The sequence below is a fragment of the Streptomyces sp. NPDC003943 genome (assembly GCF_053605265.1).
The window spans coordinates 1-56,651 of the sequence record NZ_JBSGIW010000050.1; the positions used below are offsets into that span (position 1 = coordinate 1).

Here is a 56,651-nt window from a genome sequence, read left to right on the forward strand (position 1 = left end):
AATCAACTGTTAAAAAATCGAGTGACACGCGGCGGCGGGAGGTCGGGGCGCCGCGTCGACGTTTGCGCTGTTGCCGAAGGGATCGACACCCGTCGGCTGCACTCGGTTGGTCAGACTCCTGATTCGCGGGGTGTCTTTTCTGGAGTCGGCTTCTGGCCCAGGGCGGAACGACGGGCCGAGCGGTCTCGGCTGCGGGCATGCTTGCCACTCAGCTGAGCTTTACCCGTGCCTCTCCGCCCGCCGTTCGACACCGCGGAGGCTGCGATGCCGGGGCCGGGGCAACGTAGGCTAGGGGTTGTCCTAGCGGAGGTTGGTGGACACGAACAAGGACAACCCGCAGCGACAGGTGCGGCTGTCGTTCCTCGGGTAGCGGTGGTTACTGCGGCACTGTCGACGGGCTTTTCCGGTCACACCGGATGCTGGCGTGCTGAGAGGTAGTTGCTGGATTGCGAAGCGGTCGCATGCGTGGCGTCCAGCGTGTTTGCTCCGGGTAGATCTCCCACGCATGTGGGGGCAGCGTGTATTTGACTATGCCCCACCTCACTGGACGTGCGTTCCAGGAGTCGTCGACGAGGACATTCCGGAGATCGTCGCGGAAAGCGCCGGCGGCCCCGCAGTTTTCTCACTGATCGACACCGAGTGCAAGGTCGATGGTCTGGGCTTTTTCGTCTTCCGAACCTACGCCGCACGGCACGACCACCAGCCCTGGACTATCGCGCGCGCAAGTTCAGGAAGGCAGGTCTAAAGCGTGTTGCAGAAGGTTGTGTCCGGGCGGGTCAGAGCCGGGATCGTGGCCGTCTGATCACGCGGCCAGGGCGAGGTTGTGCATGTGGGCGACGGCCTGGACGGCGTGGTGGAGGCCGTGGCCGCGCTGGCGGCAGTCGCGGAGGATCTTGTAGTGCTTCATGCGGGCGAAGGCGTGCTCGACACGGGCCCGGACCCGTCGGTGTTCGGCGTTGTCTTCCTCTTCGCCGGGCAGCAGAGCCCGGCCGGGGCGTTTGCGGTGCGGGACGACGCCCCGGTGTTGATGTACGCGCCGTCGGCGAGCACGGTGACGCCTTCGCAGTGCTGGGCCAGGCCGGAGTCGCGCCAGGCTCTGGCGTCCGCGGTGTTTCCGGGCACCGGCCGGGCCGCGGCGACCACCAGCTTGGTGTCGGCGTCGATGATGACCTGCACGTTCGCCGAGAACCGGTAGTTGCGTGAGGACGCGCCGGTCTTCCGGTCACGGACCGGGATCAGCGTGCCGTCCACGATCCACGGCCGCTCGGCCGTATCGGCCGGGCGGGTGCCCGGCTCGATGGCCAGGAGCGGCCGCAGCCGCTGGATGACCCGGCAGACCGTCGCGGGTGAGACGCCGAAAAGAGGCGCGAGCTGCCGCATGGTGAGGTTCGTGCGGTAGTAGACAGCGACCAGCAGGACTCGGTCGGCCAGCGGCAGGCACCACGGCCGACCACCACCAGGGCCGTTCCCGCCTCGTTCACGGACGACCTTCAGCAGCCGCTCGAACTGCCGCATCCGCAAACCCGTGAACGTCTCCACCCACAACCGCTCAGCCCTCAACACCCCACGCATACAGCGGAGATGCCCGCACGGCAGCCTTCTGCAACACACTTTAAAAGAGTGTTTTGTCCCGGCAGGGCTGTTTGGTGGGCTCTTGGGCGGGTGGCCTGGCTGTGAAGGTTGAGACTGATGGTCGCCTTCGTGGCATCTGTGGCGGGTGCAGACGATCGAGGATCCGTTTCGGTTCCTTCGCTCCTGCCTGATCCCAAGGCGCCCCCACTCACCCCTATTTGCGCCCTGTAGTCGAGGGGCTGGTCCCGGTACTACCGAAACATGCCCCGACAGCGGCCGTACCCAAGTGACCTGTCCGATGCCCGGTGGGAACTTTTGGAGCCCATTCTGTCGGCCTGGCGGGCCGAGCGAAGAGGAAAGGGCCTGAACATCGGGCGACCACCCGAGCACGACCTCCGCCGGATCATGAACGCGGTGCTCTACGTCGACCGCACCGGGATCCCGTGGAGGTACCTGCCCCACGACTTCGCACCGTGGGAGACGGTCTACGGCTACTTCGCGGCCTGGCAGAAGGACGGAGTCTTCGACCAGCTCAACGGGCTTCTTCGCCGCTTGGTCCGAGAGGCCGAGGGCCGCAACGCCGAACCGACCGCTTGCGTGCTGGACGCGCAGAGCGTCAAGACCTCCGCCAACGTTCCTGCCTCGGGTCAGGGCATCGACGCAGGCAAGAAGATCGCTGGCCGCAAGCGCCACATCGGAGTCGACACCCTCGGCCTCCTCCTGGCCGTCTGGGTCACAGCGGCCAACGTCTCTGACAACGCCGGCGGCATCCGCCTGCTCTCCGATATCGCCGCAGCCCACCCGCGCGTCACCAAGGCGTGGGCCGACACCGGCTACCGCACCAAGGTCATCGACCATGGCGCCTGCCTCGGCATCGACGTCGAGATCGCCCAACGCAAACCGGGCCAGAAAGGGTTCAAGGTCATCCCGCGGCGCTGGGTCGTCGAGCGGACGTTCGGCTGGCTCATGCACCACCGCCGCCTCGCCCGTGACTACGAAACCCACCCACACCGCTCCGAAGCGATGATCAGCGTCGCAATGATCGACCTGATGAGTCGCAGGCTCAGCCGGGAGTCGACTCCGAACTGGAAGGACGCATAACCGCTCCGGCACGCCGGCCGAGTCCGGGCACGGCTATGAGGCCCCTGGTCGTCGAGCAACGCTGAGCCGCGCGTCTTCGCCCCTCATGGCCTGGGGCCAGCGTTCATCGATCACCGCCGCCGCCTCACGGCAGGCGCCGCAAGCGTTCTCCCGCTCCGGCAGCCACCAGTGGTCAGACGGCGACATGCCGTCTTCCTCGATGCCGCACAGGGTCTTGTCAAAGACTCCGAAGGCGTGCGACACGTTGGCGGGCAGGCCGTCTGCAACGGCTCTCTCCCAGCGCATCTCTATCGGGAGGTACGGCGGCCGCGCGATCTCGAACCCCTCATCACCCACATGTGTGACGGCATGGCACCACAAGCAGGACCAGATCTGCTCTTGCCAGACAGTCGGCGGCACCGGCCACCGCCACATCGCTTCACCACAGACATCGCACCCCACAGGCGGATCCTCACATGCCGGCGTGGTCCGCCCCAAGCGGCCGACATCGCGGCAGTTACCAAACGTTCCCGTCAGGACAAAACACTCTTTAAGGGCTGTCCCGTAACGCCCGTGGGCTGCCCAGCTGTGGCCGGCATGAGGTTGCCCACCTCTTGCTATGCCCCGCACCTCAACCCGTGGCCGGCCTGCCAAGGATCTTGGCTTCCGCAACCGGGCGGGACAGATTTACGATCTTGCCCCAGGGTCACTGCGAGAGTGATCCTCTTGGGGGGGGGCAGGGCCATGATGAACCACGCTATCGGCATCTTCTTGATCATCTTTGGGGCGCCACTCGTCGGCCTCGTCGGCAACGTAATAGCCGACAACGTGCACGAGGGTGTTGGCCGCACCATCACGATCGGCGGGGTCCTGGCGGTGCTGGGGGTCGCTGCCTGGTTCATCGTCCGCAGCTTCTGAGGGCCAGCTTCAGCCAGTGAGATGATCTTGACGTGGCTGGTGTGATCACGGCGTCAGGGCCGTCCTGGACAGCCCCGTTCACCGGGCTGAGCCCGCGTGCCTTCGGGAAGCTACTGACGGTTCTTCGGCACGAGGGCGCGGACTTGGTCCGCAAGGGCCGGCCGTGGAGCCTTCCACTGGAGGACCGGGCCCTGCTGGTCGCGGCTTACTGGCGCACGAACCTGATCATGCGGCAAATTGCCCCGCTGTTCGGGGTGTCCAAGTCGGCGGCGGACCGGATCATCGACCACCTCGGGCCGATGCTGGCACTCCGGCCCCGAAAGCGGTTCGCCAAAGACACCGTGCTCATCGTGGACGGCACTCTGGTCCCCACCCGGGACCACACCGTCGCCGAGCGGTCGAAGAACTACCGGTACTCCACGAACCACCAGGTCGTCATCACGCCGACACCCGACTGATCGTCGTGGTCGGTCGACCGCTCGCCGGGAATCGCAACGACTGCAAGGCGTGGGAGGAATCCGGCGCCAAGGCCGCCGTCGGCAAGACCCTCACTATCGCCGACGGCGGCTACCCGGGTACCGGGCTTGTCATCCCCCATCGCCGAGCGCGCGGCCAGGCCGAACTCTCGGACTGGAAAGAGGAACACAACAAGTCCCACAAGCAGGTCCGCGCCCGCGTCGAGCACGTCTTCGCCTGCATGAAGACCTGGAAGATCCTCCGCGACTGCCGCCTCAAAGGCGACGGCGTCCACCACGCCATGCTCGGCATCGCCCGCATGCACAACTTCGCCCGCGCCGGATAGATCAGCGGGCCGCGCAGCGGCCAATCATGCCCGAGGCGGCTCGGAGACCATTTACGGGACAACCCTTAGCCATGTTCGACCACATGGTCGAGCTGCGTCCCGAGGAAGGGGCACGATGGACTGCGCTCGTCGAGCAATGTTGGCGCGTCCTCGCGGGCGAAGGGACGGAGGTCGTTCAGGTTCTGCTGGCTGAACGCAGCATGAGCATCATCCAGCGATCGCGATCACTCATAGCCGGTCGCCAAGGCGTACGCGCTCAGCAACCACTTTCACAACTTCTCTCGTCTGCAAGGGGCATGAGCGGGCACACGGAAGCCATGACCGTTTCCAAGACCGGCATCCTCGTCCTCGACAGCACCGACCCCGAGCCCCTCGCCCGCTTTTACGCCGGGCTGCTCGACGCTACCGTCGAGCCGAGCGGTGGAGACCCTGACCTGCTGTTGATCTCCGGTGCGACCGGAATCGTCCTGGGTATCCACCGCGACCCCGGCCACGCGCCACCGAGCTGGCCGCGGCCGGATGACTCCCTGCAGGCCCATCTCCGGATCGTCGTGGCCCCCGACGCGCTCGACGAGGCCGAGCGCGAAGCGGTGTCCTTGGGTGCACGCCCGGTGGCAGCCGAACAGAACGGCACCCGGACGGACCGGCGCACCGATGTGCGCTGCTTCATGGATCCGGCCGGGCACACCTTCGTACTGGCCCCCACGCGCGGTTTTTCACCGTGACGTAGATGGGCAGCCGCTACACGTGGCGCCCCTCCGTGCGAGGCGGCGGCACGAGATGTTCGCGCCGGACAGGAGGAGACCATGGGCCACCACGAGCGCCGACGCACACATTGTCCGCGGACACACCGCCGCGGACCACCCCTCCGAAGCCGTCGGCGAAAGCGGCGATACGCGGCGGCGCGCCGGGAGGCCGAGGAGTGTCAACGCTCTCTGAATTCTGACCCCGGGCGAGTCTCTGAAAATTGACCCCCATGTGGTCGGTCGTCGACTGTTTGGGCAGCGCCAGCCGGGGACTGTAGATCGCACTGGGCGACGTGGCCGGGATCGTAGGTGACCCGGTCGACCGGGTCGATGCCGACGTACTCGGGGCGGATCAGCGCAAGTCGCTTGCGCAATGGTGGCAGCGAGTGGGGCCAGCCGATCCGCTTGGCGATCACCGGGGCCGGCATCCTCGGCCATTCCTGCAGCAGAGCCCCCACCTGGGGCTCGAAGGCGTCCGCGACCTGGCCCCGGTTCTTGCGTTCGTACTTCGGCGGCCGGTCCGAGTCCTACGCGGACCGTACCGTGTTCCGGGCCACGCCCAGCCGCCGCGCGATCTCCTTGATGGGCACACCCTCCGCCCGATGAAGCCGACGCATCTCTGCCCAGTCCTCCACTTGCAGCACCCTCCAAGAGTCAGGAGGGGGTCAAGATTCAGGGACTGCCTGGGGGTCAGTTTTCAGGAACTGTCAACAAGGAGGGCGGAACAGGGCCGCCGGGGAGAGGACTTGGACGACGAGCGTGGCGAACCGCCAAGCGCCAGTCCCCCTTGACCTTTTTCGTGGCTCCGCAATGGGGCCTCCGGCCTTCGGGTCCGGTATGACTTCCCCCTTGTTGCGGTCGATGATCCGGGGGTGTCACCAGATCCGGAGGCATCGACGGACCGCTGATGAGGAGCTTGAGTACGGCTTCACCCAAGCCGGAAGAGCTCTCCGTAACGTGGATGTGGCAGCTCGGTGCCCTGGCAGGGCGGGACTCGAGCGTGAGCGGAGGGGCCTGCAGGTGATCGACCTCAGCGACCTCCGGCCCGGGAGTCAGCAGTTGCTGATCTGCCGCAACCCGCACCGGCGAACTCACGTACTATCGCTGCTACTCACCGGCCGCCGCAGTGCCGCTACTCGTCCTGGTGCGCGTCGCTGGCTCAAGGTGGCGGTTCACCGTCGCCTCGCACGCGACGACGAAATCCGACCGCACCGCTCCGAAGCCGTGATCAAGCTGGCGGTGGTCGACCTGAAAAGCCGTCGACTGACCAGGGAATCCACCTCGAACTGGCGCTGTACCTGGACCCTGAGTGCGTCAATGGAACGGGTGGAGGCGCTGGTTCGGACCGGGAGGGCGAAGCTCACCCCGTTCTCGTCGAGTGCGTTGAACACGGTCACGCGACCCGTCTCGAAGGCGAAACTGATGTCGACGTTTCCCTGAGCAACGTCCCTACCCGTCCACTCGAGCAGTTCGGCTCCCATGAGCGGCAGCCCCCGCAGAGCCTGCAGTCCGGGAATTGGTTCGGGCCGCCATTCGAGGTCGAAGCCGGGCCACCGGACTGGACGAGTGGGGTCGATCGTGTTCCACGTCAGGGATAGATCGCCCAGCTTGTGATGGTTGATTTCGACCTGCTGGCCATCGAAGTCGAACAGCACCGGGCAGTCGCAGAACCACTCGTCGTCCCTGAGGTCCCAGACCATCCAGACCCGCGTGAGAGTCCGGCCGGCAAGGCCACGCAGGCGATGCCCATGTTCCCGTACGACGCCACCACGGCTGTCCAGCCATGCCGGTTGGTATCCCGCGATACCGAAATCGAACATGACGTCATCTTGGCAGAGGCGCCCTTTCTCGGATCAAAGAAGCCTTGAGCGGCGACCACCGTCGACTTCTCAAGCAGTCCTGGCGGGACAGTGATGTCACGGCACCGTGAACCAGCAGACGTCGCCGGAGTCGGGCAGCCGGGACAGACGGCGCACCTCCGTGGCGATCCGTGCGAGGGTGTCGGCCTTCTCCAGGCGCCACGGCACGAAGGGCTCTTCTGGCGACTCGGTCAGTTCGCCGGCCCTGGCGTCGGCGTCGTACAGGTCGCCGACGATGCGCAGGAGCAGGGTCAACTGCTCATCGAATGATGCGCCACGCCCGAGCAGGCTGCCCACGGATCCGCTGACGACGGAGAAGCCGAGCCAGTCGTCGTGTGCGTACTGTGCGAGATATGACAGTTCGCTGCGGTAAGCATCTTCATTGAGCATGCTCATTCTCCGTGCTGCGGAATGTGGAATCGTTTCATGTCCAGGCCGTCGACACCGTTGTAGTCGATGGTGGCTCCGCCGGACTTGCTGAACGGCCGGTAGGTGACGGTCGCCTTCGGGGCGTCGGACAGCTGCCACACCTCGATGTTGCCCTTCGGTGTGCTCTTGATGTCGGGCTCGCCGAGTTTGGCGTGCAGGTCCAGGCGGACTCGCTCGAGCTGCACCTCGTCGATCATCCTGACGCCTGGACTGTCCTCTTTGCCCAGCGTATTGCCGTCGCCGTCGAGTGCTGTGCCGCGAGCCGAGTCGTGTCGGGCCTGGGTATCGGCGTCGAGGCACTTGAGTCCGAGTGGGTCCGACCAGGCCAGCCGAAGGGGTTAGGGACGTACGCGTGATGGTGAGGTGCGGCACTCAGGCCGAGTGGATCGGCTGAGATGTACCCGGCGATCTCGGCGTCGTAGTAGCGGAAGCCGTTGTAGTCGAGGCCGGTCTCCGGGTCGCTGTACTGCCCCGGGAATCGAAGGGGGCAATCAGCGGATCCAGGGTCGGCAGCCGGAAGTGCGGTGCCCCATACCGTGGTCCGGTTCTGCCAGGCCACGCGCCCGTCAGGGGTCACCAGCTCCGTCGGGGTGCCGACAAGGTTCGTGACGATCGCATGGAAACGAGCGTCGAACGCGGCTTGGGTGTGATGGTCGACCTGGGTGACGGGACGATGGGTGCCCGGTCGGTGGTTCCAGGTGGTTGTGTGCCCGTCCTGCCCGCACTGCTCGACGAGCCGCGTGCCGTCCCAGGTGAAGTTGGTGCGATCCGCGACGGTGCCATCGGCCTCCACTCGGTATTTGGCAGTACGGCCCGGTACGCGTAGCGGCGGTGCTGGAGCAAGGCCGGTGTGGTCCCGGAGCTGCTGTTCGGTCTCTGTTCGGTAAGGCGGTCGAGGGCGTCCCAAGACTGTGTGAGGGCCGAAGGAGCGGCAGCTCTCACGTCCTGCCTCGTCGTACCCGAATGCGAGTCGGTGGCCGGCGGTCGTGAGGCTGGAGGGTCGACCTTCGGCGTCGTAAGTCCACTCGGAGAATGCCCCGCTGGGTGTAACGCGCGAGGTACGGTGCCCGCGCGCGTCGTAGGTGTAGGTGCTGGTGCGGCCGTCGACGGCCTCGGTGAGCAGCCGGCCGACGGAGTCGTACGTCCGGTGGACCGCGGTGCCTGGGCCTACCGCACTGATCAGCCGGCTGGCGTCGTCGTAGGCGTGTGTTGTCTCGGCGCCGTCGTCTGTGCGGGTGAGTATGCTCCGGCCCAGTGTGTCCCGCTGGAACAGGAGTGTCTCGGCCGCTCCGTTGGTGCGGGAGGAGAGGCGCCCCGCCGCGTCGTAGGCATAGCGCAGCGTTCGGCCGTTGAAGTCGGTCTCGGAGGCAAGCCGGCCGACGGCGGCGTTGCGAAGTGCCAATGCGATTTTGAGACAGGGAAGTTCGAGGGCCTCCCGCGAAGCATCGAGAAGGCCGTCGGCAACAACCGTGGTTTCACGCGTGCATCAGGAAGGGTCTCGCCGCACTCGGCGAAGGGTAGACGTGCGTACCAACCAGAGGATGAGGATGCTGCTGGCGGACGCCCTGACTGGTCTGTCCTCGTCGGACATCCCCCCGATGTTCCAGGAGGTCGTGGAGCAAGGCTGGTCGGTGACGGGGAGCGGTGCGCGGGTGTTGACCGGTCTCCGCCCCGATCCGGCCGGGTCGTATTTCGATCGACTGGCGGAGGAGACCACAGTCAACGGCCGCGGCATGACGGACTACGACCTCCCCGCCGAGCCCGCTGCCGCCAGCCAACGCACGAAGGTGCTGCTGCGCCGATGCCTGGTGTACGCCGCCGCCTGCCTGCGGGCAGCGCGCGACCATTTCGGTGACGACGCGGTGCGAGGTTACGTCTCGCTCTCGCTGGGTGGGTTGGACGACGACCTCCTGACCGCCCAGGTCACGTTCTGCACGCCGCTGCCCGGCACCCCGCCCTACATTGCCGACCTCGAACAGGTGCAGGATGCCGCCGTGGCGGAGGTATCCGTACGCGACTGCTCGGGCTGGGCGGAGGCATGACAAGTGCCCGTGCCATAACCTTCCAGCAGGGGCGGTGAACAGCGGTCGGTCACGGGCCACCCGGAGAGGTCAGGACTGCCTCTCCACTTATCTCTTCCTCAGGTCAGGCATCGCCCGAGCGCGGAAGTGCCGGGTGATTCGCTAGATCCGTTACTGACCAGGCGGGGGCGCCATCGTGCACAGGCGGCTGCCCCGCCTTCCTGCTTCTGGCAGCAGGAGACCTCGATAGGGACGGGGCACGAGTCTGGTGCCTCACCGGCGAGACTCCCCGCCGTGTCGTCGGCTCCCGGCTGGGAGGACATGCCCACGTTGAGGCAACCCGTTCTCCGGTTCCGCTGCGGATGGGAACCGCCGTATTCGCCTCGAAGCCGTTGCCTTGGCCGGGGGTCGTCGGACACTGACGCTCTTGTCCAGACTGATGCTCGCGGTGAGGCCGGTTCGTCCACTACCGAGCCCCTCCGGCGCGTGACATCCTCGAACTGGAGCACGTGGATGTGTGGATGGGGGGCCATGGACGCGATTTCCGGGCGGTACCGGATCGGTAAACGCTTCTCGTTCGAGGCCGCCCACTGCTTGCCGGGTCTTGCTCACGGGCACAAGTGTGCCCGGATGCACGGCCATACATACTCCGTAGAGCTGATCTTGGAGGCCGAGTCGTTGCTCCCCCCTGGCTTCGTCACTGACTTCGGGGATCTCGCGGCCTTCCGGCGTTACCTCGACGCCGAGCTTGATCACCGGGTACTCAATGACGTCCTGCCGGTAGTACCGACCTCGGAGAACTTGGCCCGGCACCTTGCTGAATGGTTCGTGGCCGAGGTCGAACCCGGGATACCGGGCCGGCTGCGAGCAGTGAGAGTTTCCGAGACCGCGTCCACCTGGGCCGAATACGAGTTCGTTGACCGGGCTTGACCATCGGTCCGACGGTCGACAGGATCAGTCGGCTGACGACCAGTCATGTCACGTGCATAGTAGGGGCGTAGTTGTGAGCGAGACGATTCGGGAACGTGAACAAGACGGCTCCATCGTCATCGAGTTCAATCAGCGGAGCGGGGTGCGCCAGGTAGCTCTGAGTGCTCCCGAGACGGTGGCCCGGTCGGCAGAGGCCGTGAGCCAGGCGATGACGACGATCCGTAGTATGGCTGAACGCGTTCGTGGCACGGTCGCACAGATGGCGGTGCGGCCCGAGAGCGTCCAGGTCGAGTTCGGCATCAAGTTCGATGCAGAGGCCGGTGCCGTCATCGCGAAGACCGGGGTCGAGGCCGCCGTGACCGTCAAGCTCGCGTGGGGAGCAGAGGTGCAGGGGTGAGCCACGCCCGCCTGCCGAGACCTCCACGTGTCATCCTCCAGGATGTTCGGAACTTCACAGTTCAGATTCGCGACCCGGACGGCGAGCGGGTGCTGGGGACCGGCGTCGTGATCTCCCGGACTGGTTTGGTCGCCACCTGTGCCCATGTCATTCGGGCCGGCGGTGTGGAGCCGCAACCCAGACGAGATGCCCAGGTCCGGGTCTACTTCCCCGCATCGAGCCGGGACGCCGCTCCGGCGGAGCTCCGCACAGCATGGGTTGCGGCGTCGTTCGCCGACAGCGACGACGACCTCGTCTGCCTTCAGGTGGACGGGGCCCTGCCACTCCCTGCGCACCGGGTGGCCGTGCTCGGCGCTGCCAGTGACTCCCAGGACCACGCCTTTCGTAGCTATGGATATCGTCAACTGGAGGGTTACCTCGGGGCGTGGGCTCGCGGCCTGATCCTGGGCGAGGTCGATCCCCCGAACGGGCGTCGATTACTGCTCGACCCCATCCAGCTCGAGTCCAGCCACATCGATGCGGGGATGAGCGGCGCGCCTGTCCTTGATGTCGACCGGAACCTCGTGATCGGCGTCGTGTCGGAGACGTGGATCGCCGAGCTGGCTGCCAAGGACAGGGACACGGCATGGGCTGTGAATGCCTCCTTGCTCGACCATTCGCCGCTGCGCGTCGACCTGAGGTCGGAGCCGTTTCCGCTGTTCACGGCGGAGCCGGCTCGGATCCGGCCGGCCCTGGCGGATCGCGCTGCCCCGCGGCCCGGTTCTCGCAGGATGGACGAAGCTCCCATCCCGCTGCCGGAGTGGGTAGGCCGCGAAGCGCTGCTGGAGGAGCTCGACCGGTGCGCCGCCGACGAGGAAGTCCTGGTCGTGGGACTGGTCGGCTTCGGCGGTGAGGGCAAGAGCAGCCTCGCACGCAGGTGGATCGACCGGGTCGAACAAGCGGTGGGGCCTGAGGCGGTCCGGATCTTCTGGTGGAGTTTCACCGAACGCGCCAGCGCCGACGATTTCCTGGCAGCCGCCTTGGAGTTCACCAGCGGGGGCACGATCTCCCCTGAGGAGTTCCCTGATGGGCGCGCACGGGCGGAGTGTGTCGCGGGCCTGCTGGCGCTGGGGCGCTTCCTGTTCGTTCTCGACGGCCTCGAGGTGATGCAGCACCAAGAAGGCGATCACTACGGTGCCCTGACCAGCAGCGACCTTCATGACTTCCTTACCTTCTTCGCCACACCGGGCCATCGTTCCTTCTGTCTGATCACCAGCCGGGCTCCGGTCTTCGACCTCGTGCCATTCGTGACGTACCAGCAGATCGATGTCGAACCGCTTCACCCGGTGCCGGCACGGGAGCTGCTGCGGAAAACCGGCGTCCATGGCCCGGACGCCTCGCTGGATCAGATCGTCCGGGACTGGGGTGGCCATGCACTCACCCTGAGTCTCATCGCCGCCTACCTGGCCAAGCGGTATGGCGGCGACGCTCGCCGCGTCACTTCGCTGCCCGCTCCCGAGCAGGGCCAGCCGCGGGACGCCATGGTCCGCCGCATTCTCCATGAGTACGATGCCTGCCTGACCGAGGAGGAGCGCTCCTTCCTCACTCGATACAGCGTGTTCCGTGCGCCCGTGCCCGACGAGGCGCTCCGCATCGTGTTGCCCGACACGCCGTGGGCCGACATCACCTCCGAGTTACGGCAGGAGCTCTCGGCCGTGTTCGACCACCTGACCGCCGCTCGGATCATTCGCCGTGATGTCGGGAGCCGGACGAGCATGCACCCGCTGGTCCGAAGCTTCTTCGCCGGTCGGGCCGAGCGAGGCGAGCAGCGATCGGCCCTGCATCAGCGCGCGATGGAGTACTACCTGACACTGACTCCGGAGGACCAGCCTCCCCAGTCCGTGGACGAGCTCGGGCCACTCGTGGAGGCCGTGCACCACGCTTGCCAATACGGCGCGTACGACGAGGCCTGCGATCTGGTGAGCGCTCGACTCTACGGTGGCGAGGAGGGGCGGATCACCCGGCAACTTGGTGCCTACGAGACTGCTCTGTCGGTGTTCGCCGACTTCTACCCGCAGAACAACCTCATGCGCCAGCCGTTGATCCGCGACAGTGGGTCTCGGGGTTGGATCCAGCACGAAGTGGCTACTTGTCTCCAGATGCTCGGCCGACTGCGCGACGCGGGCCATGCGACGCGGCGGGCACTTCAGGCGTTCAAGGCGGTCGGTGCATGGCATGACGCTGCGGTCAGCTGCCAGAACCTGGCTGAGCTTTATCTCAGCCTCGGCGCTCTACCGATCTGCGGGCCCGTGATCGAGGAGGCTTTCGACTTGGCACGCCGGGCGCAGGACCAGGAGGACCTGCTCGTCGCCGAGACCGTGAGTGGGGCCCTCGCGCACCTGCAGGGACGATCGGCCGACGCGGAACGCGCATTCACCGAGGCGTTGCGGATCGCCGGCAACTACACGCCCATTCCTGCGCTCTACAGCAGCAGTGGGATCCGTTATGCGGAGCACTTGAGGCTGAACGAAAGGACTCGGGAAGCCCGCCAGGTCCACCAGACCAATCTGGAGATCTGCCGGGCAGCCGGATGGCGGGGCGACGAGGCCGGCTGCCTCGTCGGACTCGGAGATCTCGCACTCGACACGGGAGACCCTGTCCTCGCCCGACTCCACTACGACGAAGCGCTGCACATTGCTCGTGGGATCACCCGACGGGACGTGTTTGTCAGCGCGCTGCTCGGGCAAGTCCGGTGGGCGCTCCACACCGGGCAACCGCTCCGGTCATTCCAGGCCAACCTCACACACGCACTTAGCATGGCGACCGTCGGAGGCTTCCGGATTGCCGAAATTGAGGCGCGGCTGCTCCTTGCGCGAGCCCAGTATGCCGAGGGCGATCAGGAGGGAGCGTGGGCGGAGTTGGCCCAGGCCGACCAGATGAGTGCCGAGACGGGCTACCACTGGGGACAGTCAGCCACGCAAGCTCTGGTCGAGGCGTGGGAGGCCGTACCGTGATGTGCGGCATGGGCCTCTACTCGTCGGCGCCGGTCACATCGGCTCGGTCAGCCTCCGTCGAGTCCCCGTCGGCGTTCAGTGTCGCCGCCAGCCTGGCCAGTAGCTCAGGGGGAAGTCGGCCGTCGATTGCTGACACGGGCTTCCGAGGACGTTCGCTCGGTGCCTCGTGCGCTTCATCATGCCGATTCTGATCTTCCGTCATCCCGATCGGCCTCCGATGCGAGCTCCGGTCTTGATACTCCTGCGCCTCTCAGGGTAACCGTCGCGGCGGCAGGTGGAGTCAGTGGTTCGCGTACAGTCGGGGGTTGCCTTAGCGGAGGTTGGCGGACACGAACAAGGACAACCCGCAGCGGCAGGTGCGGTTGAGCTTCCTGGGCTGATCGAGTCGATCGAGGTCGTCCTGGGCCGCCATCTCCTTATGCTCCGGCGAAACGGGAGAAAGATGCGCGGTACCACCATGGGCGAGGTCGTGCGGCCCCACGACTGCTGCGGAAAGTGCCTGTTCGGAGTACGCCGACTGTCGCGGGTCAAGGCGCGACGACGTCGCCGGAGCGGCAGCGTGAAGACGCGCTGGCCGCCGCGGCGGCCGTGGGCGGCCACATCATCGACTGGGCGGATGACTGGCAGTGTCCGGCGCCACCGCCCCGATGACCCGTCCGAGGCTCGGTCCGTGGCTGCGCGACGAGCGGGGCAAGTACGACGGGCTCGTCGCCGCGGCCGTCGACCGGCTCGGCGGCAACGTCGTCGACTGCCTGAACACCGGCTACAAGATGCGCGACGCGGGCGAGCTCCTCGTCGCCTACGGGCTCGAGGGCGGCCGTGCGCGCGACGCGGGAGCCGGGTTCCCCCGGCCGGTGGCCGGGGCAGCTCCAGGGCTTGTCGGGAGGTGAGGTTACTCGACCGTGGCTTCGCCGTAATGACGGTGAAAGAGGGTGAGTACGTCGAAGGCGAGTGTCTTGCCGCGCAGGTCCTGGCGATCCGTATGGACGGTCGCGTGCCGCAGGTCCGTGATGTCAGCAGATACTCACTGAGGAGCAGCCGCTGCCTCTCCACCGTCGCGGCCCAGGTGAGGCGTCGCCCGACTTACAAAGCGCATCGATTCCTCCACCAGAGCTCAGGCAGCTGAGGGCCTTGTTCCCCGACTGCGCATACTCGCGGCGAGCAGCCGGGATCACTGGTCGACCGCCCCCTCCGCACACGTGGCCAGTGTTGATGCCTGTAATCGAATCTCTCACTTGGCGCGACGAGGTGATGGCGTTGAGTGACTCTCCTGGGCTCCGGGTTCTACCGTTCCACGGGCAGCGCGGCTTCTTGGTGTGTTGGTATGCACCTGCTAACTCGACGGGACCTGAGGTTCCATTGCCGCCCGGGCAACGAGACCTCTCCTACCGGCGCGTGAAGTCAGGCCTTGGTCGGTTGCAGCACGGCAGGCCACAGTCGTTCCTCCAACGGGGTCCTGCGGTGCCGGACCGCGGCGTCGCGGAGTCCTGCCATGGCCGCTTCCCGGTACGGGCTCGCCGTGAGTTCGCGGGCGGCGTCGGCTCGTACGTCCTCGTCTCGGCGTCGGGCGGCCGCCGTGTCGAGCGCCTTCTGCAGCATCGACTGGGGGCCGTCGGCCAGGCCGGCGATCAGCCGCAGCCAGTCGGCGCGGTCCGCGGTCAAGGCCATTCGGGTCAGCGGCTTCTGCCACTTCCACCCCAGGCGCGTGACGTGGTGCGGGTCGGTGAGGCCCGATCCGGCCGTCCGGCGCGCGACCTCCAGAGTGACATCGACGGCCCGGCCGGGGTGGACCGCGCACAGGCGTTCGGCGAGGAAACCGGCCCCCGAGTCGTGGATCGCCGCGGTGTCGGAGGAGAGCCGGACCTGTTCGGCGACGGCGTCGACCGCGGCGGCAACGGCGTCCTCGGCGGACAGGGGCGCGAAACGGCATCGGAGGAACGACCGCAGAAGAGCGATCTCCGCGGCCGGGCCGTCACCGGCGCCGGCCGAGGCCAGGGCCGTGTCCAGGTCCTCCCATCCCGGTTCGCCGCCGACGGCCGCAACCGCCGAGGCGTGGTGGCCGTTCCAGTGCCGAAGGACGTGGCACGCGGCGGTCCACTGACGGTTGCGTACCTTCAGGGCCAGCTCGGCCTGTGCGGCGAGGGACGGCCGGTCCGCGGCTCCCAGGCGTACGAGATCGCCCCACAGGCGCAGCGCCGCCAGCTTGACGTTGCCGTCCGGGCAGGGACCGGTGTCCCACAGGTCGGCACACCATCCGGCGAGTTCGGGCCCGAACCGGTCGAACAGGGCGCGGGCCGGGCCGGCGGCAGGACCGGGTTGTTCCACCGTCCGCTTGGCCAGCGCGGCCAGCCACGGGATGTCGGCCGTAGGGACCCGGCGGCGCAGTGCTTCGAGCACCAGCCGGTGGGCCTGGGGCGCGTGGTCGGCGAGGGCCGTCTGGACCAGCCCGCTCATCTTGTCCCGTGCGCGGGATCCGTGGTAAGGCTGTTCGCCGCGAAACGTGGGCCATGCGTTGCGTCCGCGGACGAGTTGCTCGTGGCGGAGCCCCTCGAGGGTCCGCCAGCGTTCCAGCGCGAGGACCGCCTTCGCGTGGCCGGCGGCCGCCAAGGGGACGAGGAGCCGGGCGGCACCGTCGAGTGCCAGGAACGTGTCGTCGGTCCGGTCGTTTCCCCACGGGCGGCCGCCCGATGGCCAGCGGACGATGGCGGCCAGCCGCGCAGGCGGCAGTTTGGCCAGGCCGGTGACGGCGAACCGCTGGGCCGGGGACGGGGTGCGGGATCCCTGGTGGATGCGGGGGTCGAAGATGTCGAGCCGGTCGGCGCACCACGCAGCGGCGGCCCGGGTGCCGGGATCGTCGGCGGGCTCTCGCAGCAGCGAGGGCAGCAGGAAGGCCGCGATGTCGTCGACCGTGTCCCGGCCTTGGCACATGGCGACGGTCTCCTCCAGGAGCTCTGGTACGCCTTCGGTGGCCTCCCGAAGCTGCGTGCCGACCTGTTCGAGCACGGCCCTCAGCCGTGACTTCGGCACGTCGAACGGGGTCCTGCCTTCCTCGGCCAGGGCGCGGATCACCTCCCTCGGCGACCTGCCGGGCGTGGAGCTGGAGGCGGCATACCAGTAGGTGTCCAGAGCTGCCTGGGCCTGTGTCCACTCCTCCGCAGGCGTACGGGCTCCCCACGCGCCGCCGACGCCCTCCGGCTCGTCGCCGCCCTCGACGGGAAGGGCGGTGAGGGCGGCGTCGGTCCCGAGCCGCTGCGCGATCCGGGCCGCGACCGGGAAGAGAGCGTCCCATTCCGGGTCCCCGGCCCGCCGATGGATGACGGCCACGCACTGGAGGGCCTGCAGCCGCGAACGGTGGAGTTCGGCCAGTGCGAGCAGCTCCCGCATACGCGCGGCCGCCCACTCGCTCTGGTGGTCCGCCATGGCGTCGATCAGCCGGACCGCCTGGTTGCCGTGGCTGCCCGCGCTGTTCGGGCTCAGGTTGACCAGCCACGACCACAGGCAGCGCTCGCCGCCGCAGCCGACCGGTGCGGCGGCCTCCGGGCCCGGCTCGCATTCGACGCACCGAACGCGGTCCTCGCACAGCTTGCGCAGCAGCAGTCTCCGGACGGTGTCCGAGGTGCGGCGGTCGATGCGTCCGAAGCGGCACAGCAGCTCCAGGACGCGCGACTCCATGCGGGAGCCGCGGCCGAGGACGACGGCGAGGTCTTCGACCACTCGTGCGGGGTCGGAATGCCCGCGGGTCGGCAGCAGACCCAGTACTTCGCGCTGCATGGCCGGTGAGGCCGTTTCCCGCAGGTAGTGGTGGAACACCTCGCGGATGTCGCTGTACAGGTCGTCCGGGAGCAGGGCGCACGACCGTACGGCGATCACCTGGAGGTCGGCGTCGTCGCTTTCGAGGAGTTCGGACAGCAGGTCCGCCGCGTCGTCCCGGGCACGGCCCTTCGCGCGCATGCCCTGGACGAGGGCCTGTTCGGCGACGACGGCCCGCAGGTAATCGTCGGGATGGTCGGCCAGGTGCCGGCCCAGGGCCTTGTAGTACGACTGTTTCTGCTCGACGGCGAGCCGTACAAGGCAGCGGCCCGCGGCGTACTCGAAGAGCGTCTGGTGGAAGAAGTGGACGCTGGAGCGGCGGCCGGACGTCCCGGCGACCACGCTGCGCCGGTCGAGTTGGACGAGGTGCTCCAGCGGATCGCCCTCGCCGGCCCGGGGGTTCGCCCCGGGCATGCGGTCGACTGCGTCTTCGACGGGGAGGGCCACGGCTCCGTCGTGCAGCATGAGGCGGGCGAGCGACTGCGCCGGCCAGGACAGGTCCGCAGAGGTCGGTGCGGCGTGGTCGGCGGCTCCGTGGCGGGCGTCCTCGCGTACTCGCCGCTGCCAGTAGCGTTCGTACAGGCCCGCGGCGTCGATCTCGGGCGTCGGCGACTGGGGTGCGTACACCTCGAAGAGCATGCGCAGGGTCAGCGGCCGGGCGACCACCTCGCGGATGGGCAGACCGCGGACGGCGGCCTCCAGCAGCGCCGCCACGGCCTCCGCCCGTGCGGTCGGACTGCTGGCGGGCAGGTAGTGCCGGCTGTACGTGGACAGGGCGCGTCCCAGTTCCTCGCTGCCCTGGAAGTCGCCGACGTGGAAGACGACGTCGGACGGCGTTCGGTCCAGGAGGTCCTGGAGGGCGGAGCCGTCACGGGTACGGCAGGTCACGGCGAGGGGTACGCCCCGCTCCTGGCACACGTCGACCATCCGGCGCAGCGTGTCGCGGCCCTCGCGGGCGTGCAGGAGCAGGTCCGCCGTGTCGAGGAGCGCAACGCGTCCGGGTTTCACGCTGAGTTCGAAGGATTCCAGCAGTTGTCGGCCCTCGCCCGGGGTGAGTAGCTGCTCGGCCCGTAGCAGGAGCGGCCGGATCTCGATGCCCGCGCGGAGCTCGTCCGACGGGGGCTGGGTTCGCGTCTCGGGGAGAGGGGCCGCCGCCCGGCGGCCGTCGACGAGTTCGGCCACGTACCACAGCAGACTCGACTTGCCGGTACCTGCCTCGCCCAGGACCACCTGGACCGGCTGGCCGGGGCTGCCGGACAGGACCTGCTGCTGGAGGACGCGGGCCAGGCGTTCCTCGGTCCCGCGCGGCACGTACACATCGCGCAGCGAGACCGGCGCGGCGTCCCGGGAGCCGTGCTCCAGGAGCAGCATGTCCTGACGGGCCCGTTCGCTGACGTGGTCGACGAACTTCAGGTGACTGCTGCCCCCGTCTCCTGCCTTCCGGGCTCCGACCAGCCACAGTGCCTTCGCGATCGTCTCCAGGGGGCGGCGGATGGCGGCGGGCAGCACGTGGTCCGGTTCACCGAGGCGCGCCAGCGCCTCGACGACGCGCTGCCGGTCCTCGGTGACGGGACCGCCCTGCAGCAGGTCCTTCCTCAGTTGCCGGAAGGTCTGCCAGTGGAACGTGGAGAACCGGTCCGGCGCCGCACTCACCCCGGCCCGCCGGTCCCGCGCCATCTGGCCGGCGATCTGCGCATGGACCCGCCGCCAGAGCGCGGAGTCCGGCCGCTCACGCCTCTCCTCGGCGTGCGGCAGGGGTCGTCCGGTCGCCTCCCGGTCCGCGAGGTCGTACAGCATGCACAGCGCACGGTGCAGGTACTTGCGGGCTTCCACCGCGACACGTTCCTCGGCCGCCATCGGCCACTCCCCACTGACGGATCGACAGGCGACTCAGCGTAGGGGACGAGGCAGGGCCACACGCTGGGGTTCGGCCAGTTGCCCCCGGTGTGAACGAGACCTCGCGGGAGTTATGCGTGAACGGGCTCCGACCTGCGCGTTCACATCGCAGGGGCGAGCTGGTCCGCGGGAGTTCGGGGGCCGTGGTGCCCCGGGCGACATTGGCTGCGCACGCCGGCTCCCGGGGTGCGGGCCCGCACTTCACCGACTCGAGAAACGGTGAGGTCACCACACCATGCGCCATGTCCAGTCCTTCATCGACCATGCTCTTCGCACCGTCGACCTCCTCTCGTGGCACCCGAGCCCCGAGGTGCAGTTCCTGGCTCAGGTCGGCGGCGACCTGGCCCGCAGCGAAGCCGTCCGCCTCTGGGTCCGCACCACCGCCCAGGTGTACGGGACGCGGCTCACGGCCCGGCTGACCCGCCGCCGCACTCACTAGCCACATCGTCAGTCGCATCCGCCGGCAGTTCCTTCGAATCCGCCGGCGGATGCCATTACTCAGAGCCCGGTGAACCAGCAGCGGCAGTTCGACACCACGCGAGCCGGTGAAGCAGTGCGGTCCGAGTGTTGGTGCCGGGCCTGGGGCGGCTGGCGGTGACCGCACGCTCCCTGTCCATGAGGAGGGCGGCCCGCTCATGGTCGACCACGTCCGCCGACACCTACGCGCCGCACGGGCGCTGTGCCGTTCGCGGGTTTCGCGGTCGACGGCTCCGCTCCTGCTTTCCGCGCCGCGGGCGGGCAGATTCCCTTCGTCCGGCTGGAGGCCGCCGGCCGCTGACGCGTCCCCTGACGCGATGGCCTATGAAGCGGCCTACTCGGCCCGGACGGACGCCCAGATGCGGTCCGACAGAATCCGGGCCGCCTGGTCGAGGTCGATGTCCTCCGGAGTGGCGAGCCAGCGGTGGGCGGCCACCGCGACCGGGCCGACGACCAGGACCTCCAAGAGCGGGCCGGGGAGGGGTGCGATGTCGCCCGAGTCGACCCAGCGCCGCAGGTGGTCGGCGACCCGGGGGAAGTGGTCCGGTTCGACGCCGCGGGCCCGGTCGGCGTCGACGGCCAGATAGCTGGAGTACGCCGAGCCGTGCAGGTAGCGGGCCACGGCCGGGTTCTCCTGGATGAAGCGCAGGTACGTCGTCACGAACGCCCGGATGCCGGTACGGGCGGTCCGGGCCCGGTCGACGGTGGCGAGCGCCGCCGTGTACGTCTGTCCCAGGCAGTGCCCGTACAGCGCCGCCGCCAGGCCGTCGAAGCTGCCGAAGTGGTGGTACAGGCTGCCCAGGCTGACCCCGCTCGCCTTCGTCACCGCGTTGACGGTGAACCCGGCCTGCCCCGACGTGGCGAACACCTCCAGTGCCGCGGTCAGGAGGCGTTCGACGGTGGCCTCGCCACGGGACTGCTTTGCCATGGAGGGAGTATAGGCACATGAAGAACTGAAATCTTTTTCTAGAAATAATCTCCACAATGATGGACCGCCGGACCATACTGCGACCATGGATGATCTGTTGATGAAGCTTGTCTCCGCCGCCCTCACCGGTGGGCTGATCGCCCTGGCCGGATACGCCGGCGCCGCGCGCCGCCGCCGCCAGGCCGCACGCGCGGAGGCCACCCCGACCTCCACCGAGGACCCCACTCAGGCGCTGCTGCGACATGCCGAGGAGGCCGACCGCGACCGGGACGAACTGGCCGCCCAGGGCCGGCTTGCCGAAGCGCTCGACCGAGCCCGGGAGTCGGTCGACCACTGGACCGCCCTCACCCAGGCCCGCGTCGGCCGGTTCCAGGGTGAGCGGCAGGCCGCGCTGCGCCGCGTCGAGGAGCTGCGCAGCCGCGCCGGTTCGGCCTGAGCGCGGAGGACTCCCGGTGGCCATCGCCAACTGGACCGGCCGCAGCCGGGATCCGGTCGGCCGTGGACCTGCGCCGCGGGGAGGCCGCCGACATGGCCGCCGTGCACGCGGCCGCGTTCCGGCATCGTTGAGCAGGGCCGAGCCGATGGGGCGCCCGTCAGTCGTGTCGACTACGCGGCGGGGCGATACGCCGGGGGTGGAGGGTGGGCCGTGATCTCCGGGCCGCCTCGGTGGCCGGCAAGGCGAGGTCGTTGCGAAGCCCTCCGTCGGCGTGAGTGTCACGCCGGCGGACGGCTTCGTCACGTCCGGGCAGGGGGTCGGGGGAGTCGCGTCGAAACCCGGGGAGGACCTGATGCCGCTGGCGCCGCTTGTGGCTCGCGCCGCTGGGTGCTGTTCTTGCTGGGGTAAGAAGAAGTACGGAGCACCGGCCCGAGGGGGAAAGGTCTGAGGCTTCTGCCCCATTCTGGTGGTCGTCCTCCTCGCCTTGTGCCGGGTGATGTTCCGCAAGTACTTCGTCTACGACGAGGACCGCGCAGCCGAGATCAGACGGCCGGCACTTCGTCCTCAAGATCGAGGCACAGACCGACGCGGGTGGCGGCTGGGGCCGCTGGACATGGAGTTCACGATCACGCGAGACCCGCAGTACGTCTTCCCCAGCACTCGCGCTGACGGCCACGTGCCGCGACGCGTTTCAGCGGCGTTGGTGATGAACTCGCTCGCCTTCCGCGGCCACTGCCGTGCGGCCTTGCCTGGCTCGTGCGCCTCGTCGAGGAAGTCCGCGGCTGAGCGATGCCGAGGACGCCCTGGGGCTGTAACACCTGGTCGGGGCCGCACCCAGTAGTACGTGGTCGGCAGTCACGTGGCGCGGAGATTGCCGTACCCACCACAAGTAAACGCCATGCGACGGCGGGCAGACTTCCGTCCATGGCTCAAGCTCGAAACCGCGGGTCAGCGGTGTCCCACCGTGCTGTCCAGCGCGGCTGGATCGGCCCGGTGAGCATGTGTGCACTGCTCCTCTCCATCGCGGCCGCGGTGGCGTGGTGGGCGGTGCCGGCCTCGGCCGCGGAGGAACGGGCATGGAGGGCGGCCGTCCCGTGCACCGGCCCGCTGCACCCGACAGAGGGCAGCGAGTGCTTGGCAACAGCGCAGGCTGTGATCGCACGGACCGTCGTCGGCCGGCCCAAACAATCCAGCTGGATGTACTTCACCGACGACAGGCCGCTGGAGCGGACGGACGTCTCGATGGAGGCCGCCGAGGAGTTCCGGTCCGGTGACAAGGTCGAGCTGACCTCGTGGCGCGGCGAGGTGATGACGGTGCGTGGGGCCGGCCACGTCTGGAACCGGCACGTCTCGACCCCCGGGTCCGCCGCGGTCGCAGCGGCAGCGCTCGCCGTCCTCGCGGGCTACCCCGGGGCCCTGGCACTGATGCGACTGCGCTGCCGCAGGCTGCCCGACGACGAGGTTCTGCCGTCCGCCGCTCCGTTCGCGGGGGCGCTCACCGGGACCGCCCTGTGGTTGCTGCCGCTCTGCTACCTGCACCCCACGGACCTTTTCACCTCCCCGACAGCGATCACAGGGGTGGCCATCGGGTCACTGATCACCGCGAGCCTCCTTGCCTGGGCCTGGCGCGCCACCCGGGTCCGCACGCCTGAGGACTACCGGAACGCAGGTGCGGCAGACGAGGCTGGTGAAACAGCCGAGGTGTTCCTGACCGCCCGTTTCCTGGACGACACCGACTACAACCCGAACGGCTTCGGCACCCACATCGTCCTCGGCGACGGCCCTCCCGCGGTGACACCCCATCCCGGCCCCGGCCGGTTCGCGGCAAAACCCGTTCCCCTGGCACGGCTCACCGTTCGCACCGTACGCCGAGTCCGGGGCAGCGACGGCGAAAGCATCCCCAGGCACTGGCACGTCGCAGAGCTCGACGACGCTGGCACCCCGGTGCGCCTCGCGGCAGCGCCGGCCGACCTGGCCCGCATCCTCCGCGATCTGCACCGTGCGAAGGCGTGAGCCACCAACGACCGTGGACTGGGGAGGGGCTCAACCGCTACTCCGAGCCTTGTTGCATGGAGCCCTTCAACCCGGCGCTGTCCTACTCGCAGCTCACTTGGAGCTGGCGTGCGGAAGCCGTAGGCCAGGCAGGGGAACCGTGGGTTGGTACGGCGGCGGGGTGCCCGGCCCGCGCTGTTCGAGGCAGACCGTCTACAAGAACTTCACCGACAAGCAGCGGCTGTTCACCGAGAGCTGACCGGTTCCCCGAACTCGGGCGCACGTACTACGAACGCGGCCCTGAGCGCGTCCACGCCCTGCTCGCCGAGAGCTTCGGACGGCTCGCCGACCGCAAGCTGCTGACTCTGGACGACCCAGTACTCGCGGCCAACCACCTCACGTGGCTCATCACCTCAATCCCGGTCAACAAGGGAATGTTCTGCGGCTCCGGCGAACACTTCACCCGCGCCGAACCAGACCACTGTGCCGACGAAGCAGTACGGGTCTTCCTCGCCGCCTACCGCCCGGACACACAATCCGCCTGATGGAGCAAGCGCCGGTGTCATCCTGAAACGATCAGTTAGCCGCGACCGTGAGAGCGACGCCGCCAGGCCGCGGCGACCCCAGGCGCGCGAGCCCGATCGCTGCGGGACGACGGACGGCAGGGCCCGGCGGAAGGATCCGCCGGGCCCTGTCTCTTTGTGCTGCGACCGGCCTGTGTGGTGGGCCCTATTCGGTACGGACATCTTGGAGCTGTCGGTCGGGCAGCCGGCGACGAGCATCCCCCCTCACTCCGCCCCGGACCTGCCTCCGAAGTCGCCCGCGAGGCCGACCCGGCCTCGCGATGCGGTGAGTGACGGCGGGTAGTCGTCGACGGCCATGGAGTTGTAGAGGCGTGCGCTCTTAGTCGTCAGGCGGAGGAGGGCGCGGCTGGCGCCTGCGGGCAGGGCAGAGATCAGGCGGGCGCCTTGGGCCAGTCCCCACACGCCGAGGTGGGACATGGGAATCAGCGTCTTCGCCGCGCTCAGCGCGGCCATGCGGCTGCCGCGCACGTGCTCCGCCATCGCGCGCTCGTAGGCGGGGAAGGCGCGCTCATGGTCGCCACCCGTCTCTGCCAGTTCTCCGGCGAGAACGTACGCTCCGACGACGGCCAAGCTGGTGCTGCCGCCGACGGCCGGTCCGGGGCAGTAGCCCGCGTCGCCGACGAGCGTCACCCTTCCCCGCGACCAGGTGTCCATGCGGAGCTGGGTGATGGAGTCGAAGTAGAACGCCGGGGTGCGGTCGAGTTCGTCCAGCCGGCGGTCCACGTCAGGGTGCATGCCGTCGAACGCACCGCGCAGCAGCTCTTTTTGCCGGGGCACGTCGTGGTGGTGGTAGTCGAGCTCGCGCTCGCTACGGAACAGGAACAGCGCCCGTGCGTCGCTGAGGTGCCGCGCGCCGTAGATGCCGGCAGTGCGGCCGACGCCGACATGGATGAGGAGCTCGCCGTCGAGCCCCGAGAGGTTGGGTAGGCTCAGCACTCCGAGGTAAGCCCCGGTGAAGACGCTGAAGCGGGACTCGTCGCCGAAGGCGAGGCGGCGCACATTGGAGTGCAGCCCGTCCGCGCCGACGACGAGGTCGAAGCGGCGCGGCGCGGCTTTCTCGAACCGCACCTCGCCGTCGGGCGAGATCGCGGTGATCGAGTCGCCGAAGATGTACTCGACGTCGTCGCGCGCGGCGTCATAGTAGATCTCGCTCAGGTCGTCGCGCATGATCTCGACGTGCCGGTCGGAGGTGGCATTGAAGATCTTGGAGAGGTCTACCTGGACGGGACGCCGTGCCTTCTCCCGGTGGACAGTCATCCGGTTGGTGCCGGTGGCCCGCTCCTCGATTCGTGGGAGCACGCCCATCTTCTCCGAGATGTTCATCGCGGGCCGGAACAGGTCGACCGCGTGGCCGCCGGTCTTGCGCAGAGTCGGCGCGCGCTCAACGACGGTGACGCCGAAGCCGTGTCTGGTGAGCCAGTAGGCCAGCACCGGACCGGAGATGCTGGCGCCGGAAACAAGAATCCGCATGGCGCCCCTCCTTTTCGTTCAGTTCACCCGTACGGCGTGGATCGTGGTGAAGGCCAGCAAACGGGTGGCGGTCCGCGGTGGATCCTCGAGCAGGGGCGAGTGCCCGAGTCCGGGCAGCAACTCGACCTTCGCGCCGGGAACGGCGCTGTAGTCGGAGGCGGATGAGGATCGCCATCTGCGGTCGTCCTCGCCGAAGATCACCAGTAGTGGCTTGCCCAGTGCGGTCAGCCGGTCCGGCAGCGTCCGCTGCTCCAGGTAGGAGCGGGTGGCCCGCATCGTCGCGGTGAACGTGTGGAACGTCATCCCGCGGACGTCGTCGAGGAGCTCTTCGGGGATCTGGAAGCCCGCGCGGCTGAAACCCGTGCTTGCGAACCGCCGGAGCTGCTTGTCGGTCGGCGGCCACTGCGCGGGTCCGGTTGCGTCGGACTCCGATGTGATGAAGGCGTCCAGGCTGGGGCCGGTGTTGATGAGCGCGAGCGCGGTCACCAGGTCGGGCCGCTGTTCGGCGAGGGCGGTGGCGACCACGCCGCCGCTGGAGTGACCGACGACCACGGCGTGCTCGACGCCGAGCCGGTCCAGTGCCACGCCGACCCGGCTCGCCTGGTCCGGGATCGCGTAGCTTCGGTCGGCTGGTTTGGCCGACCGGCCGTGCCCGAGCAGGTCGATCCGGATGACGCGGTGAGATCCGGTCAGCAGCGGAACCATCCGGTTCCACGCACGGGCCGAGGACGCGGATCCGTGGATGAGCAGAAGTGCGGGGGCGTCACGGGGGCCGTCCTGGCACACGCGGAGGTCACCGTCGTCCAGCGACAGGGTCGAACTCTCGGTCGCTTCGGTGCCGCCGTTCACGTGCGGTCCGCCGTCAGAAACAGTCATGAGCCCACTGTCGCCGCCGGTACCCACTGGTGGATTGGACAAATGTTCCCCTCGCACCCTCACGTAGCATGGCAAGATGCCGACATTCATGCACGGTACGGCTGTTTGGGACGTCGCATGCCCTCAGCGGCCCAGCCGGGTGGCCGGTCTCACCATGGCCGGGTTCCGTGTCCGTGACCTGGACGGGCTCCGGATGGTCCCGCACCCGGCCGTGACCCTGCTCCTCGAGTTCGGCGCCGGTTCGCCCGTCCTTGACTGTGCCTCCAGGCAACAGCAGGGAAGTCTCGTCGCGGGGCCCGGTCTCGGGTCGGGCGGCGCGGTTCGGGCGCGAGGAGAGAACGTCGAGTGCGTGCAGGTACGCCTGTCCCCCGTGATCGCACGCGCGGTTCTGGGCGCCTCCCCCGCCGACATCGACGGCGCCGTCGTGCCCTTGGGTGACCTGTGGGGCCGGGAGGCGTCCTGGATCCGCGAGCAACTCGGCGATCTCTCGTCGTGGCAGGATCGCTTCGCGTTGACGGACGCGCTGCTCGCCCGCAGGCATGAGGCGGAGCCGGCGGTGGACCCTGAGGTGGCCTGGGCCTGGCACCGGATCGTCAGCAGCCGTGGCCTGGCCCGGGTCGACGCACTCGCCGCCGAGGTCGGATGGAGCCGTAAGCGGCTGTGGTCCCGGTTCCGGTCGCAGCTCGGCCTGCCGCCCAAGCGCGCCGTGAAACTGGTCCGCTTCGACCATGCCGCCCACCGCCTGGTCGCGGGCGAGAACGCGGCCCAGGTTGCGGCCGAAACCGGCTACGCCGACCAGTCACACCTGCATCGGGACGTCATGGCGTTCACCGGGGCGACCCCTGCGACCGTTGCTGACGAGCCGTTTCTCGCCGTTGACGACATCGCATGGCCCAGGCGTGAAGCAACCGCATTCCTCAGCCCTCCACGAAGCTCCGTCCCGGTCGCCGACCGGAGATGAGACAGCTATCGCTGCGAACGTCGCCGCGGGCACCTGCGTTGGGCAAATCCGGCGGCGCTCGGCGGGCAAGCGGACCGCTTGCGGTCGAGTGGCCGGGAGACGTGCCGGCCGGCGAGCGGTGGTCACCGGCTCGATCAGCCCTCATTCCCGGAACGGGAAGCTCCTGATTCGTGTCGCATCCCGCACCACTCGGCGGCCGGGTCGAACAGGGAGGTGCCGGTGGCGCTGTCGTGTGCGGTGGCCGCCCAGGGCGACGACGCCGGAACATCGAGATCCGCGCCGAGAACGCCAGTTCGGCAGTGCGCCGGACTCCGACCGCGGCACACCCGGCTGGTCTTGTTCACGTTCAGCAGCAGCGCTGATCTACGGGGGCGGCAGTTGACGATCCTCGAACCTTGGAATGTTCACGAGAGACGACCTCAGTGCGCAGCGACGAGATCAGAAGGCCTCGGCTCCGGCGACGCTGGCTCGACTGCCGGCGCTGGTGGCCGATGACAACGAGGTCGGCGCCGTCCTGCTGACTCGGATCACGAAACCTCCTTGATCCAGAACGTCTCCATCGGCAGGCCACGACCCGTGGTGCCGATCTCCATGACCAGCCAGTTGTTCACGAAGTAGCTGGGTCCGGGCAGCCAGCCGATGTTCCTGACGTAGGCATTGCCGTCCGGCTTGTCCGTCGTCGTGTCGAAGTAGACCCGCATGGCTTCCATCGGGTTGTAGTACCCGGTGGTTCCGGTGGTGCCGATCTGGATCTCGTGGCCATTGCTGGCGCACTCGTAGTGGTCGTCCCAGCCGTAATTGGACCGGTGGGCCTTGGCGCAGACCTTGAAGTAGTTGCTCACATCGTTGACGTGGATGCGGACCGCTTCGAGATTCAGCGCCTGCTCTCGGGTGCCGGCCCATTCACCGTCGCACTTCCAGTCCATCCAACCGATGTTCTGCACGTGCGCCTGGTAGCAGATGTGGCCCGTGGGCGAGGACTGCGCGCTGGCCTGAGTGGCTCCGGTGCCGAGGGCGGCAGCCGTCATCGAAAGTGCGGCGAGTATGCGTGTGGCGTGCTTGGGCATGGTCATTTCCCCGTGTGTGGTGTGTGGTGTGCGTGGCCGAAGCGGATGGACGGAGGCGGCCGGGGTCGTCCCGGCTCCTTGATCAACGATCCCGTGGCTTGACCGAGTCGAAGACGACGAGTTCTGGTGGGAGTGGCGCATCCCCCGGACCCCGGACCCAGCCCCATGACCTGTGCAGTCGGGTCGTGCAGGCGCGACGGGACAGCAGACGCGGGGCCCGACCCGCCCCGTGCCGGCCTGCGGGAAAAACGGTTCCCGGCGCCCGCGTCCGCGTCCGCGCCCGCGCCCGCGAGTGGCGCGCGTGCGTTGGTGGGACGACAGGGCGAGGGACGTCGTACGCCCGGTTCAGCCGGCGGCGGGTTCGACGAGGCCGGCCGCGACCAGGGCCGCGAGGCCGGATGCCAGTCCGGCGGGGTCGGAGCCCGCGTGCTGGGCGTACTGCTCCTGGATCGCGGCGAGTTCGCGGCCGTCGCAGAGGGCGTAGATCAGCCAGGCGCGCTGGTTGAGCCAGTGGAACTTCGCGGTGTCAGGGGCGAAGGCCAGCAGCTGGCCCTGCTCGGGCAGGGGGCAGACGGCGACCGGCTCGATCTTGCGATAGCCGCGCGGATCCGGCTGCGGCACGTGCGGAGCGGAGCTCGGGACGGGCTCGCGGGCGGCGTTCGCCCGTACGGAGGGCGCCAGGGCGGCGGCGGCGTCCATCAGCCATTCGACGAAGCGCCGTCCGGCCGGTGTCAGTGCCCCGCCGTGTACCTCAAGTGCCTGCTGCCCGAGGTAGGCGGCCCGTTCGGCGCTCGTGGTGTACCCGCCCTCCACCGCGGCCCGGCTGCCCGGGGTGGGCACACCGACGTCCTCGGTGACCGGCGGCTCACCGAAGCGCTCGCGGAGTTCGGCAGGGGCCTCGCCCGCCGCCGCGAAGAACAGCACCATGTGCGCGTACACGTGCAGGGCGGCCAGGACCCGGGTCAGCGACCACGGGGTCAGCCGCCAGGGAATCTGGATCTCGTGGCCCGGGTCGGCGACGAGCGAGCCGGTGCGCAGGACGTCGAACTGCTTGAGATGCAGTCCCTCGTGCAACAGGATCTCCGCGGTCATCCACGGATCGCGCAGGTGCTCCGGAGCGATGAACAGAGCCGAGGGCAGCGGATCGCCGCCGGAGAGCGAGTACAGCTCACCGTCGTCGCTCTCGGCCCGGGCAAGACCCACCAACGAGATGTGCGGGAAGACTCCCGCCCCGGCGTACGGCAGTAGTTCGGCCAGGAGGTCGGCGCCCCGGGAGAGCCCCGCGAGCAGCTCCTCGTCAGGGCTGATCCGGCGAGCATCGCGCATGCCGGCGAAGGTCCCGTCCTTGAGCTCCTCCAGCCGCCGGGCGAGCGGGAGTCCGGCCGAACCCTGCTCGACCTCCGTCCACACCCAGCCGACGGCACGACTCGCCCAGGGGCGTCGGCGCGGGGTCATGAGGCGTTCGCACGGCCCCAGCCCGTCCTCGGCGTCGAGATCGACCTCGGCGAGGTACGGCGCGAACTCGCTCGGGTCGTGCCGGTGGTTCTCCAGGGCGAGCAGGTCGTCCTCGAAGGCGTTCCTCAGCACCGGGTCGTAGAGGAAGGGGCGCAGCGCGGCGTCGTCCGCCTTGCCGAGCCGCTCGAACCGGTCGGCCGCGTCGGGGAACCGGCGGGCGAGCACCGTCAGGCCCAGCCGGTAGCGCGCGATGTTCCTGGCCTCGATCGCGTCGGCGGCGCCGAAGTGCGGGTCCGCTCCCAGGATTCTGTCTATCTGTGTGTACAACGGCGACAACGTGCACCTCGTGAGGCGTGGGGACGGTACGGGCGAGGACACGGCAGGCCGGCCGCCGGAAGTCCGACGACCGGCCTGCCGCGATACGGCTTACTTCGCCGCACCGACCGGCGCGAGGTACGGCGGAACCCAGGCGCGCTCGTACTGGGCGTCGGTGGTGATGCTCGGCGCCGACTCGGCAGCCACCAGCATCTGGGGCATTTCCACGGTCTGGGACGGCATGTCGTCTCCTTGTTCCACACCCGGCAGGGTGTTCACGGACAAACGGTCTGCCGGATCAGCCGCCGCGGCCGTCCCGCCGCGTGGCCACCATCGCCACGGAGCGGGGTGCTTGTGCCTCGGCGTCGTCTCCAGCACTGATGAACCTAGATTCGCGGGACGCCCCGGTGTGTTCCGCACGTGCAGGATCGCTCCACGTTCCGTGCAAGGCGCTCCCGTGCGCGCGTCCACGCCTCGCCCGCGCCGCACGCCAGACCACCGTCCTCGTCCACGCGGGCAGCCACCGGCCACCCGCCCGGCACCTCCAGGCTCCCGCCCCGCAACCTCCGGAGCCGCTCCGGAGGCTCGTGACCCGCGGAAATATCTCGCAACCGCGCCGCCTTGACCTTGCATGATCACATCGCGCCAGCGCGCGACCGATGCCGGCGCGGACGGAAGCGCGGGCCCTGCCAAGGGGGAGGACAGTGGAGTTCCGTCTTTTGGGGCCGGAAGAAGTCCTGCACGACGGTCAGCCGGTTCCGATATCGGCGGCGAAGCACCGGGCGCTGCTGAGCATGTTCCTCCTGCGGTCCGACCGTGTCGTCATGACGGAGGACCTGATCGACGGCCTGTGGGGAACGAACCCGCCCAAGACCGCGAGAACGACGCTCCACAACTACATCCGACGGCTGAGGAAGGTCCTCCTGGCATGCGGATCGGATCCCCTGCTCACCGAGCCGGGCGGGTACGTCCTGCGCCTGGAGTCGCACTGGCTCGACGTCCATGCCTTCGACGATCTGGTGGCACGAGCCGAAGGCGCACAGGAGGGCGGCGACCTCGTCGCCGCCTCCCGGCTCCAGAGGCGGGCCCTGGGGCTCTGGCGCGGCAAGGCGCTGGAAGGAACGGCGTCCCGGTATCTCGCCGAGGTGGAGGCGCCTCGTCTCGAAGAGGCGAGGCGTTCGGCGTTCGAGAAGCTGATGGACATCGACCTCCGCCTCGGCCGCCACAACGCCCTGTTGGGTGAGATGGGACGCGAGCTCGCGCGGGAACCGCTCAGGGAACGGTTGCGGTCGCAGTACATGCTGGCGCTGTACCGGGCCGGCCGGCGCGCCGACGCGCTGGACGTCTACCGCGAGGGACGTCGGGTCCTCGTCAAGGAGCTCGGTCTGGAGCCGGGCCCCGCGCTGCGCGAGATGGAGCGCGCGATCCTCGCCGACAGTCCGGCCCTCGCGGCACCGACCGCAGACCCTTCCCGTGCCGCCGCCTCCCGGAACGCGGGGCAGGTGCCTCCTCCCAGGCAACTCCCGCCCGACACCGCTCATTTCACGGGCCGCGGCGCCCATCTGCGCGCCCTGGACGAATGGGCCGGGGCCTCGGGCACCCAGGGGCCGATGGTCATCACCGCCATCGACGGGCAAGGTGGCATGGGGAAGACCGCGCTCGCGGTGCACTGGGGCCACAGTGCCCGAGCGCGGTTCCCGGACGGGCAGCTCTACATCGACCTGCGGGGCTACGCGACGACCAGGCCGGTCACATCCGTGGAGGCGCTCGCGAGCTTCCTCTACGCGCTCGGAGTCCCGGCGGACCGGATCCCCGACGATCCCGACCGTGCCGCGGGTCTGTATCGCACCCTGCTGGCCGAGAAGCGCGTCCTCGTCGTCATCGACAACGCCCGCAGTGCCGACCAGGTACGCCCTCTGCTTCCGGGAACCCCGGGGTCCCACGTGGTGGTGACCAGCCGGGACGTGCTGGCCGGCCTGGTGGTCCGCGACAGCGCCCGCCATCTCAGAGTGGACGCCCTGACTCCGGAGGAGGCCGCGGAGCTGCTGGAACGTCTCCTCGGAGCGTCCGTCGTAGCGGCCGAGCCGGAGGCGACTGCGGAGTTGGCCCGACTGTGCTGGTACGTACCCCTGGCTCTGCGGGTGTCGGCCGTCAACGTACGGGAAGCCGGCGGGGGTCGCCCGGTGGCCGGCCACGTCGACCGGCTGCGCAACGAGGACCGGAGACTCGCCGCGCTCAGTGTGCCGGACGACGAGGCCAGCAGCCTGCAGGCGGTCCTCTCGCTGTCCTACCTGTCGCTGTCACCCGACGCGCGCAGGCTCTTCCGCCGCCTCAGCCTCGTCCCCGGACCCACGATCACGGCGGCCGGCGCTTCCGCCTTGCTCGGGCTGCCCGTCGCACGGACGTCGCAGCTGCTCAGGCGCCTCGTCGCCGTCCACCTCGTCGCTCAGACCGACTCGGACGTGTACGGCCTCCACGACCTGCTGCGGCTGTTCGCCGAGAGCTGCGCGGCGGCGGACGAGCGCCCCGAGGAGCGGGCCGCGGCCCTCCGGCGCCTCTACGACCACTACCTCGCGGGCGTGCACGCCGGGGCCCGGCTGCTCTATCCGGAGAAGCTGCGCGCGTTCGGTCCCGGACAGGCCGCCGGGCGCGCGGACGCGGAGAGCGCCGTCGACACGGACACGGACTCCTTTCGAGGTGCGGAGGAAGGCACCGTCGGCACCGTGGTCCTGCCCGATCAGACCGCGGCACGCCAGTGGTTCAGGCGTGAGCACACGAACCTGGTCATCGCGGCGCAGCGAGGCGCGGCGCTCGGCCTGCCCGCCGCCTCCTGGGAGTTGTGCGACGCCCTGCGCGGCTACTTCTGGCTGGTCAGAACGGGCCCGGACTGGGTCTCCGTAGCGGAGGCGGGGCTCGAGGCGGCGCAGGGGGCAGACCACACGATCGGCTCCGCCACCGCCCACCTGAGCCTCGGCGACGCGCACCGCAGCCTCGGCCGGTACGAACGCGCGGCTCAGCACTACGAGGCGGTGCTGGCGGAAGCGGAATCCGCTCACTGGGCCGAGGGCAAGGCCCAGGCGCTCAACAACCTCGGCCTGGTCGGCATCCTCACGGGGAAGCTGCGCGATGCGGTCCAACGCTACGAGGCGGCTGCCGACGTCCTGCCGGCGGACCCGCGGTGGAACCTGCTCCGGCTGAGCATGGAGGGCAACATGGGCCTGCTCCGCCAAGAGCTCGGGGACCTGCGGCAGGCCGAACGACACAACGCCGCGGCGCTCGAACTGAGCCGAAGCATCGGCTCCAGAGGAGCCGAAGGAGTCACCCAGGGCAACCTGGGCCAGGTCCTCGGGCTCCTGGGGCGCTCCGAGGAGGCACTCGAATGCCTCACCGAGGCCCTCGCCGTCCACCGGGAGCTCGGCAACCGCGGCAGTGAGGCGGAAACTCTCCGGGGGCTGGCCGACTGGCACCGTGACAGAGGCGACCACTCCACCGCCCTGGACCTCGCCCTGGCCGCCGCGGCACTGGCCGATGAGATCGAGGAGACCCGTCTTGCGGCGGCCGCCCTCCAGACGGTGGCGTCCATCCGCACCGCTCTCGGTCAGCTCGCCGAAGCCGAGGAGATCTACCTACGGGCGCAGGGCCTCGCCGAACAGACCGGCGACCGGCACACAGAGGCGGGGATCCTGATCGGCAGGGCCGAGGCGCGCCTCCTGCGGGGCGACCTCGCCGAGGCCGACGCGTACGTCCGGCACGCCCTGGAACGAGCCCGCCGCGAGGGCTACGGAATTCTCGAGGGGCAGGCTCTGACGGTCATCGGCCGCCTCCGCCTCGCCGAGGGGCGACCGGTCGAGGCGGCCGAGCACGCCGAGCACGCCGTGTCGATCCTGGCGGAGATCGGCCACCGACCCGGCCGGATCGCCGCACAGGAGGTGTTGTCCCGCGCCCGCTCCCATGCGCCGGACAACCAGGACGAGGAGTCCGGCGCGGCGGAGCCGTCCGCATGATCTCCTGCGCCCGGCGCTCCCCTCCAGGCCCTGGCGAGGCGTCCTAGTGGCGGCGCACGCCGGATCCGCCCCGTCAGGCGGCGGACCGACCGGGCCGTGCGGGTTCCGAGGAGGCGGTCGCGCGGTGTTCGGTGGGGCTGATCCCGTATGCCTCGCGGAAGGCCCGGCTGAAGGTGCTCGGATTGGTGAAGCCCCAGCGTGAGGCGATGACCTGGACGCTGAGGTGGCGCAGATCCGGGCGGGCGAGGTCGGCGTGGCAGCGGTCGAGGCGGCCGCGGCGGATGACCGTCGCGACGCTGGCTGGTTGCCGGCTGAAGAGGCCGTACAGGGTACGGAGGGATATGTGGTGCCGGCGGGCGATCGTCCGCGGCGTGAGGTCCGGGTCCGCGAGATTCTGGGCGATGAAGCCGTGAATGCGTCTCAGCAGTGTCTGCGCCCTGGTCTCGTCCGTGCCCGTCTCCAGGACTCGCAGCTGCTCGGCCAGACAGGCGGTTGCCAGGTCGAGGACGATGGCGCCCATGCGGCTCTGCACCTCGGGCCGGCAGCCGGCGCCGTGTTCGAGCAGTGTGGCGAGAAAGGCGGCGAGGACGGCAGCGCTGCCGCTGCCCGTGGAGATCGGCCGCGCCAGGAGCAGCTCGACGTGATCCGGTCGCAGGGCGAGTGAGGCGCGGGGTATGTGGAGGACGGCAGCCGGCAGCCGTTCCTCCGCTTCCGCGGGACGGACGGCTGCCGGACGTACGGGGTCACTGAGCACGAGAGTGCTGCGGGGCGGTGCCTCCGTGCCGGACGGGGCGCCCGGGCCGCCCGCGTCGGTCATCCATGCCAGCCTGTACTCGTCGGGGCCACCGTTCGGTACCCGAACGAGGCGGCTGTCCCGGCTTCCTGGCAGGACGTCACCCGCCGTCAGCCGCACCGATCCCAGGCCCAGACTCCTGATACGGGCCCCACCGTCGCAGGTCTCATCGACACGGACCTCCTCGTGGGCAACGCCTTCGGCGAGGACCTCTTCCCGGACATCGAGCCTGCCTCCGGTGCCGCGTACCCCGGACACGTCGGACAGGACTTCATCGGACACCGTCTCGCGGAAGGACTCGAATCGCCCCGCCGCTGAAACGACGGGAGCCGACACGCTTGACCAGCCCACCCATTCCCCCATTCCCCCACTGCGAAAGCGGCCGTTCCTCGCCGGCGCCCTCCAGCTCTCCGGCGGTGAGCGACAGCCGTCGACATCACGTGCGTCGGAGGCGGGGACGGCAGACGGGCGGATCACGGGTCTGCCGCGCCGGCGACCAGTGGCGCTGACTCAAGGATCACCGCCGGGCGCTATCGGCCGACTAGCGCGGGAGCGAGCCGCCACGAGGGACGGTTCGATCGGGCACGGACCGCACCAGTGGCCATCGGCCACATGAACGGCGTGGGCGACGGCCGGTGGCCCGCGCCCGGTGCGGGCCCGCACGGCGAGGCTCGCCCACCGACGCCAAGATCACGAGCGGAGAGTGAGGGTGACGGTTGCGGGCCACCCCGGTCAGGTGGCGGGGCGGGAGACGAAGACCCGTTCCAGGAGGGTGTACAGGGAGTTCCGGTCTGCGTCGCTGAGGCTGTCCAGGCCGTCTTGCGTGGTGCGCATCTTCGCGCGGATCGCGTCGGTCACGCGCTCGCCCTCAGCCGTGAGGATGACGTTCTTGACGCGCCGGTCGGACGCGTCGGCTTCGCGGCGTACGAGGCCGCGCTTCTCCAGCCGGTCGATGATCCCGGTCATGTTGGAGGCGTCGCAGGTCATGGTCTCGGCCAGCGCGCGCATCGCGGCGGGTCCCCGGCGCAGCACGGTCAGTGCCTTGCCCTGGCTCGCCGTGAGGTTCTCGCTCGCCGCCGCCAGCGTGAAGTCGCCGTAGTAGACGCCGAGCGACACCGAGAACAGCTCCATGAGCTGTGCCGTGTCGACGCGGGGCGCTTCTGTGCGAGCAGCTTCTGTCATGGGATCCAGCCTATTGGAGAAACTTGACTACCTCAAATATGTAGCTCTACCTTCATTCCATTGCATGAAGTTCTCAAGCATCAAGGTTGTCAAGTAATCGCCATGAGGAGCGTCCCTGTGACCGTCACCGAGTCCCCCGCCTCTCGCGCGGCCGAGATCCTTTCCCGGCCCGTCGTGCTGAACGGCCTGACCGTCCCGAACCGCATCGTGATGGCGCCGATGACGCGCATGTTCTCGCCCGGTGGCGTTCCCGGTGAGGACGTGCTGTCGTACTACGCCCGCCGCGCCGCCGCCGGCGTGGGCCTGATCGTCACCGAGGGGACGTACGTCGGCCACGAGTCGGCCGGCCAGAGCGACCGTGTGCCGCGGTTCCACGGCGAGGAGCAGCTGGCGGGGTGGGCGAAGGTCGCCGATGCCGTGCACGCCGCGGGCGGCACGATCGTGCCGCAGCTGTGGCACATCGGCATGGTCCGCGAGCAGGGCCAGGCGCCCTACGCGGACGCCCCCGCCGTGGGCCCCTCCGGTATCCGCGTCGACGGCACCGAGGGCGCCGGCAAGGCGATGACCCAGAGTGACCTGGATGACGTCATCCGCGCCTTCGCCGAGGCCGCCGCGGACGCCGAGCGCATCGGCTTCGACGGCGTCGAACTGCACGGCGCCCACGGCTATCTCGTCGACCAGTTCCTGTGGGAGCGGACGAACCGCCGTACCGATGCCTATGGCGGCGACGCCGTGGCCCGTACGAAGTTCGCGGCCGAGATCGTGGCCGCGGTCCGCGCGGCCGTCTCGCCCGACTTCCCGGTGATCTTCCGCTACTCGCAGTGGAAGCAGGAGGCGTACGACGCGCGGCTCGCCGAGACCCCGCAGGAGCTGGAGGCCATCCTGGCCCCGCTCGCCGCGGCCGGTGTCGACGCCTTCCACGCCTCCACTCGCCGCTACTGGCTCCCGGAGTTCGAGGGCTCGGACCTGAACCTGGCCGGCTGGACCAAGAAGCTCACCGGCAGGCCCGCCATCACCGTCGGCTCGGTCGGTCTCGACGGCGACTTCATCCGCGCCTTCGCGGGCGAGGGCGCCGAACTCGGCAACCTCGACAACCTCCTCGACCGCCTCGAGCGCGACGAGTTCGACCTGGTCGCCGTCGGCCGCGCCCTGCTCCAGGACCCCGAGTGGGCGTCCAAGGTCCTCGCGGGGAGGGTCGACGAACTGAAGCCGTACGACGCGGCCGCGCTGAAGACGCTGAGCTAAGCGCGGAAGACGAGCGCGGTGACACCGGTCACCGCGCCGCCGACGGACCGTGGGCGTGCTCACGGTCCGTCCTCGATCCGTACGCCGCCCCGGAACGCCACGTGGTTCCTGATCCGGCGTGCCGGCGGGCTGGGGACGCGGGTAGTACCAGGCTGCCCGCGGGTTCGTACGTCGGCGCACCGTGACGTCGTAGTAGCGGGCGACGCCCTTCCAGAAGCACAGCGACCACGCGCGGCCTGGGTGAACGGCAAGTTGGTCAAGGTGCCGCCGCACTCGCCCGCGATCAAGCTGCTGGAGCATGCGGCGATGGTGGTCGACGCCGATACGGTCGCCATCCGCCATGTGCAGGACACGATGCGGCGGGAAGCCTGCCGAGCCGTCGGCCAGGTGGCCGAGACCGCTCTCACGCAGATCGACGGCTTCCGGGAGCCCGGCCCCCTGCGGTCCAGGAGGTGAGGAAGGGGTGCGCCGTGGAACGGGATTCGGCGCGCCGAGTTCGCCGAAGACGTCGGCGAACTCCCCGGGGGCCGCTCACAGGCGCTAACTTGGGTGACGCCACGTCGGAGCACACCTGCATGCCGACGTTCAGTGCCAAGCCGTGGACGAACGTGGCGGCAGCGTGACGCTCTTGGGGGAGATCGTGGACCAGTACAACGTGCCCGTCGGTCCTGCGGCCGTACAGGGGCCTCGCTACCGGTTCCGCAACCCCGCCGGACCTGCCGTCGTCGCACAGGCACTGATAGCCACCTCGGCCCTTGCCGACATCTACGTCATGGCGACCGGCGGCTCCGGCTCTCCGCTGGTCAGGGACCACGACGCCCTGCTCGGCCTGCTCCAGATCTCCTGCTGGATCGCGTTCCTCGTCTGGTTCCACCGCTGCCGGTGCAACGCAGAGGTGCTCGCCCCCGGCACCCACAAGTACTCACCGCTCTTCGCCCTCGGCGCCTGGATCATCCCGCTCGCCATGTGGTGGCTGCCCCGCCGCATCACCCTCGACATCCGCCGTGCCGGCGGCCCGCCCCGCGACGTCTGGCTGATCAACGCCTGGTGGTTCGTCTGGCTCTGTGACGGTCCGGTCTCGGTCGCGGTCCACCTCCTGATACTCCATCAGACCGATTACCACACCGTCGTGGACCACGGCCTCGCCCTTCTCGACTCGATCCTGGCGGTTCTGGTCATTCGCCGCGTCACCGCCGACCAGCCGGCCGGCCCGCTCCCGTACCTGAACATGACCTGACCGGGCGGACTTCCGCACCGTCATCGTGCGTCGCGGAGCCACCCGGTTCCGGTCGTCGAAACAGCCGACCTGGTCGCGAGCCAGGTCGGCCCGCGCGCGAGCCGGCCGGCGACCCGCCACCCCGCGGAAGTGGGGTGGCTCCGGTCCTGCGGAGGCTCCGCCCCGCGTCTCGCTCCGCGTCTCGCACCGCGGCGAGTGCGGCCCGTTGAACTATCTTGGGCGACAGCGAGACGAGAAGGAGGCACCCCGTGTCATCTGGGCAGCAGGCGCGCGCACAGGCAGCGGCGATCACGCCGGGCAGGCGCTCGGCCGAGGCGGAGGCGGCTTCTCCCGCCGAGCGTCTGCGGGCGCTGTTCGGCGGGCGCCGGCTGTCTCCCGCGCAGCGGCGCATCGCCCAGTTCCTGACCGATCACCTCACCGAGGCCGCGTTCCTTTCGATCACCGAGCTCGCGGAGCGCGTGGGCGTCAGTCAGCCGTCGGTGACCCGGTTCGCCTCGTCGCTGGGGTTCAGCGGGTATCCCGCGCTCCGGGAGGCCCTGCAGCCCATCGCGCTCAGCGCGGTCGCCGGCGCGCCGGACGAGGGGGAGGGGGAGGGGCGGCTCCGTAACGAGCTGCAGTCGGCGGTCGACGCCGAGATCGAGAACCTGACGTCCCTGCGGCGCGTCTTCGCCGACCCCGACCGGATTCTCGACGTCGGCCGCGCACTGGCCCGATCCGTACCGCTGACCGTCCTCGGCCTGCGGATCTCGGTCTCCCTCGCGGAGTACTTCGCGTACGCCGCGCGCCGCATCCACCCGGACGTACGGGTGGTGACGCGTGGCGGCAGCGTCGCCTACGACGGGCTGCTCCAGGCGCGCGAGGCGGGCGGTACGTGGGTGCTGGCCTTCGCCATGCCCCGGCACGCCAAGGAGACACTGGCGGTCGTCAGGGCCGCGCGCGCCGCCGGACTGCGCGTCGCGCTCATCACCGACCTGGCGCTCGGGCCGCTCGTCGACGAGGCCGACGTGGTGTTCACCGCCGGCACGGGGGCCCGGCTCGTCTTCGACTCGTACGCGGCGCCCGGGGTGCTGTCCGCCGCCCTCCTCCAGGCCATGGCGGACGCGGATCCGCAGCGGACCCAGACCCGGCTGGAGAAGTACGAGCAGGCGGCGGAGCAGCACGACTTCTTCCTGGACGGCTGACCCGCCACGACCCGGCCCGGGCCACCGAGCGAGGCTTTCTCCTCACTCTCCGTATGAAAATTTTCATTCTCTTGCTTTATGGACGGTAAGTATATTTACTGAAGGGGCCCCCACGGGCCCGAACAGAACATCGCAGGGTCGCCCCCTCCTCCTCAGACGGCCCTCGTGTTTGAACGGCTGCGGCGGCTCCGATCTACCCCTGGGTCGGAGCCGCCTCGTTCATCGCCGTACGGGTCAGGGCTTGACGTTCACCCCCGCCCAGGCGGCGTCCACGGCGTTCACTTCGGCGCTGCCCGCGCCGTAGAGGTCGGCAGCCGCCTTCAGGGTTCCCTCGCGGGCACCGTGGTAGTCGGTGGTGGAGGTGAAGTACGTGGTCAGCGACCGGTACCAGATCTGAACGGCCTTGTCCCGGCCGATGCCGGTGACCGTGGAGCCGTCCACGGTCGGGCTGTCGTAGTGCACGCCGTTGATGTCCTTCGCGCCGCTGCCCTCGGACAGCAGGTAGAAGAAGTGGTTGGCGACGCCGGACGAGTAGTGCACGTTGAGGCTGCCGACGCCGGCGCTCCAGTAGTCGGCCGATCCGCGGCCGTCCTTGCTCGGCCGGTCCTGGTAGCGCAGCGGCCTGCCGTTGCCGAAGATGTCGATCTTCTCGCCGAGCAGGTAGTCGCCCGGGTCCTGGGCGTTGTTCGCGTTCCACTCCACCGCGGTGCCGAGGATGTCCGAGGTGGCCTCGTTCAGGCCGCCGGACTCGCCGGAGTACTGCAGGCCGGCGGTGGCGGAGGTGACGCCGTGGCTGAACTCGTGGCCGGCCACGTCGAGCTGGGTCAGCGGGTGCTGGTCGTTCGCGCCGTCGCCGTACGTGATGGTGAAGGAGCGGTCGTCCCAGAAGGCGTTCTGGTAGGCGTTGCCGTAGTGGACGCGGGAGACCGGGGCCCGGCCGTCGTTCTTGATGCCGTTGCGGTGCAGGACGTCCTTGTAGAAGTCCCAGGTCTTGGCCGCTCCGTAGGCGGCGTCCACGGCGGCGGTCTGGTTGTCGGCGGGGGTGCCGTTGCCCCATGCGTTGTCCGCGTCGGTGAACAGGACGCCCTTGCCGCCCGTACGGTGCTGGAGGTCGATGGTGCTCGACCCGCCGCGCTCGTCGTCGACGAGCTCGTAACCCTTCGACGACGTGGCGGTGTTGAGGCTGACGGTGCCGCTGTACTGGCCGGCGCCGGTGCCGACCGCGCTGACCGGGGAGCCGCCGCCCGGCTTGGCGGCCGCGGTGGCGCCCTTGGCGGCGATGCCCTTGACGGTGATGCCGCCGGCTATGTCGTCGATCAGCTGCTGCTCGTACAGCTTCCTGCCGGTGTTCGCGTCGGTGACGACACGCAGCAGGCTCGGGGTGACGCCGTCGCCCTGGGTGCCGCTGACGACGGTCTCGTAGGCGAGGGCGGGCTTGCCGTCGGCGGCCCAGATGACCTTGCGCGGGGCTTCGTCGCCGGCGGCAGCCGTGGTCCTCGCGGCCTTGGCGGCCTTCACCGCGGCGGACTCGGCGGCGGTCGGAGTCAGCTTCGGGGTGAGTGAGGCGACCTTGATCGTGGCCTGGACGGCCTTGGTGACGCCCTTGACGGCGCCGTCGGCGGCACGGTGGACGACGAGGTCGCCGCCGAGGACCGGAAGGCCGGCATAGGTGCGCTCGTAACGGATGTGGACCGTGCCGTCGGCGTCCTTGATGACGTCCTTGACGACCAGCTTCTCCTTGGCGCCGAGGCCGAGCGACTGCGCGGTGGCCGCGACGGAGGTGCCGTCGTGCGGCTCCGCACCGGAACCCGCCGACGCGATGGCGGCACCGGCACCGGCGGCGAGCAGGGCGCCGGTGAGGACGGCGGCGCCGGACGTGAGGGCGAGGCGGCGCGCCCTGGAGTCGGTGGGGGAGAACGAGGACATGTGGTTTCTCCAGAGAGTGGCGGGGAGTCGGGCGGGATCGCCGGCCAACTCGTACGGGGAGGACTGCCTTGATGGGCAGGGACACTCCCAGTCCGCCGCGCACATGTCATGTGGCATGAAGGGGGGTTCGGAGGCTTGTGCCGGATTTGCCGCCGGCTTGTTCACGGGAAGGACAAGGACGCGACACGCGCCGACACGGACGACACAGGAATCCGCAATACGCGTGAAAGAAGTCCTGCCGAGCATGCGGGGAACGGCTGCTCCCCGCCATCCGCTCCCGGCGTGGGGCGGCTCGTCCGGCGAACCGGATGCCCCGGATGAGCCGGACGAGCCGAACGAGCCGAGGCCGCGCCTAGAAGGCCGAGTGCGCGAACCAGTGGGCGAGCAGCTCCGGGTCGCCGAGCCGCTCGAAGGTGCCGCTCCGGTGGTCGAGGCGGCCATAGGCGAGCAGGAGCAGGTCCGCCGCGGTTGCCTGGATCGTGGCGTCCGCCGTGCGGGGGGCGGTGTCGGTGGCCGCCAGGCCGAAGCCGTCGGGGCGCAGGACGACCAGCCAGTCGTCGTCGCTGTCCGTGCAGCTGAACCGGATGGTCTGGTCGTTGCCGCGGAGCTCGGCGGTGAGGGGCGCGAAGCGGGATGCGAACGGGAGGTTGGTGAGGAACTCGTCGATGCCGTCGACTGCCAGGGCGCGGTCGACGTGAGGGGAGAGGCCGAGTGCGAGTTCGGCGTCCGCCCGGTGGACGAGGGTCTCGAAGAGCATGCGGCGGACCCAGAACCGGGCGTGCTGGTCGAGCCCCCAGGCCCACATGGGGGCGTCCAGGTCGGTGGCGGCGAAGACGTCGGCGGCTCGCGTGGCGCCCTCGGCGAGCCAGTCCGGGTAGGCGTCGGCGTGTTCCGGCAGCCGGAGATCCACGTCACGGCTGGTCGGCGGCTGCTGGATGCGCCCGCGGAGCAGCTCGGTGAACCAACGGTGCACCGAGCCCGTGTGCCGCGTGAGGTCGGCCAGGGTCCAGCCCGGGCAGGTGGGCACCGGGGTGGAGGGGTCGGCGGTCTTGACCGTGGCGACGAACCTGGCGGTCTCGGCGGCGACGGCGGCGACGTGCTCTGCGGAGTTCATGCGGATCTTCCTTCTGGTGATGCTGCCCCGGGTGCTCCAGGGCAGCCTCTCGACCTCGCTGAACGGGGTCATTCAGCGTCCATGACGTGCCCAGAAGGATGCTTAAGCAGGTGGATGGTTCATGTTCTGAAATAATACCGGGAAGGAAAGTAAGCGCCGATGGTTGAGGATGTCAACCGGTCCGCCTACTTGGCGTGGCCGTGCCGCACGTCCAGGCACAGCGCCCAGACGTCGGAGTAGCTGCCCGGCGAGGGGGAGCCGCCGCTGTGGGTGGCTGCCGTCCAGTACGACGGGTTGGCGTCGCCGTCGCCGACCGGGGTGCCGGCGGCGTCGCTCGGGAAGCTGCCGTTGAGGTGGGGGCCGCCCGAGGTCGCCTTGCTGAAGTCGGTCGTGGTCACGTTGCCACCGCTGATCGCGGCGCCGCCGCTGACCAGCTGTCCCTCCCCGCGGGAGCAGCCGGTCGTCGCCTGCTGTCCCGTGGACGCCGTGTTCGGGCCGCTGACCTCGGTGAAGTGCACCGTCGTGGCGACGTGCTCGAGGTCGATGTCGTCCGTGCTGCAGATCGCGTACGCGTAGGTCATGTTGTCCTCGCCGCGTCCGCCGCCGATCCCGCCGACCGCCGTCCAGGAATCGGGGTTCCGCTCGCCGTCACCCGCCGCGATCGAGCCGAAGTGGTGCTCGGCGTCGTTGAAGGTGGGGAAGCCGGCGATCGGCTTGAGGCTGCCGACGCTGGCCGGGGTGGTGCGGGCGCCGCCACCGATGAGGACGGTGCCGGGCGGACAGGTCGCCGTCACGAGCTTGGACGACAGCCCGGTGGTGGGTCCGGACGCCTTGTTCATGACCACCTGGGTGTGCCGGATCAGATTGCTCTTCAGGCAGATCGCGTACGGCGTGGTGGAGAAGGCGTCGCTGCTGCGGCTCCCGCTTCCGCCGAACGCCATCCAGTGCGTGGCGTCGGTGCCGACGATCCCGGGGGCGTCGGTGTACTCGGTGGCGCCGTCGGCGCTGGGCACCATGCCCATCACGTGGTTGCCGTTGGACATCTCGTCGCTGCCGATGGCCTGGTCGGCGCCGCCGCCGGAGACGAGGCCGTCGGGGCAGTCGGCGTGCGAGGAGACCCCGGTGAAGGGTGTCGCGGGGCCCATGGTGGCCCCCGGGGTGACGACGGTGACATCGGCCGTCTTGCCGTACGCGGCTCCCGGCACCGCCACGGTCAGCAGGCCGGCCAGGACCAGCGCCTTGGCCGTGGCGGAGCTCCGCCGGAGGTTCGTGCTCATCGGATTCTCTTTCTCGCGATCAGGCTCTTGTGGTGGCATGGGCGCACGCGTTCAGCGCTCTTGCGGTGACGTGGACACACGCGTTCAGGCTCTTGCGCTGACGTGGACGGCCGGGCTGCCCGGCCGTCCGAACGGGCGCCTCAGACGCCGTCGTTGGCGCAGAGCGCCCAGGCGTCGGTGTAGGTGCCGGGCGAGGACTGGCCTCCGGTGTGGGCGGAGGCCGTCCAGTACGCCGCCGTGGTGGTCCCGTCGCTGACGGCCGCGCCGCCGGAGGTGCTGGGGAAGCTGCCGTTGAGGTGGTCGCCGCCCGAGCCCGGCCCGGTGAAACCGGTGGTGGTCACGCTGCCCCCGCTGATCGCGGCGCCGCCGCTGACCAGGTTTCCGTCGCCCTGGCCGCAGCCCACGGTCGCCGTCTGGCCGGTGCTCGCGGTGGTCGGGCCGCTCACCTCGGTGTGGCGGACCTTCACCGTGGCGCCGCCGACGCCGATGCCGCTTCCGCTGCAGATCGCGTACGCGTAGGTGTAGTTGGTGCTGCCGGTGCCGGAGTCCCAGCCGACCGCCGTCCAGGAGTCGGGGTTGGTCTCTCCGTCCGCCGCGGCCTTCGCGCCGAAGGAGTGCGCGGAGTCGTTGAAGGTGGGGAAGCTCGCGATCGTCTTCAAGCTGCCCGTGTTGCCCGGGGTGGTACGGGCGCCGCCGCCGATCAGACGGGTGTTGGCCGGGCACGTCGCCGTGACCAGGCCCACGGTCGCCCCGGCGGTGGGGGCGTTGGCCTTGTTCATGACGACCTGGGTGTGGTTGATCAGGTTGCTGGTGAAGCACATCGCGTAGGGAGTGGTGGAGAAGGAGGCGTTGACCTGGCCGCCGCTTCCGCCGATGCCGAGCCAGTGCGTCACGTCGGTGCCGACGACGCCGGTGGAGCCGGTGTACTCGGTGGTGCCGTCGGAGCTGGGCGCGGTGCCGTTGACGTGGTTGCCGTTCACGCTGGAACCGGTGCCGATGGCCTGGTTGATCCCGCCGCCGGAGACGAGGCCGCTGGAACAGTCCGCGTGGCTCGAAATCTCGGAGTTGGCGGAGGCGGGACCGCTGCTGGCCCCGGGGGACTTCACGGTGACGGCCACGGTGTTGGCGTACGCCGTCCCCGGCGTCGCCAGGGCCAGGGCGAGCGCCGCGCCCAGGATCAGCAGCCTGCTCGGAGCAGGGCGCCGCAACTGTTCTCTTGTCATCGGATTCCGTCTTTCTGATGGTCGGCACGGCGACCCGACGACCCGGGGGCCGAAGGTCCCGTCCGAGTGCGGTGCCGTGGAGGAGGAAGGTCTGTCGCCCGGGCTTGCCGAGGCGGGCCTCAGGGTTCCGGGGTGTTCCCCGTAGACCGGCGATACCGGTGATGCCTGCGATACCTGCCGTGCCGGCGGGCTCGTTGGCCGACGGGCCGGTCGGCGCAGGTCGTGGGAGGGGGGGCGACAGGAGCCCGTGCGAATCCGCGATGAGGGTCACTCATGCGTACGCAAATGCGGACTGTAGCAGCATGATGGATTCACATCTACTGGCTGTCTCGCGATTTCCCCTGGCATAAGTGAAGCTGGCGCGGTCGGTGCGAGGGCATGACGGCCATTCGGCTGGTGGATGCGACGCATGCCGCCGAAGCGCATCTCTCTTCCGGTAGCGTCGGCAAAGGTGCAGGTCACACAAGTGACGGCTGCTCAGTTCCGGCTCTGCGAGGCGCGTTTCCATGACCCTGTCCATTCGTAACCAGCTCCCCGGCACCGTCACCGCCGTCACCACGGGCGAGGCCATGGCGTCCGTCAAGGTGCGCCTGGCCGGCGGTCAGGACATCACCGCCGCCATCACCGCCGACGCCGTCAGGGACCTGGGTCTGGCCGAGGGCTCCGCGGTCAAGGCCCTCGTGAAAGCCACCGAGGTCGCCCTCGCGACCGCAGCCGTCGAGGGCATCTCCATCCGCAACCAGCTCGCCGGCTCGGTCACCGAGGTGTCGACCGGCGGCGCCATGGGCTCGGTGAGGGTCGCCGTCGAGGGCGGGGAGCTGACCGCCGCCATCACGAAGGACGCCGTCGAGGACCTCGGCCTGAAGGCCGGTGCCTCCGTCGTCGCCCTGATCAAGTCGACCGAGATCTCGCTCTCCGCCGCCTGAGGTCTGATATCCGCCCGACTTCCGCCACCTCATCACGCCGCGTTCCCGCCTCCCCGGGGCGCGGCTCCCGCGCGTGCACGGGGCTCACGGGCGGTCGTGGCGAGCGGTGAACCGGTCGGCGCGCTGGGGAAATCAGCACGGCGGTGCCCGGAAAGATCGGCCGCCGGTAGTGAGGTCCGTGCCCTCCGCAACCGCCCCGGATCTGGTCGGACCCGCGCTCTGCCGGATCGCCGGCGGCCACCGGGCGGCGTTCCTGCGCGGTGCGGCCGTCGGTGACGTCCTGGCCGCGATCGGCTCCGCCTGGACCGACGGCGACCCGGCACCCCTGCTCCTTCCCGGAGCGTGAGCCCGGGCCGTCGTCGCACCGCGAACGCCGGCCCCCCGCGCGGGCGCTGGAGCCGCGGCCCGTCCCCGGCCCGCCCGCGTCGAAGCGGGACGAGCCGGGCGGCATCGAGGCGCGGGCGATCGGCCCGTCGTTCCGTCGGTCAGAGGGACACGATCGTCGCCTCGGTCGCCTTCACGCTGGTCCAGACGGACACCCCGTCGGCCAGGCCGAGTTCCGCGGCCGCCTGCGGCGTGATCTCGGCGACGAGGTCGGGCGCCTTCTCGGAGGTGATCAGGACCCGAAGGCGGCTGCCGCTGCTGGTGATCTCGCGTACGGTGCCGGGCCAGACGTTCCGGGGGCTGCCGGCGGGCTTCTCGCGGTGGACGGACACCGCCTCGGGCGCGACGATCGCGAGCGCCGGGGTGCCGGCCGCGGGCGGGTCGGCCGCGACCAGGACGCCACCGGCGTCGAGGGCGAGGCCCTCCGTGGTGGCCGTGCCGGGCCAGGCGTTGCGGCCGAGCATCCGGGCCACCCAGGGCGAGCGGGGATGGCGGGCGACCTCGGCGGGAGCGGCGTCCTGCAGGGCCCGGCCGTCGTCGAGCACGAGCACGCGGTCGGCGAGCGAGACGGCCTCGACCGGATCGTGGGTGACGATCAGGCAGACGCCCCCGAAGCCGGCCAGGTGGGCGCGCAGGGTGTGCCGGACGTGGGCGCGGGTGGTCTGGTCGAGCGCGGCGAGTGGTTCGTCGAGGACCAGCAGCCGGGGGCGGGCGGCCAGCGCCCGGGCGAGGGCCACCCGTTGCGCCTGCCCGCCGGACAGCTGCCCGGGCCTGCGGTGCGCGAGGTGGCCGACCCCGAGGCGGTCGAGCCAGGTCCGGGCCTCCCGCCGGGCCTCGGCCCGCGCGACGCCCTGGGCCCGCAGGCCGTACGCGGTGTTGGCGAGGGCCGTCAGGTGCGGGAAGAGGGCGCCGTCCTGGGGCACCCAGGCGACCCGCCGCCGGTGCGGGGGCAGGGCCGTGACGTCGGTGGTGCCGAGGCGGAGGGCGGCGTGGGCCCGGGGGGTGAGTCCGAGGAGGGCCCGGAGCAGGGTGGTCTTGCCGGCGCCGTTCGGTCCCACGACGGCGATGGTGGTGCCCGGTTCGGCGTCCAGGGTGAGCCGGGTGAAACCGGTGACCTCGGCGTGCAGCGCCCAGCGCTCGCCGGCCGGGGCCGGCGGGGCGGCCTCGACGCGCGGCGCGGCGATCGGCTCCGGGCCGGACTCGCGCGGAGCGGAACGCCGTACGTCGCGGGCCGGGGCGCCCGTCCACCGTCCGCGCAGCGCGACCAGGACGGCCATGGCGATGGCGAGGAGCAGCAGCGAGACGGAGGTCGCCGCCTCCGGCTCGTCCTGCAGCAGCAGGTAGACCTGGAGCGGCAGGGTCTGCGTCGTCCCCGGCAGGTTGCCGGCGAAGGTGATCGTGGCGCCGAACTCGCCGAGTGCCCTGGCCCAGGTCAGCGCCGCGCCCGCGACGACGCCCGGCGCCACCATAGGCAGGGTCACGGTGAAGAAGACGCGGACCGGTGAGGCACCGAGGGAGGCCGCCGTCTCCTCGTAGCGCGGCCGCAGTCCGCCGAGCGCGCCCTCCAGACTGATGACCAGGAAGGGCATGGCGACGAAGGTCGCCGCCAGCACGGCGCCGGAGGTGTGGAACGGCAGCGTGATGCCGAAGGTGCCCTCCAGCCACGGCCCGAGGAGTCCGCGTCGGCCGAAGGCGAGGAGCAGGGCGACACCGCCGACCGTCGGCGGCAGCACCATCGGCAGCAGGACGAGCGAGCGGACGAACGCCTTGCCCGGAAAGGGCACCCGGGCAAGCAGCCAGGCCAGCGGGACGCCGAGCAGCAGCGAGAGGCCGAGTGCCCAGAAGGAGACGAGGAGCGACAGCTTCAGCGCCTGGACGGTGCCCGGTGAGCTCAGGTGGCCGGCGAGTTCGCTCCACTCCGTCCGTACGAGGATGCCGATCAGCGGCAGGGTCAGGAAGGCCACGGCCACCAGCGCGGGCAGCGTCAGCGTGAGGGGCGGACGGGCGCCGGAGGTGCGTACGCCTGCTCGTTTCATCGAGGATCCCGAAGACAGGAGGACTTGGAGAGGTGGAGAGACGGGGACGAGGGGCTGTCCGTCCCCCCGGGCGGACAGCCCCTCGCGGTCGGGTGGTCCCGGTCGGTTACGGCTTCTGGAAGCCGGCGTCCTGCAGGATCTTCTGGCCCTCCGGCGAGGACAGCCAGGCGACGAACGCGGCGGCGGCCTCGCCGTTCTTGGAGTCCTTCAGCGCGGCGGCCGGGTACGTGGCGACGGCGTTCTGGTCGTCGGGGATCTCCACCGCGTCGACCTTCTCCTTCGCACTGTCGGCGTCCGTCTTGTAGACGAGGCCGGCGTCGGCCTCGCCCAGCTCGACCTTGCTGAGCACGGCGCGCACGTTCGGCTCCTGGGAGACCGGCTTCACCGCGATCTTCTGCTTGTCGAGGATCTGCTTGCTGTACTTGCCGGCCGGCACCTCGGGGGCGGCCAGGACGACCTTGAGCCTGGTGTCCGCCAGGTCCTTCAGCGCGCCGACCTTGTGCGGGTTGCCCTCACCGGTGGCGATGACGAGCCGGTTCCTCGCGATGATCACCGGCGCGCTGGTGTCGGCCTTGACCTTGTCCATGCTCTTGGTGTCGGCGGTGACCAGGACGTCGGCGGGCGAGCCCTGCGAGACCTGGGCGACGAGCTCCTGGGAGCCGGCGAAGGAGAAGGTGAGCTTCGTGCCCGGGTGGGACTTCTCGTAGGCGGCGCCGGCGGTCTTGAAGACGTCGGTGAGGGAGGCCGCGGCGAGCACGGTCAGGTTCACCTGGGACGCGGTGCTCGCGGAGGCGGACGCCTTCGACCCGCCGGTGTCCTTCTTGGCGTCGTCGCTGGAACAGGCCGAGAGCGGGACGAGCAGGGCCGCGGTGAGGGCGGCAGCGGCGGCACGACGTCTCGTGGGCGTGAGCATGCGGGACATGGCGGTCTGAACTCCTTGGGGACGAACGGAAAGTGCGGAGAGCGAGGCCGGTCGCGCCGACGGCCGAGGTGTTCCTCGTGCTGCGTGAGGGGTGGTCAGGTGCGGTCGATGTGCACGCTGGTCGACTTCACGCGGGCGGTGGCCTGCATGCCGACTTCCAGTCCCAGTTCCTCCACGGCCTCACGGGTGAGGAGGGAGACCAGCCGGTGCGGACCGGCCTGGATCGTGACCTGGGCCGCGATGTCGCCGAGCTTGATCCCGGTGACGATCCCCGGGAACGCGTTGCGCGCCGACGTGTACGACGCGTCGTCGTCGCCCTCGCCCTGCGCGATCTCCACGGAGAACGCGGCGAGCGACTTGCCGTCGATGACGCGCCTGCCGCTCTCGTCGCGGTGGGTCGCGACCCGGCCCGCGTCCGCCCAGCGACGGGCGGTGTCGGGGCTCACGCCCAGCAGACGCGCGGCCTGCCCGATGGTGTAGGACTGCATATGCGACACCGTAGGTGCCTTTCCCGCTCATCTGCAACAAGGTCGTGGGACTCTCCATCGCGAATGAGAGGTTGCTTGTAGGAAGGGATGAGTGGAGCACCCGGCAGTCTCAGTACGTGGACGAAAGCGAGGCCCCGGGCAGCCGGCAGGAGCCGATCCAGATGCCGGTGACGGCGCTGACGTAGCGCGCCCCGCAGCGGTCGGACGGGACGACGAGCTGGGCGCCGGCCGGGTCGAGTTCCTCGTCGTCCATGCGGGTCGCGAGGAGGACGGGGGTGTTGCCGAAGTCGGCGTCGATCTCCGCCCACGACAGGACGGCGTGGTGCCCGTCGCCGCCGTTCACGGCCAGCAGGAATCCGGAGCGCTCCTTGCGCCTGGCGGGATCGAAGCCGGGACGGGTCCGGTCGACGACCTCGCGCAGCAGCGCCCCGACGAAGGTGTGGCGCTGCGGCCCGTCCTTCGCGCGGTCGTAGACGACCTCGGCCCGGTGCTGCTCCCAGCCGTGGCGCAGATCGTCGACGGTGAGCGTGGCGGGGCGGGCCACGTCTCCCCAGAGCGCGAAGGAGCCCCGTGAGTCGTCAGGGCACGTCGATGTGCACGCTCGTCGACTTCACCCGGGCGGTCACCGTGACGCCGACGTCGAGCCCGAGCTCCTCGACGGCCTCGCGCGTCACCAACGACACCAGGCGGTGCGGCCCGGACTGGACCTCCACCTGGGCCGCCACGTCGTCGACCCGGACGCCCGTCACGATCCCCACGAACGAGTTGCGCACGGAGGTCGACACGTCGTCCTCCGGGACGGCGTGCAGTCCCGCACCCCGTTCCTGCGCGAAGCGGGCCAGGGCCGTTCCCTCGATGACACGCTTGCCGGAGCTGTCCCGCTCCATGCCGAGCCTGCCGCCGTCCGCCCACCGGCGAACGGTCTCCGAACTCACTCCGAGCAGCTGCGCGGCTTGCCCAATGCTGTACGACGGCACACCCGCACTCTAGGCCACCCGGTTGAACTATCTTGGGCGGCGGGCGGGACGGCGCCTGTCCGCGATCGTGTGAGGAGTGACGGAGATGTCCACGTCCGGGGCCGGCTCCCGACCGCCGACGATCGCCGAGGTCGCCACCGCCGCAGGGGTGTCGCGCACCACGGTGTCGCACGCCCTCAACGGGATCGGGAAGGTCGACCCGCGGACCCGGGAACGTGTCAAGAAGGTCGCCGCCGAGCTGGGATACCGGCCCAACCTGCGGGCCCAGCGGCTGCGGCGCGGTCAGGCCAAGGCCATCGCGCTCGCCTCGTCCATGCCGGTCGCGGTGGCCGCCGGGCCTTCGCGGCTCGGGTTCTACATGGAGATCGCCGCCGCCGCCGCCGAGAGCGCGCTGCTGCACGGTTACGCGCTGGTGCTCGTACCGCCCGTGCAGTCCGGTTCGGGCCTGCACTCCGTCGACATCGACGGCGCCATCGTCGTCGAGCCCGACGTGAACGACGCCGCCGTGGCCGATCTGAAGGAGCGCGGGCTGCCGTACGTGGCGCTCGGCAGGCCCGTGTCGACGGAGGAGACGGCGCCGTACGTCGATCTGCGCGGCGGCCTCGTCGCCGAGCTGCTCCTCGCCCATCTGCACGGACAGGGCGCCCGGCGGCCGGCGCTGATCATCGGATCGGGGGAGCGGCACGCGGCGGTCGACGCCCGCGCGGCGTACGAGCGCATCTGCGCGGAGCACGGCTGGACCCCGGTCGTGGCGACCGCTACCGAAGCGGGCGGCGAGGAGGCCGGCTACGCGGCGTGCGCGCAGCTGCTCGCCCGCCACCCCGGCACCGACGCCGTGTGCGCGCTGGTGGACGCCTTCGCCGTCGGGGCGGTCAGGGCGATCAAGGACAGCGGCCGCGCCGTGCCCGGCGACGTCATGGTCGTCACCCGGTACGACGGCCTGCGCGCCCGTACCTGCGAGCCGCCGCTCACGGCCGTCGACCTCCATCTGGACCGGGCGGCGTCCGACGCGGTGGAACTGCTCCTCGGCCGGCTGCGCGGCGACGTGACCACCGGCGCGGTGGTCACGTCGCCCGAGCCCCGGGTGATCCCGAGGGCGTCGTCGCTGCGGGTCACGGCCCGAGCATGAGGACGAGCCCGGAGACCGTCGCGAACCCGAGCACGAACAGGCGCATCCGGGCCGCGTTCAGCCGGTGACGCACCAGGCGGCTGGCCCAGGCGCCGACGGCGATCGCCGGCAGCAGGGCCAGCGCCCAGCCGAGGTCCGCCGGCTGCCCCTTGCCGGTGGCGAACAGCAGGGCCAGCGAGGCGAGTTCACCGACGAGAAAGCAGACGGCGACGGTGGAGCGCAGCTCGGCCGGCGGCCGGTGCTGGTAGACCAGGGCGAGCGGCGGGCCGCCGACGCCGGTGGCCGTCTCCGTGAGCCCGGTGATCGCGCCCGCGCCGAGATAGGCGGCCCGGCCGGGGCTGAAGGCCGGCGCGGCGAGACTCACCACCGCCGCCAGGACGGTGGCGATGCCCACGAACAGGCCCAGGCTGCGGTCCGGGATCAGCCAGAGCAGCGCCAGCCCGCCGGGGGTGGCGGCGAGCCGCGCGGCGGTGATCCAGCCGGCGCCGCGCAGATCGATCGAGGCGCGCTCCCGCCAGGCGACGTACATGTTCAGCGGGATCATCGCCGCCAGCACGAACACCGGGAGCAGTCCGGGGGTCAGGAGTCCGGCCACCGGAGCGACGATCAGCGCGAAGCCGAGGCCGCTGCTGCCCTGGACGAACGAGGCGACCGTCACGGTGAGTGCGAGGACGGCCAGGGTCGTGACGCTCACGGGGCGGTGCTCCTCATCCGTGCCGCCGTGGACGTGGGGTGCGCGCGGGTGATGGCCGCCCGGGCCACGGAGGCGCGGGCCAGTTCGGCCGCCCGCCGGACGAGGGCGGGGCCGTCCCAGGTCGTGGGCAGGCCCTGCCACAGGCGCATCCTGCCGCCGACGAACACGGCGGTGATCTGGTCCCGGTTGCCGCGCCGCACCAGCTCCCAGGGCACGTCCCGGGAGAGCGCCAGTTCCGGGGTGGTGACGTCGACCAGGAGGAAGTCGGCCGCCAGGCCCTCGGCGACGACGCCGGTCCGGGCGCCGAGACCGACGGCGTCGGCGCCGCCGCGGGTGGCGTGCTCCAGCCAGGTCCAGCCGGCGCCGCACGACGAGTCGCCGGTGGCGAGGCCGTACGCGATCCGCTGGGCGAACTCGGCCGCCTCGGCGAGGCGGAAGCCGTCGCCTCGCGTCCCGTCGGTGCCGAGGCCGAAGCGGATGCCGCGCTCGGCCATGGCGAGCGCCGGGGCGACGGCGTTGCCCTTCCAGGCGCTGGCCACCGGGTTGTAGCTGACGGCGGTTCCGGTGTCGGCCAGCAGGGCCAGCTCGCGGGGGGTGAGGAGAGTGGCGTGGGCGGCGAGCAGCTGTGGGCCCAACGCGCCGGTGCGGTGGAGGTGTTCGAGGGGGCGCAGGCCGTGCCGCAGCAGGGAGCGCTCGACCCCGGCCAGATGCTCGTTGGCGTGGATCTGGACGGTGGCTCCCGCCTCCGCGGCGAGCCGGGAGACGTGCCGCAGGGTCGCGTCGCTCGCCGCCTCGGGGATGGAGACGGCGAGGGAGGGGTGGACGAGCGGGTCGCCGTCGTACCGCGCGAGGTGCTTCGCCGCGAGGGCGAGGACGGCGGGGTCGGCTTCGGCGCCGGGGTTGTCCAGAGCGTCCGCGGCGTCGTTGCAGACGAGCCCGAGGACGCAGCGGATTCCCGCGTCACGCGCCGCGGAGGCGACCACGTCCACGTCCACGTCGGCGCGGGTGCCCGCGTCGGCGACGGTGGTGAAGCCGCCGCGCAGCGCTTCGAGGGCGGCCAACTTCGCGGCGGTGTAGGCGGATTCCTCGTCCAGCGAGGTCTCCAGCGGTACCCATACCCGTCGGAAGATCTCCGACGGCTCACCGAAGGCGAGCGCCGAGCCGAAGCTCTGCGTGAGGTGGTGATGGGCGTCGACGAAGCCGGGCATCAGGAGGTGGCCGGGCAGGCGCACGGCCTCCAGGTGCGGGTGGGCGAGGCGGACGTCGTCCGCGGGGCCCACGGCGTGGAACGTGCCGTCGGCGACGACGACGGCGAACCCGTCGGCGGGCCCTTCGGGCAGCAGGACGGCGTCCGGTTCCAGGAGGAGTGGGCCTGGGTGGTCGAGGAGTCGGCGGGTGCGCTGGTTCATCAGTGGCTTTCCGTACGGCTGGTGGCCAGGCGGGCGGCGATGCCCGGCCTGAGATGGTGGAAGAGGACGTTGAGGACGGCGGCGGTGACCGCGCCGACCGCGACGCCGCTTTCGAGGAGGATGCGGACGTTCGGCGGGAAGCCCGCGTACACACCCGGCACGAGGATGGGCAGGAGGCCGAGCGCGAGGGCGACGGCGCAGATGAACGTGTTGGTGTGCTTGTCGAGGTCGGAGCGCCCGAGCAGCTGCACCCCGAGCACGGTGACGACCGCGAAGACGACCATGGCGGTGCCTCCGACGACCGCCGACGGGACGAGGCTGATGGCGCGCGTCACGGGGGCGAGGAAGCCGATGGCGATGAGGACCGCGCCGGCCGCCGCGGTGACGTAACGGCTGCGGACGCCGGTCACCCGGACGATGCCGATGTTCTCGCCGCTCGTCACCATCAGCGGCAGTCCGAGGAACCCGCCGAAGAGGGAGGTGAGCGCGTCGCCGCGGACGGTCGCCGGGACGGCGGTGCGCCGGTCGATGTCCTTGCCGACGGCCTCGGCGTTGATGACGGTCTGGCCCGTGGCCTCCGCCATCGAGGCGAGGCTGTAGAGCATCAGCGGCAGCGCGGCCACGAGGCTGAACTGCGGCGAGCCGAACGGCATCAGCTGCGGCAGACCGACCAGGCCGCCGTCGGCGGCGCGGCCGAGGTCCACGTGTCCGAGGAGCGCGGCCAGCGCCGTGCCGGCGAGGAGTCCGAGCATGACGGCGAGCTGCCGCAGGACGCCGGTGAACAGCAGGTAGAAGACGACGGTGAAGCCGATCGTCGCCATGCCGAGCGCGAGGTTCGAGGGGTCGGCGAAGCCGGGACTGCCGGGGCGCCCGGTGACGAGGACCGCGCCCACCTTCACCAGGTTCACGCCGACGATGACGATCATCGTGCCGATGACGAGGGCGGGGAAGAAGGCGAGGAGCCGGGAGAAGAGCGGCAGTACGACGAAGGTGAAGGCGGCGGTGAGGATCACCGCGCCGGACGCGGTGCGCAGGCCGTGCTGTTCGGCGATGGACAGGAAGAGGATCAGCGGCGCACCCCCGGGAAGCATCACGAACGGCAGCCGGGAGCCGAACTTCCACGGGCCGAGCGACTGGATCAGGGATCCGACTCCGGAGAGCACGAAGGCCGCGGAGAGCAGCTTGACGGTGAGGTCGCTGCCGAGGCCGAGGGAGGCGCTCATCAGGAAGACGGCCGAGATCGGCGTGGCCGCCATGACGAGGACGTGCTGGATCCCGAAGAGGAGGATCCGGCCCAGCGGACGCGCCTCGTCGACGGGATGGACGGGACGGACGGGAGTGACCGGGTCCACCGGTGCGGGGCCGGCGGGTTCCGGCGCCGGCGCCGGTGGCTGATCGGTACCGGGAGGGGACTGGCGGGGACTGGACACGTTCGAGCTCCGATCGGCGTTCGACACGTACTGGTTCAGCCGCGATCCGGCCCTGGACGGGGAGCCAAAGCGAGGTGGCCAAATCGATTTGGCCGTCAGTATGTGAGGCGGTCCGCCGGGCGTCAAGGCCATGGGCGCGGAAAGTGCCGGGCCTGCCCCGAAGTGACGCGGCATCAGAAGGGGCAACGGAATCCGCACCGTGCGCGGCCGTCGGCCATTGATTCGTAAGTTACCAAGGGGTTTTGCTTCAAGAAGTGCGAGCTCACGGCTTGCGCGAGGCCGTGCCTGTCCGCCAGGATCTGTCTCCGGCCCGGGCCGTTCGCCCCGGCCCCCTCACGCCTCCATGTCCGGACGCCTGGCAGCGCAGCGGTAACCCCGTGCCCGCCGGCCCCCTGAACCGCCAGATCCGCGCGGCCACCCGGACGTCTCCCCCGAGGCCCCCCACGCACCTCTCATTCACCTACCCTCAAGGCAAGGCAGAGATGGCACCACTGTCCGCGCGTCGGCGACCCCTCACCACCGTCCACCCGGTGGACGAGGTCCTCCCGCTCCCCACCCTCGCGCTCTACGGATTCCAGCACGTCCTGGCGTTCTACGCCGGCGCGGTGCTCGTACCGGTGATCCTGGGCAGCAGCCTCGGCCTCTCACGGCAGGAACTCGTCTACCTCATCAACGCCGACCTGGTCACGGCCGGCATCGCCACCGTCATCCAGGCATGGGGCTTCTGGCGGATCGGCGCCCGGCTGCCGCTCGTCCAGGGCGCGACCTTCACGGCCGTCTCACCGATGATCGCCATCGGCCAGGGCGCGGGCGGCGGCACCGCCGGTCTCCTCGTGGTGTACGGGGCCGTGATCACCGGCGGCGTCGCCGCCTTCCTGGTCGCCCCCTTCGCCGGACGCCTGACCGCGTACTTCCCGCCGATCGTCACCGGCACCCTCCTCACCGTCATCGGCATCGTCCTCATCCCGGTGGCGCTCCAGGACGTCGGCGGCGGCGCGGCGCTCATGGGCGGACCCCAGTACGGGACCCCCGACCGGCTCGCGTACGCGGGCGGCACCCT

At 70.2% G+C, this 56,651-nt stretch carries 45 protein-coding genes and 8 pseudogenes (1 of these 53 running past the window's edge); 25 read left to right on the plus strand and 28 right to left on the minus strand.

Annotation, left to right across the window (positions count from 1 at the left end; all coding sequences use genetic code 11):
- Nucleotides 1-802 precede the first annotated feature (802 nt).
- Nucleotides 803-1,572: pseudogene (locus tag ACWEV0_RS20935) on the minus strand (transposase family protein).
- A gap of 261 nt (nt 1,573-1,833) precedes the next feature.
- Here ACWEV0_RS20935 and ACWEV0_RS20940 point away from each other — a divergent pair.
- Nucleotides 1,834-2,673 (plus strand): IS5 family transposase, encoded by an 840-nt coding sequence (locus ACWEV0_RS20940; protein WP_453150857.1) that lies wholly within the window; start codon nt 1,834-1,836, stop codon nt 2,671-2,673.
- A gap of 33 nt (nt 2,674-2,706) precedes the next feature.
- Here the strand turns inward: ACWEV0_RS20940 and ACWEV0_RS20945 are convergent, their stop codons facing one another.
- Entirely contained in the window at nt 2,707-3,009 is a 303-nt protein-coding gene (locus ACWEV0_RS20945) for a hypothetical protein (protein ID WP_453150858.1), read from the minus strand.
- 387 nt (nt 3,010-3,396) lie between these two features.
- Here ACWEV0_RS20945 and ACWEV0_RS20950 point away from each other — a divergent pair, with 387 nt between their 5' ends.
- From ACWEV0_RS20950 to ACWEV0_RS20960, 3 genes and pseudogenes are all read left to right on the plus strand, one after another.
- On the plus strand, nt 3,397-3,570 hold the full coding sequence (locus tag ACWEV0_RS20950) for a hypothetical protein (protein ID WP_404138299.1): 174 nt from the start codon (nt 3,397-3,399) through the stop codon (nt 3,568-3,570).
- A 32-nt stretch (nt 3,571-3,602) separates the two neighbouring features.
- Nucleotides 3,603-4,372: pseudogene (locus ACWEV0_RS20955) on the plus strand (transposase).
- 317 nt (nt 4,373-4,689) lie between these two features.
- A complete protein-coding gene (locus ACWEV0_RS20960) occupies nt 4,690-5,097 on the plus strand; it encodes a VOC family protein (protein WP_453150904.1) in 408 nt (135 codons plus the stop codon).
- Between the two features lie 287 nt (nt 5,098-5,384).
- On the opposite strand, the pseudogene ACWEV0_RS20965 reads toward ACWEV0_RS20960, so the two are convergent.
- Nucleotides 5,385-5,762: pseudogene (locus ACWEV0_RS20965) on the minus strand (helix-turn-helix domain-containing protein); the annotation flags it as partial.
- 379 nt (nt 5,763-6,141) lie between these two features.
- Between ACWEV0_RS20965 and ACWEV0_RS20970 the strand changes: the two are divergent.
- Both ACWEV0_RS20970 and ACWEV0_RS20975 read left to right on the plus strand, forming a co-directional pair.
- Nucleotides 6,142-6,289: pseudogene (locus tag ACWEV0_RS20970) on the plus strand (IS701 family transposase); the annotation flags it as partial.
- A 2-nt stretch (nt 6,290-6,291) separates the two neighbouring features.
- Nucleotides 6,292-6,411 (plus strand): annotated as a pseudogene (locus ACWEV0_RS20975) (IS5 family transposase); the annotation flags it as partial.
- 623 nt (nt 6,412-7,034) lie between these two features.
- On the opposite strand, the gene ACWEV0_RS20980 reads toward ACWEV0_RS20975, so the two are convergent.
- From ACWEV0_RS20980 to ACWEV0_RS20990, 3 genes are read right to left on the minus strand one after another with little or no spacing between them, the layout of a single operon-like run.
- Nucleotides 7,035-7,367: a hypothetical protein gene (locus ACWEV0_RS20980; protein WP_453150859.1), complete on the minus strand. Its 333-nt coding sequence runs from the start codon at nt 7,365-7,367 to the stop codon at nt 7,035-7,037.
- Nucleotides 7,368-7,369: 2 nt separating this feature from the next.
- Nucleotides 7,370-7,591, minus strand: coding sequence for a hypothetical protein (locus tag ACWEV0_RS20985; protein WP_453150860.1), 222 nt, complete (start codon nt 7,589-7,591; stop codon nt 7,370-7,372).
- A gap of 8 nt (nt 7,592-7,599) precedes the next feature.
- A complete protein-coding gene (locus ACWEV0_RS20990; protein WP_453150861.1) occupies nt 7,600-8,808 on the minus strand; it encodes an RHS repeat-associated core domain-containing protein in 1,209 nt (402 codons plus the stop codon).
- 139 nt (nt 8,809-8,947) lie between these two features.
- Between ACWEV0_RS20990 and ACWEV0_RS20995 the strand changes: the two genes are divergently transcribed.
- The 5 genes from ACWEV0_RS20995 to ACWEV0_RS21015 all read left to right on the plus strand — a co-directional run bounded on the left by ACWEV0_RS20995 (nt 8,948) and on the right by ACWEV0_RS21015 (nt 14,637).
- Complete coding sequence (locus ACWEV0_RS20995) at nt 8,948-9,448, plus strand: hypothetical protein (RefSeq protein ID WP_453150862.1); 501 nt, start codon at nt 8,948-8,950, stop codon at nt 9,446-9,448.
- 510 nt (nt 9,449-9,958) lie between these two features.
- A complete protein-coding gene (locus ACWEV0_RS21000) occupies nt 9,959-10,357 on the plus strand; it encodes a 6-pyruvoyl trahydropterin synthase family protein (RefSeq protein ID WP_453150863.1) in 399 nt (132 codons plus the stop codon).
- Nucleotides 10,358-10,430: 73 nt separating this feature from the next.
- Entirely contained in the window at nt 10,431-10,754 is a 324-nt protein-coding gene (locus ACWEV0_RS21005) for a CU044_2847 family protein (protein WP_453150864.1), read from the plus strand.
- Nucleotides 10,751-13,747 (plus strand): trypsin-like peptidase domain-containing protein, encoded by a 2,997-nt coding sequence (locus ACWEV0_RS21010; RefSeq protein WP_453150866.1) that lies wholly within the window; start codon nt 10,751-10,753, stop codon nt 13,745-13,747. The genes ACWEV0_RS21005 and ACWEV0_RS21010 overlap by 4 nt, the downstream gene beginning before the upstream one ends.
- A gap of 626 nt (nt 13,748-14,373) precedes the next feature.
- Nucleotides 14,374-14,637 (plus strand): hypothetical protein, encoded by a 264-nt coding sequence (locus ACWEV0_RS21015; RefSeq protein WP_453150868.1) that lies wholly within the window; start codon nt 14,374-14,376, stop codon nt 14,635-14,637.
- A 511-nt stretch (nt 14,638-15,148) separates the two neighbouring features.
- Here ACWEV0_RS21015 and ACWEV0_RS21020 read toward each other — a convergent pair.
- A complete protein-coding gene (locus ACWEV0_RS21020) occupies nt 15,149-19,414 on the minus strand; it encodes a hypothetical protein (protein WP_453150869.1) in 4,266 nt (1,421 codons plus the stop codon).
- A gap of 274 nt (nt 19,415-19,688) precedes the next feature.
- Between ACWEV0_RS21020 and ACWEV0_RS21025 the strand changes: the two genes are divergently transcribed.
- Complete coding sequence (locus ACWEV0_RS21025) at nt 19,689-19,892, plus strand: hypothetical protein (protein ID WP_453150870.1); 204 nt, start codon at nt 19,689-19,691, stop codon at nt 19,890-19,892.
- 372 nt (nt 19,893-20,264) lie between these two features.
- On the opposite strand, the gene ACWEV0_RS21030 is transcribed toward ACWEV0_RS21025, so the two are convergent.
- Nucleotides 20,265-20,858, minus strand: a complete 594-nt coding sequence (locus tag ACWEV0_RS21030; RefSeq protein WP_453150872.1) for a TetR/AcrR family transcriptional regulator — start codon at nt 20,856-20,858, stop codon at nt 20,265-20,267.
- An 85-nt stretch (nt 20,859-20,943) separates the two neighbouring features.
- Between ACWEV0_RS21030 and ACWEV0_RS21035 the strand changes: the two genes are divergently transcribed.
- From ACWEV0_RS21035 to ACWEV0_RS21045, 3 genes and pseudogenes are all read left to right on the plus strand, one after another.
- A complete protein-coding gene (locus tag ACWEV0_RS21035) occupies nt 20,944-21,294 on the plus strand; it encodes a hypothetical protein (RefSeq protein WP_453150873.1) in 351 nt (116 codons plus the stop codon).
- A gap of 1,134 nt (nt 21,295-22,428) precedes the next feature.
- Entirely contained in the window at nt 22,429-23,307 is an 879-nt protein-coding gene (locus tag ACWEV0_RS21040; protein ID WP_453150875.1) for a hypothetical protein, read from the plus strand.
- Between the two features lie 290 nt (nt 23,308-23,597).
- Nucleotides 23,598-23,831: pseudogene (locus ACWEV0_RS21045) on the plus strand (TetR/AcrR family transcriptional regulator C-terminal domain-containing protein); the annotation flags it as partial.
- 243 nt (nt 23,832-24,074) lie between these two features.
- On the opposite strand, the gene ACWEV0_RS21050 reads toward ACWEV0_RS21045, so the two are convergent.
- Together ACWEV0_RS21050 and ACWEV0_RS21055 are read right to left on the minus strand one after the other, a co-directional pair.
- Nucleotides 24,075-25,340, minus strand: a complete 1,266-nt coding sequence (locus tag ACWEV0_RS21050; protein WP_453150877.1) for an FAD-dependent monooxygenase — start codon at nt 25,338-25,340, stop codon at nt 24,075-24,077.
- Between the two features lie 18 nt (nt 25,341-25,358).
- The gene (locus tag ACWEV0_RS21055) at nt 25,359-26,216 is read right to left on the minus strand and encodes an alpha/beta fold hydrolase (protein WP_453150878.1); all 858 of its coding nucleotides are present in this window, start codon (nt 26,214-26,216) and stop codon (nt 25,359-25,361) included.
- 76 nt (nt 26,217-26,292) lie between these two features.
- Here ACWEV0_RS21055 and ACWEV0_RS21060 point away from each other — a divergent pair, with 76 nt between their 5' ends.
- Nucleotides 26,293-27,177, plus strand: coding sequence for a helix-turn-helix domain-containing protein (locus ACWEV0_RS21060; protein ID WP_453150879.1), 885 nt, complete (start codon nt 26,293-26,295; stop codon nt 27,175-27,177).
- Nucleotides 27,178-27,704: 527 nt separating this feature from the next.
- On the opposite strand, the gene ACWEV0_RS21065 is transcribed toward ACWEV0_RS21060, so the two are convergent.
- The 3 genes from ACWEV0_RS21065 to ACWEV0_RS21075 all read right to left on the minus strand — a co-directional run bounded on the left by ACWEV0_RS21065 (nt 27,705) and on the right by ACWEV0_RS21075 (nt 30,257).
- Nucleotides 27,705-28,250, minus strand: coding sequence for a hypothetical protein (locus ACWEV0_RS21065; protein WP_453150880.1), 546 nt, complete (start codon nt 28,248-28,250; stop codon nt 27,705-27,707).
- A gap of 339 nt (nt 28,251-28,589) precedes the next feature.
- The gene (locus ACWEV0_RS21070) at nt 28,590-30,026 is read right to left on the minus strand and encodes an aKG-HExxH-type peptide beta-hydroxylase (protein ID WP_453150881.1); all 1,437 of its coding nucleotides are present in this window, start codon (nt 30,024-30,026) and stop codon (nt 28,590-28,592) included.
- Between the two features lie 99 nt (nt 30,027-30,125).
- Nucleotides 30,126-30,257: a hypothetical protein gene (locus ACWEV0_RS21075; RefSeq protein WP_453150882.1), complete on the minus strand. Its 132-nt coding sequence runs from the start codon at nt 30,255-30,257 to the stop codon at nt 30,126-30,128.
- 416 nt (nt 30,258-30,673) lie between these two features.
- Between ACWEV0_RS21075 and ACWEV0_RS21080 the strand changes: the two genes are divergently transcribed.
- Entirely contained in the window at nt 30,674-34,018 is a 3,345-nt protein-coding gene (locus tag ACWEV0_RS21080; RefSeq protein ID WP_453150884.1) for a BTAD domain-containing putative transcriptional regulator, read from the plus strand.
- A 73-nt stretch (nt 34,019-34,091) separates the two neighbouring features.
- Here the strand turns inward: ACWEV0_RS21080 and ACWEV0_RS21085 are convergent, their stop codons facing one another.
- Together ACWEV0_RS21085 and ACWEV0_RS21090 are read right to left on the minus strand one after the other, a co-directional pair.
- Entirely contained in the window at nt 34,092-34,835 is a 744-nt protein-coding gene (locus ACWEV0_RS21085; RefSeq protein WP_453150885.1) for a helix-turn-helix domain-containing protein, read from the minus strand.
- Nucleotides 34,836-35,543: 708 nt separating this feature from the next.
- Complete coding sequence (locus ACWEV0_RS21090; RefSeq protein WP_453150905.1) at nt 35,544-35,942, minus strand: MarR family winged helix-turn-helix transcriptional regulator; 399 nt, start codon at nt 35,940-35,942, stop codon at nt 35,544-35,546.
- A gap of 168 nt (nt 35,943-36,110) precedes the next feature.
- Between ACWEV0_RS21090 and ACWEV0_RS21095 the strand changes: the two genes are divergently transcribed.
- Entirely contained in the window at nt 36,111-37,238 is a 1,128-nt protein-coding gene (locus tag ACWEV0_RS21095; RefSeq protein WP_453150886.1) for an NADH:flavin oxidoreductase, read from the plus strand.
- A 180-nt stretch (nt 37,239-37,418) separates the two neighbouring features.
- Here the strand turns inward: ACWEV0_RS21095 and ACWEV0_RS21100 are convergent.
- A pseudogene (locus ACWEV0_RS21100) lies at nt 37,419-37,511 on the minus strand (hypothetical protein); the annotation flags it as partial.
- Between ACWEV0_RS21100 and ACWEV0_RS21105 the strand changes: the two are divergent.
- The 3 genes from ACWEV0_RS21105 to ACWEV0_RS21115 all read left to right on the plus strand — a co-directional run bounded on the left by ACWEV0_RS21105 (nt 37,479) and on the right by ACWEV0_RS21115 (nt 39,656).
- A complete protein-coding gene (locus ACWEV0_RS21105; RefSeq protein WP_453150887.1) occupies nt 37,479-37,694 on the plus strand; it encodes a hypothetical protein in 216 nt (71 codons plus the stop codon). The pseudogene ACWEV0_RS21100 and the gene ACWEV0_RS21105 sit on opposite strands and share 33 nt — an antisense overlap.
- Before the next feature lie 163 nt (nt 37,695-37,857).
- Complete coding sequence (locus ACWEV0_RS21110) at nt 37,858-38,475, plus strand: DUF4328 domain-containing protein (RefSeq protein WP_453150888.1); 618 nt, start codon at nt 37,858-37,860, stop codon at nt 38,473-38,475.
- 248 nt (nt 38,476-38,723) lie between these two features.
- Nucleotides 38,724-39,656 carry a MurR/RpiR family transcriptional regulator gene (locus ACWEV0_RS21115; protein ID WP_453150889.1) on the plus strand — a complete coding sequence of 311 codons (933 nt, stop codon included), beginning with the start codon at nt 38,724-38,726 and terminating at the stop codon, nt 39,654-39,656.
- A gap of 234 nt (nt 39,657-39,890) precedes the next feature.
- Here ACWEV0_RS21115 and ACWEV0_RS21120 read toward each other — a convergent pair whose 3' ends face one another.
- From ACWEV0_RS21120 to ACWEV0_RS21135, 4 genes are all read right to left on the minus strand, one after another.
- Nucleotides 39,891-41,582 carry a M4 family metallopeptidase gene (locus tag ACWEV0_RS21120; protein ID WP_453150890.1) on the minus strand — a complete coding sequence of 564 codons (1,692 nt, stop codon included), beginning with the start codon at nt 41,580-41,582 and terminating at the stop codon, nt 39,891-39,893.
- A gap of 352 nt (nt 41,583-41,934) precedes the next feature.
- Complete coding sequence (locus ACWEV0_RS21125) at nt 41,935-42,696, minus strand: maleylpyruvate isomerase family mycothiol-dependent enzyme (RefSeq protein WP_453150891.1); 762 nt, start codon at nt 42,694-42,696, stop codon at nt 41,935-41,937.
- 185 nt (nt 42,697-42,881) lie between these two features.
- Nucleotides 42,882-43,973 carry a hypothetical protein gene (locus ACWEV0_RS21130; RefSeq protein ID WP_453150892.1) on the minus strand — a complete coding sequence of 364 codons (1,092 nt, stop codon included), beginning with the start codon at nt 43,971-43,973 and terminating at the stop codon, nt 42,882-42,884.
- 140 nt (nt 43,974-44,113) lie between these two features.
- Nucleotides 44,114-45,196: a hypothetical protein gene (locus ACWEV0_RS21135; RefSeq protein ID WP_453150893.1), complete on the minus strand. Its 1,083-nt coding sequence runs from the start codon at nt 45,194-45,196 to the stop codon at nt 44,114-44,116.
- 506 nt (nt 45,197-45,702) lie between these two features.
- On the opposite strand from ACWEV0_RS21135, the gene ACWEV0_RS21140 reads away from it, so the two are divergent.
- Nucleotides 45,703-46,122, plus strand: coding sequence for a TOBE domain-containing protein (locus tag ACWEV0_RS21140; protein WP_453150894.1), 420 nt, complete (start codon nt 45,703-45,705; stop codon nt 46,120-46,122).
- A 178-nt stretch (nt 46,123-46,300) separates the two neighbouring features.
- Nucleotides 46,301-46,468 carry a hypothetical protein gene (locus tag ACWEV0_RS21145; RefSeq protein WP_453150895.1) on the plus strand — a complete coding sequence of 56 codons (168 nt, stop codon included), beginning with the start codon at nt 46,301-46,303 and terminating at the stop codon, nt 46,466-46,468.
- 139 nt (nt 46,469-46,607) lie between these two features.
- Here the strand turns inward: ACWEV0_RS21145 and ACWEV0_RS21150 are convergent, their stop codons facing one another.
- The 5 genes from ACWEV0_RS21150 to ACWEV0_RS21170 all read right to left on the minus strand — a co-directional run bounded on the left by ACWEV0_RS21150 (nt 46,608) and on the right by ACWEV0_RS21170 (nt 50,929).
- The gene (locus ACWEV0_RS21150) at nt 46,608-48,542 is read right to left on the minus strand and encodes an ABC transporter permease (RefSeq protein WP_453150896.1); all 1,935 of its coding nucleotides are present in this window, start codon (nt 48,540-48,542) and stop codon (nt 46,608-46,610) included.
- Nucleotides 48,543-48,648: 106 nt separating this feature from the next.
- Nucleotides 48,649-49,464: a molybdate ABC transporter substrate-binding protein gene (gene modA, locus ACWEV0_RS21155; protein WP_453150897.1), complete on the minus strand. Its 816-nt coding sequence runs from the start codon at nt 49,462-49,464 to the stop codon at nt 48,649-48,651.
- 95 nt (nt 49,465-49,559) lie between these two features.
- Entirely contained in the window at nt 49,560-49,952 is a 393-nt protein-coding gene (locus tag ACWEV0_RS21160; protein WP_403789146.1) for a TOBE domain-containing protein, read from the minus strand.
- Between the two features lie 109 nt (nt 49,953-50,061).
- A complete protein-coding gene (locus ACWEV0_RS21165) occupies nt 50,062-50,496 on the minus strand; it encodes a molybdopterin-dependent oxidoreductase (protein WP_453150898.1) in 435 nt (144 codons plus the stop codon).
- Between the two features lie 34 nt (nt 50,497-50,530).
- Nucleotides 50,531-50,929 carry a TOBE domain-containing protein gene (locus ACWEV0_RS21170; RefSeq protein WP_453150899.1) on the minus strand — a complete coding sequence of 133 codons (399 nt, stop codon included), beginning with the start codon at nt 50,927-50,929 and terminating at the stop codon, nt 50,531-50,533.
- Nucleotides 50,930-51,014: 85 nt separating this feature from the next.
- Here ACWEV0_RS21170 and ACWEV0_RS21175 point away from each other — a divergent pair, with 85 nt between their 5' ends.
- A complete protein-coding gene (locus tag ACWEV0_RS21175; protein WP_453150900.1) occupies nt 51,015-52,058 on the plus strand; it encodes a LacI family DNA-binding transcriptional regulator in 1,044 nt (347 codons plus the stop codon).
- Here the strand turns inward: ACWEV0_RS21175 and ACWEV0_RS21180 are convergent.
- From ACWEV0_RS21180 to ACWEV0_RS21190, 3 genes are read right to left on the minus strand one after another with little or no spacing between them, the layout of a single operon-like run.
- Nucleotides 52,042-52,752: a sulfite exporter TauE/SafE family protein gene (locus tag ACWEV0_RS21180; protein ID WP_453150901.1), complete on the minus strand. Its 711-nt coding sequence runs from the start codon at nt 52,750-52,752 to the stop codon at nt 52,042-52,044. The two genes, ACWEV0_RS21175 and ACWEV0_RS21180, sit on opposite strands and share 17 nt — an antisense overlap.
- Nucleotides 52,749-54,161, minus strand: coding sequence for an amidohydrolase family protein (locus ACWEV0_RS21185; protein ID WP_453150902.1), 1,413 nt, complete (start codon nt 54,159-54,161; stop codon nt 52,749-52,751). Before ACWEV0_RS21185 ends, ACWEV0_RS21180 begins: the two co-directional genes overlap by 4 nt.
- Nucleotides 54,161-55,591: a uracil-xanthine permease family protein gene (locus ACWEV0_RS21190; protein ID WP_453150903.1), complete on the minus strand. Its 1,431-nt coding sequence runs from the start codon at nt 55,589-55,591 to the stop codon at nt 54,161-54,163. Before ACWEV0_RS21190 ends, ACWEV0_RS21185 begins: the two co-directional genes overlap by 1 nt.
- Nucleotides 55,592-56,073: 482 nt before the next feature.
- Between ACWEV0_RS21190 and ACWEV0_RS21195 the strand changes: the two are divergent.
- Nucleotides 56,074-56,651, plus strand: a pseudogene (locus ACWEV0_RS21195) (nucleobase:cation symporter-2 family protein); its annotated part runs 826 nt beyond the window's last position; the annotation flags it as partial.

What these genes read in the sequence shown, in the direction of transcription:
- ACWEV0_RS20940 (WP_453150857.1), top strand. Translation starts at nt 1,834, where the DNA reads ATGCCCCGACAGCGGCCGTACCCAAGTGACCTGTCCGATGCCCGGTGG.
- ACWEV0_RS20950 (WP_404138299.1), top strand. Translation starts at nt 3,397, where the DNA reads ATGATGAACCACGCTATCGGCATCTTCTTGATCATCTTTGGGGCGCCA.
- ACWEV0_RS20960 (WP_453150904.1), top strand. Translation starts at nt 4,690, where the DNA reads ATGACCGTTTCCAAGACCGGCATCCTCGTCCTCGACAGCACCGACCCC.
- ACWEV0_RS20980 (WP_453150859.1), bottom strand. Translation starts at nt 7,367, where the DNA reads ATGCTCAATGAAGATGCTTACCGCAGCGAACTGTCATATCTCGCACAG.
- ACWEV0_RS20995 (WP_453150862.1), top strand. Translation starts at nt 8,948, where the DNA reads ATGAGGATGCTGCTGGCGGACGCCCTGACTGGTCTGTCCTCGTCGGAC.
- ACWEV0_RS21000 (WP_453150863.1), top strand. Translation starts at nt 9,959, where the DNA reads ATGGACGCGATTTCCGGGCGGTACCGGATCGGTAAACGCTTCTCGTTC.
- ACWEV0_RS21020 (WP_453150869.1), bottom strand. Translation starts at nt 19,414, where the DNA reads ATGGCGGCCGAGGAACGTGTCGCGGTGGAAGCCCGCAAGTACCTGCAC.
- ACWEV0_RS21025 (WP_453150870.1), top strand. Translation starts at nt 19,689, where the DNA reads ATGCGCCATGTCCAGTCCTTCATCGACCATGCTCTTCGCACCGTCGAC.
- ACWEV0_RS21030 (WP_453150872.1), bottom strand. Translation starts at nt 20,858, where the DNA reads ATGGCAAAGCAGTCCCGTGGCGAGGCCACCGTCGAACGCCTCCTGACC.
- ACWEV0_RS21035 (WP_453150873.1), top strand. Translation starts at nt 20,944, where the DNA reads ATGGATGATCTGTTGATGAAGCTTGTCTCCGCCGCCCTCACCGGTGGG.
- ACWEV0_RS21050 (WP_453150877.1), bottom strand. Translation starts at nt 25,340, where the DNA reads ATGCGGATTCTTGTTTCCGGCGCCAGCATCTCCGGTCCGGTGCTGGCC.
- ACWEV0_RS21055 (WP_453150878.1), bottom strand. Translation starts at nt 26,216, where the DNA reads ATGACTGTTTCTGACGGCGGACCGCACGTGAACGGCGGCACCGAAGCG.
- ACWEV0_RS21060 (WP_453150879.1), top strand. Translation starts at nt 26,293, where the DNA reads ATGCCGACATTCATGCACGGTACGGCTGTTTGGGACGTCGCATGCCCT.
- ACWEV0_RS21065 (WP_453150880.1), bottom strand. Translation starts at nt 28,250, where the DNA reads ATGACCATGCCCAAGCACGCCACACGCATACTCGCCGCACTTTCGATG.
- ACWEV0_RS21075 (WP_453150882.1), bottom strand. Translation starts at nt 30,257, where the DNA reads ATGCCGTCCCAGACCGTGGAAATGCCCCAGATGCTGGTGGCTGCCGAG.
- ACWEV0_RS21080 (WP_453150884.1), top strand. Translation starts at nt 30,674, where the DNA reads ATGCCGGCGCGGACGGAAGCGCGGGCCCTGCCAAGGGGGAGGACAGTG.
- ACWEV0_RS21085 (WP_453150885.1), bottom strand. Translation starts at nt 34,835, where the DNA reads ATGACCGACGCGGGCGGCCCGGGCGCCCCGTCCGGCACGGAGGCACCG.
- ACWEV0_RS21090 (WP_453150905.1), bottom strand. Translation starts at nt 35,942, where the DNA reads ATGGAGCTGTTCTCGGTGTCGCTCGGCGTCTACTACGGCGACTTCACG.
- ACWEV0_RS21120 (WP_453150890.1), bottom strand. Translation starts at nt 41,582, where the DNA reads ATGTCCTCGTTCTCCCCCACCGACTCCAGGGCGCGCCGCCTCGCCCTC.
- ACWEV0_RS21125 (WP_453150891.1), bottom strand. Translation starts at nt 42,696, where the DNA reads ATGAACTCCGCAGAGCACGTCGCCGCCGTCGCCGCCGAGACCGCCAGG.
- ACWEV0_RS21130 (WP_453150892.1), bottom strand. Translation starts at nt 43,973, where the DNA reads ATGAGCACGAACCTCCGGCGGAGCTCCGCCACGGCCAAGGCGCTGGTC.
- ACWEV0_RS21135 (WP_453150893.1), bottom strand. Translation starts at nt 45,196, where the DNA reads ATGACAAGAGAACAGTTGCGGCGCCCTGCTCCGAGCAGGCTGCTGATC.
- ACWEV0_RS21140 (WP_453150894.1), top strand. Translation starts at nt 45,703, where the DNA reads ATGACCCTGTCCATTCGTAACCAGCTCCCCGGCACCGTCACCGCCGTC.
- ACWEV0_RS21150 (WP_453150896.1), bottom strand. Translation starts at nt 48,542, where the DNA reads ATGAAACGAGCAGGCGTACGCACCTCCGGCGCCCGTCCGCCCCTCACG.
- modA (WP_453150897.1), bottom strand. Translation starts at nt 49,464, where the DNA reads ATGTCCCGCATGCTCACGCCCACGAGACGTCGTGCCGCCGCTGCCGCC.
- ACWEV0_RS21160 (WP_403789146.1), bottom strand. Translation starts at nt 49,952, where the DNA reads ATGCAGTCCTACACCATCGGGCAGGCCGCGCGTCTGCTGGGCGTGAGC.
- ACWEV0_RS21175 (WP_453150900.1), top strand. Translation starts at nt 51,015, where the DNA reads ATGTCCACGTCCGGGGCCGGCTCCCGACCGCCGACGATCGCCGAGGTC.
- ACWEV0_RS21185 (WP_453150902.1), bottom strand. Translation starts at nt 54,161, where the DNA reads ATGAACCAGCGCACCCGCCGACTCCTCGACCACCCAGGCCCACTCCTC.